Source organism: Streptomyces sp. NPDC029122 (genome assembly GCF_055569445.1).
In genome coordinates this window covers 121,962-168,587 of record NZ_JBVHWK010000014.1, presented here as the reverse complement: position 1 = coordinate 168,587, position 46,626 = coordinate 121,962, and the positions used below count along the sequence as shown (strand labels likewise).

The 46,626-nt window shown below is 73.2% G+C and carries 43 protein-coding genes (1 of these 43 cut by a window edge); 21 read left to right on the top strand and 22 right to left on the bottom strand.

Annotated elements, in window-relative coordinates; genetic code table 11:
* Positions 1 to 226 precede the first annotated feature (226 nt).
* The 3 genes from ACZ4WZ_RS18595 to ACZ4WZ_RS18585 all read right to left on the bottom strand — a co-directional run bounded on the left by ACZ4WZ_RS18595 (position 227) and on the right by ACZ4WZ_RS18585 (position 3,313).
* Entirely contained in the window at positions 227 to 1,873 is a 1,647-nt protein-coding gene (locus ACZ4WZ_RS18595; RefSeq protein ID WP_467891532.1) for a phospho-sugar mutase, read from the bottom strand.
* A 50-nt stretch (positions 1,874 to 1,923) separates the two neighbouring features.
* The gene (locus tag ACZ4WZ_RS18590) at positions 1,924 to 2,730 is read right to left on the bottom strand and encodes a purine-nucleoside phosphorylase (protein ID WP_388934471.1); all 807 of its coding nucleotides are present in this window, start codon (positions 2,728 to 2,730) and stop codon (positions 1,924 to 1,926) included.
* 145 nt (positions 2,731 to 2,875) lie between these two features.
* On the bottom strand, positions 2,876 to 3,313 hold the full coding sequence (locus tag ACZ4WZ_RS18585) for a gamma-glutamylcyclotransferase family protein (RefSeq protein ID WP_125603982.1): 438 nt from the start codon (positions 3,311 to 3,313) through the stop codon (positions 2,876 to 2,878).
* Between the two features lie 162 nt (positions 3,314 to 3,475).
* Between ACZ4WZ_RS18585 and ACZ4WZ_RS18580 the strand changes: the two genes are divergently transcribed.
* Positions 3,476 to 4,915: an NAD(P)H-quinone dehydrogenase gene (locus ACZ4WZ_RS18580; protein ID WP_388934469.1), complete on the top strand. Its 1,440-nt coding sequence runs from the start codon at positions 3,476 to 3,478 to the stop codon at positions 4,913 to 4,915.
* Between the two features lie 198 nt (positions 4,916 to 5,113).
* A complete protein-coding gene (locus tag ACZ4WZ_RS18575; protein WP_388934466.1) occupies positions 5,114 to 6,079 on the top strand; it encodes a DeoR/GlpR family DNA-binding transcription regulator in 966 nt (321 codons plus the stop codon).
* A gap of 139 nt (positions 6,080 to 6,218) precedes the next feature.
* On the opposite strand, the gene ACZ4WZ_RS18570 is transcribed toward ACZ4WZ_RS18575, so the two are convergent.
* Positions 6,219 to 7,982 (bottom strand): acetyl/propionyl/methylcrotonyl-CoA carboxylase subunit alpha, encoded by a 1,764-nt coding sequence (locus tag ACZ4WZ_RS18570; RefSeq protein ID WP_467891529.1) that lies wholly within the window; start codon positions 7,980 to 7,982, stop codon positions 6,219 to 6,221.
* A 388-nt stretch (positions 7,983 to 8,370) separates the two neighbouring features.
* On the opposite strand from ACZ4WZ_RS18570, the gene ACZ4WZ_RS18565 reads away from it, so the two are divergent.
* Positions 8,371 to 8,814, top strand: coding sequence for a hypothetical protein (locus tag ACZ4WZ_RS18565; RefSeq protein ID WP_467891527.1), 444 nt, complete (start codon positions 8,371 to 8,373; stop codon positions 8,812 to 8,814).
* Here ACZ4WZ_RS18565 and ACZ4WZ_RS18560 read toward each other — a convergent pair.
* From ACZ4WZ_RS18560 to ACZ4WZ_RS18545, 4 genes are all read right to left on the bottom strand, one after another.
* Entirely contained in the window at positions 8,795 to 9,403 is a 609-nt protein-coding gene (locus tag ACZ4WZ_RS18560; protein ID WP_388934458.1) for a Maf family protein, read from the bottom strand. The two genes, ACZ4WZ_RS18565 and ACZ4WZ_RS18560, sit on opposite strands and share 20 nt — an antisense overlap.
* 34 nt (positions 9,404 to 9,437) lie before the next feature.
* Positions 9,438 to 9,572, bottom strand: coding sequence for a morphogenic membrane protein MmpB (gene mmpB, locus ACZ4WZ_RS18555; RefSeq protein ID WP_260618161.1), 135 nt, complete (start codon positions 9,570 to 9,572; stop codon positions 9,438 to 9,440).
* Between the two features lie 92 nt (positions 9,573 to 9,664).
* Positions 9,665 to 9,877, bottom strand: coding sequence for an acyl-CoA carboxylase epsilon subunit (locus ACZ4WZ_RS18550; protein WP_467891540.1), 213 nt, complete (start codon positions 9,875 to 9,877; stop codon positions 9,665 to 9,667).
* Between the two features lie 21 nt (positions 9,878 to 9,898).
* A complete protein-coding gene (locus ACZ4WZ_RS18545; RefSeq protein WP_467891524.1) occupies positions 9,899 to 11,491 on the bottom strand; it encodes an acyl-CoA carboxylase subunit beta in 1,593 nt (530 codons plus the stop codon).
* A gap of 131 nt (positions 11,492 to 11,622) precedes the next feature.
* Here ACZ4WZ_RS18545 and ACZ4WZ_RS18540 point away from each other — a divergent pair, with 131 nt between their 5' ends.
* The 5 genes from ACZ4WZ_RS18540 to hutH all read left to right on the top strand — a co-directional run bounded on the left by ACZ4WZ_RS18540 (position 11,623) and on the right by hutH (position 17,650).
* Positions 11,623 to 12,489, top strand: a complete 867-nt coding sequence (locus ACZ4WZ_RS18540; protein WP_467891522.1) for a biotin--[acetyl-CoA-carboxylase] ligase — start codon at positions 11,623 to 11,625, stop codon at positions 12,487 to 12,489.
* A gap of 253 nt (positions 12,490 to 12,742) precedes the next feature.
* The gene (locus tag ACZ4WZ_RS18535) at positions 12,743 to 13,900 is read left to right on the top strand and encodes an adenylate/guanylate cyclase domain-containing protein (protein WP_467891520.1); all 1,158 of its coding nucleotides are present in this window, start codon (positions 12,743 to 12,745) and stop codon (positions 13,898 to 13,900) included.
* A 38-nt stretch (positions 13,901 to 13,938) separates the two neighbouring features.
* A complete protein-coding gene (locus ACZ4WZ_RS18530) occupies positions 13,939 to 14,742 on the top strand; it encodes an enoyl-CoA hydratase/isomerase family protein (protein ID WP_467891518.1) in 804 nt (267 codons plus the stop codon).
* Between the two features lie 102 nt (positions 14,743 to 14,844).
* The gene (locus ACZ4WZ_RS18525; RefSeq protein WP_467891517.1) at positions 14,845 to 15,963 is read left to right on the top strand and encodes a GGDEF domain-containing protein; all 1,119 of its coding nucleotides are present in this window, start codon (positions 14,845 to 14,847) and stop codon (positions 15,961 to 15,963) included.
* 145 nt (positions 15,964 to 16,108) lie between these two features.
* Positions 16,109 to 17,650 carry a histidine ammonia-lyase gene (gene hutH, locus ACZ4WZ_RS18520; RefSeq protein ID WP_388934997.1) on the top strand — a complete coding sequence of 514 codons (1,542 nt, stop codon included), beginning with the start codon at positions 16,109 to 16,111 and terminating at the stop codon, positions 17,648 to 17,650.
* A gap of 59 nt (positions 17,651 to 17,709) precedes the next feature.
* Here the strand turns inward: hutH and ACZ4WZ_RS18515 are convergent, their stop codons facing one another.
* The gene (locus ACZ4WZ_RS18515) at positions 17,710 to 18,096 is read right to left on the bottom strand and encodes a hypothetical protein (RefSeq protein ID WP_467891515.1); all 387 of its coding nucleotides are present in this window, start codon (positions 18,094 to 18,096) and stop codon (positions 17,710 to 17,712) included.
* Positions 18,097 to 18,203: 107 nt separating this feature from the next.
* Here ACZ4WZ_RS18515 and ACZ4WZ_RS18510 point away from each other — a divergent pair, with 107 nt between their 5' ends.
* Positions 18,204 to 18,545: a hypothetical protein gene (locus ACZ4WZ_RS18510; RefSeq protein WP_467891513.1), complete on the top strand. Its 342-nt coding sequence runs from the start codon at positions 18,204 to 18,206 to the stop codon at positions 18,543 to 18,545.
* 158 nt (positions 18,546 to 18,703) lie between these two features.
* Positions 18,704 to 19,948, top strand: coding sequence for a L,D-transpeptidase (locus ACZ4WZ_RS18505; protein ID WP_467891511.1), 1,245 nt, complete (start codon positions 18,704 to 18,706; stop codon positions 19,946 to 19,948).
* Between the two features lie 100 nt (positions 19,949 to 20,048).
* Here the strand turns inward: ACZ4WZ_RS18505 and ACZ4WZ_RS18500 are convergent, their stop codons facing one another.
* A complete protein-coding gene (locus ACZ4WZ_RS18500) occupies positions 20,049 to 20,933 on the bottom strand; it encodes an MmyB family transcriptional regulator (protein ID WP_467891509.1) in 885 nt (294 codons plus the stop codon).
* A gap of 208 nt (positions 20,934 to 21,141) precedes the next feature.
* Between ACZ4WZ_RS18500 and ACZ4WZ_RS18495 the strand changes: the two genes are divergently transcribed.
* Complete coding sequence (locus tag ACZ4WZ_RS18495) at positions 21,142 to 22,188, top strand: NAD(P)-dependent alcohol dehydrogenase (protein WP_467891508.1); 1,047 nt, start codon at positions 21,142 to 21,144, stop codon at positions 22,186 to 22,188.
* Positions 22,189 to 22,215: 27 nt separating this feature from the next.
* On the opposite strand, the gene msrA is transcribed toward ACZ4WZ_RS18495, so the two are convergent.
* The 4 genes from msrA to ACZ4WZ_RS18475 form a co-directional block, all read right to left on the bottom strand.
* Positions 22,216 to 22,878, bottom strand: a complete 663-nt coding sequence (gene msrA / locus ACZ4WZ_RS18490) for a peptide-methionine (S)-S-oxide reductase MsrA (protein WP_467891506.1) — start codon at positions 22,876 to 22,878, stop codon at positions 22,216 to 22,218.
* Positions 22,879 to 22,965: 87 nt separating this feature from the next.
* Positions 22,966 to 24,108, bottom strand: coding sequence for a hypothetical protein (locus ACZ4WZ_RS18485; RefSeq protein ID WP_467891504.1), 1,143 nt, complete (start codon positions 24,106 to 24,108; stop codon positions 22,966 to 22,968).
* Complete coding sequence (locus tag ACZ4WZ_RS18480) at positions 24,105 to 25,703, bottom strand: M48 family metalloprotease (RefSeq protein WP_467891502.1); 1,599 nt, start codon at positions 25,701 to 25,703, stop codon at positions 24,105 to 24,107. Before ACZ4WZ_RS18480 ends, ACZ4WZ_RS18485 begins: the two co-directional genes overlap by 4 nt.
* Before the next feature lie 155 nt (positions 25,704 to 25,858).
* Entirely contained in the window at positions 25,859 to 26,968 is a 1,110-nt protein-coding gene (locus ACZ4WZ_RS18475) for a hypothetical protein (protein ID WP_467891499.1), read from the bottom strand.
* A 118-nt stretch (positions 26,969 to 27,086) separates the two neighbouring features.
* Between ACZ4WZ_RS18475 and ACZ4WZ_RS18470 the strand changes: the two genes are divergently transcribed.
* Positions 27,087 to 28,244, top strand: a complete 1,158-nt coding sequence (locus ACZ4WZ_RS18470) for a cystathionine gamma-synthase (RefSeq protein WP_467891497.1) — start codon at positions 27,087 to 27,089, stop codon at positions 28,242 to 28,244.
* 64 nt (positions 28,245 to 28,308) lie between these two features.
* On the opposite strand, the gene ACZ4WZ_RS18465 is transcribed toward ACZ4WZ_RS18470, so the two are convergent.
* The 3 genes from ACZ4WZ_RS18465 to ACZ4WZ_RS18455 form a co-directional block, all read right to left on the bottom strand.
* Positions 28,309 to 28,560, bottom strand: a complete 252-nt coding sequence (locus tag ACZ4WZ_RS18465) for a hypothetical protein (protein WP_467891495.1) — start codon at positions 28,558 to 28,560, stop codon at positions 28,309 to 28,311.
* A complete protein-coding gene (locus tag ACZ4WZ_RS18460; RefSeq protein ID WP_467891493.1) occupies positions 28,557 to 29,000 on the bottom strand; it encodes an RNA polymerase in 444 nt (147 codons plus the stop codon). The genes ACZ4WZ_RS18465 and ACZ4WZ_RS18460 overlap by 4 nt, the downstream gene beginning before the upstream one ends.
* Before the next feature lie 109 nt (positions 29,001 to 29,109).
* Positions 29,110 to 29,631 carry a MarR family winged helix-turn-helix transcriptional regulator gene (locus ACZ4WZ_RS18455; RefSeq protein ID WP_467891491.1) on the bottom strand — a complete coding sequence of 174 codons (522 nt, stop codon included), beginning with the start codon at positions 29,629 to 29,631 and terminating at the stop codon, positions 29,110 to 29,112.
* A 267-nt stretch (positions 29,632 to 29,898) separates the two neighbouring features.
* Between ACZ4WZ_RS18455 and ilvA the strand changes: the two genes are divergently transcribed.
* A complete protein-coding gene (gene ilvA / locus ACZ4WZ_RS18450) occupies positions 29,899 to 31,131 on the top strand; it encodes a threonine ammonia-lyase (protein WP_467891488.1) in 1,233 nt (410 codons plus the stop codon).
* A 104-nt stretch (positions 31,132 to 31,235) separates the two neighbouring features.
* Here the strand turns inward: ilvA and greA are convergent, their stop codons facing one another.
* From greA to ACZ4WZ_RS18430, 4 genes are all read right to left on the bottom strand, one after another.
* A complete protein-coding gene (greA, locus tag ACZ4WZ_RS18445) occupies positions 31,236 to 31,733 on the bottom strand; it encodes a transcription elongation factor GreA (protein WP_467891486.1) in 498 nt (165 codons plus the stop codon).
* A gap of 109 nt (positions 31,734 to 31,842) precedes the next feature.
* Entirely contained in the window at positions 31,843 to 32,352 is a 510-nt protein-coding gene (locus tag ACZ4WZ_RS18440) for a cupin domain-containing protein (RefSeq protein WP_467891484.1), read from the bottom strand.
* 105 nt (positions 32,353 to 32,457) lie between these two features.
* The gene (locus tag ACZ4WZ_RS18435) at positions 32,458 to 33,663 is read right to left on the bottom strand and encodes a hypothetical protein (RefSeq protein ID WP_467891482.1); all 1,206 of its coding nucleotides are present in this window, start codon (positions 33,661 to 33,663) and stop codon (positions 32,458 to 32,460) included.
* A gap of 166 nt (positions 33,664 to 33,829) precedes the next feature.
* Positions 33,830 to 34,243, bottom strand: coding sequence for a DUF4307 domain-containing protein (locus ACZ4WZ_RS18430; RefSeq protein WP_467891480.1), 414 nt, complete (start codon positions 34,241 to 34,243; stop codon positions 33,830 to 33,832).
* Positions 34,244 to 34,350: 107 nt separating this feature from the next.
* On the opposite strand from ACZ4WZ_RS18430, the gene mca reads away from it, so the two are divergent.
* On the top strand, positions 34,351 to 35,232 hold the full coding sequence (mca, locus tag ACZ4WZ_RS18425; RefSeq protein WP_388934382.1) for a mycothiol conjugate amidase Mca: 882 nt from the start codon (positions 34,351 to 34,353) through the stop codon (positions 35,230 to 35,232).
* A 2-nt stretch (positions 35,233 to 35,234) separates the two neighbouring features.
* A complete protein-coding gene (locus ACZ4WZ_RS18420) occupies positions 35,235 to 35,462 on the top strand; it encodes a hypothetical protein (protein WP_388934380.1) in 228 nt (75 codons plus the stop codon).
* Between the two features lie 135 nt (positions 35,463 to 35,597).
* Here the strand turns inward: ACZ4WZ_RS18420 and ACZ4WZ_RS18415 are convergent, their stop codons facing one another.
* A complete protein-coding gene (locus ACZ4WZ_RS18415; protein WP_467891478.1) occupies positions 35,598 to 38,840 on the bottom strand; it encodes a tetratricopeptide repeat protein in 3,243 nt (1,080 codons plus the stop codon).
* A gap of 143 nt (positions 38,841 to 38,983) precedes the next feature.
* Between ACZ4WZ_RS18415 and ACZ4WZ_RS18410 the strand changes: the two genes are divergently transcribed.
* From ACZ4WZ_RS18410 to ACZ4WZ_RS18385, 6 genes are all read left to right on the top strand, one after another.
* Positions 38,984 to 39,703 (top strand): DUF4344 domain-containing metallopeptidase, encoded by a 720-nt coding sequence (locus tag ACZ4WZ_RS18410; RefSeq protein WP_467891476.1) that lies wholly within the window; start codon positions 38,984 to 38,986, stop codon positions 39,701 to 39,703.
* 90 nt (positions 39,704 to 39,793) lie between these two features.
* On the top strand, positions 39,794 to 41,848 hold the full coding sequence (locus ACZ4WZ_RS18405) for a thioredoxin domain-containing protein (protein ID WP_467891474.1): 2,055 nt from the start codon (positions 39,794 to 39,796) through the stop codon (positions 41,846 to 41,848).
* Positions 41,849 to 42,084: 236 nt separating this feature from the next.
* Positions 42,085 to 43,356, top strand: a complete 1,272-nt coding sequence (locus tag ACZ4WZ_RS18400; RefSeq protein WP_467891472.1) for a glycosyltransferase — start codon at positions 42,085 to 42,087, stop codon at positions 43,354 to 43,356.
* Positions 43,353 to 45,074: an ArnT family glycosyltransferase gene (locus tag ACZ4WZ_RS18395; protein ID WP_467891470.1), complete on the top strand. Its 1,722-nt coding sequence runs from the start codon at positions 43,353 to 43,355 to the stop codon at positions 45,072 to 45,074. The genes ACZ4WZ_RS18400 and ACZ4WZ_RS18395 overlap by 4 nt, the downstream gene beginning before the upstream one ends.
* A 6-nt stretch (positions 45,075 to 45,080) precedes the next feature.
* Complete coding sequence (locus ACZ4WZ_RS18390) at positions 45,081 to 46,265, top strand: glycosyltransferase (RefSeq protein ID WP_467891468.1); 1,185 nt, start codon at positions 45,081 to 45,083, stop codon at positions 46,263 to 46,265.
* Between the two features lie 22 nt (positions 46,266 to 46,287).
* Positions 46,288 to 46,626, top strand: the 5' portion of a protein-coding gene (locus tag ACZ4WZ_RS18385; protein WP_467891466.1) for a galactose oxidase-like domain-containing protein. The gene runs 2,091 nt beyond the window's last position; 339 of the gene's 2,430 nt are visible here — the first part of the coding sequence; its start codon is at positions 46,288 to 46,290; the stop codon falls past the right edge of the window.

Here is a 46,626-nt window from a genome sequence, read left to right as displayed (position 1 = left end):
TTCGGCTTTCCGGGGCGGGTCGGTCGGTCAAGGGTGGCCGAAGGCCATCGCGAAGCGACGCGAACGAAGTGAGCGCCCTTGAGGGACCGGCACGACACGGAAGGACGATGGGACTGACGGGAAACCCCCAAACCAGCCCTGACACCGTCCGGGCAGGACACCGCCACCCACGCCGACGGCCCCCGCAGCCGGAGCTGCGGGGGCCGTCGGTGTCGGAGCCGGGCCGTCAGAGGCCCATGGCCGCCGCGAGGTCCTTCTTGATGCCGTCCAGGATGTCCTGGCCGCGGGTGCGGGCGCTCGCGAGGTCGGAGGCTTCGGCCACCGGGACCACGACCTCCAGGTAGCACTTCAGCTTGGGCTCCGTGCCGGACGGGCGGCAGATGACCCGGGCCCGGTAGTCGCCGTCCAGGTAGTAGCGCAGGCCGTCCGTGGGCGGGAGGGCGGCCGAGCCGACCGACAGGTCCTCCGCCGAGGCCACCCGCAGGCCCGCGAGGGAGACCGGCGGCCGGGCGCGCAGCCGCGCCATGGCGTTGGCGATGACCGACAGGTCGGAGACGCGGACCGAGAGCTGGTCGGTGTGGTGCAGGCCGTGGGCCATGGCCAGGTCGTCCAGCAGGTCGGTCAGGGTGCGGCCCTGTTCCTTGAGCTCCGAGGCGAGCTCGGCGACCAGGAGGGCGGCGGTGATGCCGTCCTTGTCGCGGACGCCCTCGGGGTCCACGCAGTAGCCGAGCGCCTCCTCGTAGCCGTAGCGCAGGCCCTCCACCCGGGCGATCCACTTGAAGCCGGTGAGGGTCTCCTCGTAGCCGACGCCGGCCGCCTCCGCGATCCGGCCCAGGAGGCTGGAGGAGACGATCGACTCGGCGAAGACGCCCTGGGCGCCCTTGTGGACCAGGTGGGCGGCCAGCAGCGCGCCGACCTCGTCGCCGCGCAGCATGCGCCAGCCGCCGTTGTCCGGGACCGCGACCGCGCAGCGGTCGGCGTCCGGGTCGTTGGCGATCACGATGTCGGGCTGGACCTCGGCGGCCTTCGCGAAGGCCAGGTCCATCGCGCCGGGCTCCTCCGGGTTCGGGAACGCGACCGTCGGGAAGGCCGGGTCCGGCTCCGCCTGCTCGGCGACGAGCACCGGGGTGGGGAAGCCGTGCCGGGCGAAGGCAGCCATGACGACGTCCTTGCCGACGCCGTGCATGGCCGTGTAGACGGTCCGTACGCCCCGGGGGGACCCGGGGGCGAGGACGGCGTCCGTCCGGGTCAGGTAGGCCTCGAGGACCTCCTCGTCGAGCTGGAGCCAGCCGTCGGAGGGGCGCGGTACGTCGGCCAGCGCGCCGACGGCCGCGATCCGCGCCGCGATCTCGGTGTCCGCGGGGGACACGATCTGCGAGCCGTCGCCGAGGTAGACCTTGTAGCCGTTGTCCCGGGGAGGGTTGTGGCTGGCGGTGACCTCGACGCCGGCGACGGCGCCCAGGTGCCTTATGGCGTACGCGAGGACGGGCGTCGGCAGGGGCCGGGGGAGGACGGCCGCGCGCAGTCCGGCGCCGGTCATCACGGCGGCGGTGTCGCGGGCGAAGTCGGCCGACTTGTAGCGGGCGTCGTAGCCGACGACGACCAGGCCGCCGTCGTGGCCCTGGTCCTTCAGGTAGGCCGCGAGGCCGGCCGCGGCGCGGATGACCACGGAACGGTTCATCCGCATCGGACCGGCGCCGATCTCGCCGCGCAGCCCGGCGGTGCCGAACTGGAGCGTGCCGGAGAAGCGGTCCGCGAGCTCGGCCGTGTCGTTCGCGTCGATCAGGGCCGCGAGCTCCGCCGCCGTCTGCGGGTCCGGGTCCTCGGCCAGCCAGGCCCGGGCCCGGGTGAGGAGGTCGTCCTGTTCCTGCACTGCTTCCGCCTTTCCTCTCGTACGTCGTCGTCGATCGTCGGGGGTACCGATCAGATGCGGGCGAGGACCTGCGTCAGCAGCGTGCCCATGCGGGCGGCGGAGTCGCGGCCGGCCTGGAGGACCTCTTCGTGGTTCAGCGGCTCGCCGGACAGGCCGGCGGCCAGGTTGGTGACCAGGGAGATGCCGAGCACCTCGGCGCCGGCCTCACGGGCGGCGATGGCCTCCAGCACGGTCGACATGCCGACCAGGTCGGCGCCCATGACGCGGATCATGTTGATCTCGGCCGGGGTCTCGTAGTGCGGGCCGGGGAACTGGACGTAGACGCCCTCTTCGAGGGTCTCGTCGATCTCCTTGCACATCGCGCGCAGGCGCGGCGAGTACAGGTCGGTGAGGTCGACGAAGTTCGCGCCGACGATCGGCGAGGTGGCCGTCAGGTTGAGGTGGTCGCTGATCAGGACGGGCTGGCCGGGCGCCATGCCCTCGCGCAGACCACCGCAGCCGTTGGTGAGGACGATGGTCTTGCAGCCGGCGGCGACGGCGGTGCGCACGCCGTGGGCGACGGCGGCGACGCCGCGGCCCTCGTAGAAGTGGGTCCGGCCGAGGAAGACCAGGGCGCGCTTGTCGCCGATCTTGTACGAGCGGATCTTGCCGCCGTGGCCCTCGACGGCGGCGGGCGGGAAGCCGGGCAGCTCGGTGACGAGGAACTCGGACTCGGGGGCGCCGAGCGCCTCTGCGGCGGGGGCCCAGCCGGAGCCCATGACGAGGGCGACATCGTGGGATTCGACGCCGGTGAGCTCGCGGAGGCGGGCGGCGGCGGCGTCGGCGGCGGCGAAGGGGTCGGTAACAGATGCGTTCACGCGGACGAGCGTAACCGCTTATCGCCTACGCGCGTAGATGGCGCAGCTCACGGTGTTCGGATCGTTGCCTTGTCGTTTCCGCCGAATCGTCCCCCCGGCGCGTGTCCGGCAGGAGCCGGCCGGGGTCGGCAGTGGCCGGCGGCGGCTAGCAGGGGCGCTTGCGCAGTTCCATGACGTAGTCGTGCGGCGCCCCCGCCGATTCGGCGGCGTCGGCGATCTCACCCAGGTAGCGCGCCGAGGGCAGGCCGCCCTCGTACCCGTTCAGGACGTAGCACCACGCCGCCTCCTCGCCGTCCAGGGTGTGGACGCGGATCCGCATGCGGCGGTAGATGTCCAGCCCGACGCCCTCCCAGCGGTCCATGGAGTCCTCGTCCAGCGGGGCGATGTCGTACAGCGCGACGAAGACCTGCTGGCGCGGGGCTTCCACCACGGTGGCGAGGGCGCCTTCCCAGCCCATCTGCTCGCCGCCGAAGGTCAGCCGCCAATCGTTGATCCAGCCCGTGCCGCGCAGCGGTGAATGGGGAGCGCGGCGCGTCATCAGCCGCGGGTCGAGGTTGCCGGCGTACGCGGCGTAGAGCGACATGAGGTCGAGGGTACGGGAGGGTCGCCCCGGCCGGGGTGTCCGGATGGTGCGAGCACCTTGATGCGTGCGGGACAATGGGGCACGGAATGGATCCCCCGGGGAGACCCCCCGGAACACCGGCCGGGGCGGCAGCCGGCCGGGTAGACGTGAGGCGGACTTTTCGTGACCCGGATCGTGATCATCGGCGGTGGACCCGGCGGGTATGAGGCAGCCCTGGTGGGGGCGCAGCTCGGCGCGGAGGTGACCGTCGTCGACTGCGACGGTCTGGGCGGGGCGTCGGTCCTGACCGACTGCGTGCCCTCGAAGACCCTCATCGCGACCGCAGAGGTCATGACGACCTTCGACTCGTCGTACGAGGAGCTGGGGATCGTCGTCGCGGACGACACCCCGCACATCGAGCAGGCCGCGCGTGTCGTCGGCGTGGACCTCGGCAAGGTGAACCGGCGCGTCAAGCGCCTCGCGCTGGCGCAGTCCCACGACATCACCGCCTCCGTGACCCGTGCCGGGGCCCGCGTCATGCGCGGCCGCGGCAAGCTGGGCGGCCCGCAGGGCATCGACGGCACCCGGGACGTGATCGTCACCGCCGCCGACGGCACGGAGACGATCCTCACCGCCGACGCCGTGCTGATCGCCACCGGTGGCACCCCGCGCGAGATCCCGGACGCGATGCCCGACGGGGAGCGCATCCTGAACTGGACCCAGGTCTACGACCTGGAGGAGCTTCCCGAGGAGCTCATCGTGGTCGGCTCCGGTGTGACCGGTGCCGAGTTCGCCGGCGCGTACCAGGCGCTGGGCTCCCGGGTGACGCTGGTGTCCTCCCGCGACCGCGTGCTGCCGGGTGAGGACCCGGACGCGGCGGCCGTCCTGGAGGACGTCTTCCGCCGCCGCGGCATGAACGTCATCGGCCGTTCGCGCGCCGAGTCCGCCAAGCGGGTGGGCGACCGGGTCGAGGTCACCCTCTCCGACGGCCGCGTGATCACGGGTACCCACTGTCTGATGGCGGTCGGTGCGATCCCGAACACCAAGGACATGAACCTGGAGGAGTCCGGGGTCCGGCTCAAGGAGTCCGGCCACATCTGGACCGACAAGGTGTCGCGCACGTCCTCGCCGGGCGTGTACGCCGCCGGTGACGTGACGGGGATCTTCGCGCTGGCGTCCGTCGCCGCCATGCAGGGGCGCATCGCGATGTACCACTTCCTCGGTGACGCGGTGGCCCCGCTGAACCTGAAGACGGTCTCCTCGAACGTCTTCACCGACCCGGAGATCGCCACCGTCGGCTACACCCAGGCCGACGTGGACGCCGGCAAGATCGACGCCCGCGTGGTGAAGCTGCCGCTGCTGCGCAACCCGCGCGCGAAGATGCAGGGCATCCGGGACGGCTTCGTGAAGCTGTTCTGCCGCCCGGGTACCGGGATCGTGGTGGGCGGCGTGGTCGTCTCGCCGCGCGCGAGCGAGCTGATCCACCCCATCTCGATCGCCGTCGACAACAACCTGACCGTCGAGCAGATCGCAAACGCGTTCACCGTGTACCCCTCCCTGTCCGGTTCGATCGCCGAAGTGGCCCGCCAGTTGCACACCCGTAAGACGGGCAGCGAGGCGTAGGGGCGCTCCGCCGGGGCTCAACCGCCCCTTTCCCCGCGGGGGTTGGGGCGGAAGTCGAGGTGGGGCGGGGGTGCGCGGCCGCGGCCGCGGAAAGTGGGCCGACCCCGTATACCACTAGTCGGGCCGATGTATGGACAACTTCGGTATTCCGGTGCAAGGAGCTGAAAGCAGACGGTCGTTGGGGTTACTGTCAGTTTCGTGTTCGCTGCTGAACGTCGCCAATTGATCCTCGAAATGGTGCGGGCCAACGGTGCGGTATCGCTCCGTGAGCTCGCCCGTGTCGTCCAGACCTCCGAAGTGACCGTACGGCGGGACGTGCGGGCACTGGAGGCAGAAGGACTCCTCGACCGCCGGCACGGCGGTGCGGTCTTGCCGGGCGGTTTCACGCGGGAGTCCGGCTTTCCGCAAAAGTCCCATCTCGCGACGGCGGAGAAGACCGCCATCGCCGATGTCGCCGCCGGCCTCGTCGAAGAAGGCGAGGCCGTCGTCGTCGGCGCGGGTACCACGACCCAGGAGCTGGCCCGCCGGCTCGCACGGGTGCCCGGCCTGACCGTCGTCACCAACTCGCTGCTCGTCGCCCAGGCGCTCGCGCACGCCAACCGGGTGGAGGTGGTGATGACCGGCGGAACGCTGCGCGGCTCGAACTACGCCCTCGTGGGCAGCGGCGCCGAGCAGTCCCTCCAGGGGCTGCGGGTGTCCCGGGCCTTCCTGTCCGGGAGCGGTCTGACCGCCGAGCGCGGGCTGTCCACGTCCAACATGCTCTCCGCGAGCGTGGACCGGGCGCTGGTGCAGGCCGCGGCGGAGGTCGTCGTACTGGCCGACCACACGAAGCTCGGCACGGACACCATGTTCCAGACCGTGCCGACGGACGTGATGACCCGGCTGGTGACGGACGAGCCCCCGCAGCACGACGAACGGGCCGCCACCGAACTCCAGGCGCTGGCCGACCAGGGCGTGCAGATCACCGTGGCCGGACCGGCCCCGGCGGCCGGCGGCCACGGCGGCGCCGGGGAGGGCATGCAGGGGCGCAGGCCCCGCCGTGACGCCCCCCTGCCGGTCCAGCGGCGCGGCGGCCCCACCGCCCAGCTGCGCAGTGCGCCCGCGTCGCTGCTGGAGCAGCAGGCCGGGGAACGGGCCCGGGTGGCGGACATGCGCCGCCGCTGAGCGCCGGGCCCGCTACGGGCGGTGTCCGCCGGGCCGCTCCCGCCAGGGCGGCCGGGCGCAGACCGCCCGGGCGTGCGCACGGCCGAAGGCCCCGCCCGGGGAACCGGGCGGGGCCTTCGTACGGCCGCGGGCGGGGACGTCAGTCCTTGATCTCGCAGATCGTGGCGCCGGAGGTCAGGGAGGCGCCGACCTCGGCGGTCAGGCCGACGACGGTGCCGGAGCGGTGCGCGTTCAGCGGCTGCTCCATCTTCATCGCCTCGAGTACGACGACCAGGTCGCCCTCGTTGACCTGCTGGCCCTCCTCGACGGCGACCTTGACGATCGTGCCCTGCATCGGGGAGGCGAGGGTGTCGCCGGACGCGGCCGGGCCGGACTTCTTGGCGGCCCGGCGCTTGGGCTTGGCGCCGCCGGCGGCGGCCGTGCGGGCCAGGGTCATGCCCAGCGAGGACGGGAGGGAGACCTCCAGGCGCTTGCCGCCGACCTCGACGACGACCGTCTCACGGCCGGGCTCGTCCTCGGTCTCCTCGGCCGCCGGGGCGGAGAAGGGCTTGATCTCGTTGACGAACTCGGTCTCGATCCAGCGGGTGTGGACCTTGAACGGGGTGCCGTCGGTGGGGGCGAAGGCCGGGTCGGCGACGACCGCGCGGTGGAAGGGGATGGCGGTGGCCATGCCCTCCACGTTGAACTCCGCCAGGGCGCGGGCGGCGCGCTGGAGGGCCTGCTCGCGGGTGGCGCCGGTGACGATCAGCTTGGCGAGCAGCGAGTCCCAGGCGGGGCCGATGACCGAGCCGGTCTCCACGCCCGCGTCCAGGCGCACGCCGGGGCCGGTCGGCGGGGCGAAGAGGGTGACGGTGCCCGGGGCGGGCAGGAAGCCGCGGCCCGGGTCCTCGCCGTTGATGCGGAACTCGAAGGAGTGGCCGCGCAGCTCCGGGTCGCCGTAGCCGAGTTCCTCGCCGTCGGCGATGCGGAACATCTCGCGGACCAGGTCGATGCCGGCGACCTCCTCGGTCACCGGGTGCTCGACCTGGAGGCGGGTGTTGACCTCGAGGAAGGAGATGGTGCCGTCGGTGCCGACGAGGAACTCGACGGTGCCCGCGCCGACGTAGCCGGCCTCCTTGAGGATGGCCTTCGACGCGGCGTAGAGCTCGGCGTTCTGGGCTTCCGTCAGGAAGGGGGCCGGGGCCTCCTCGACGAGCTTCTGGTGGCGGCGCTGGAGGGAGCAGTCGCGGGTGGAGACGACCACCACGTTGCCGTGGGAGTCCGCGAGGCACTGGGTCTCGACGTGGCGGGGCCGGTCGAGGTAGCGCTCGACGAAGCACTCGCCGCGGCCGAAGGCGGCCACGGCCTCGCGCACGGCGGAGTCGTACAGCTCCGGCACCTCTTCGAGGGTGCGGGCGACCTTGAGGCCGCGGCCGCCACCGCCGAAGGCGGCCTTGATGGCGATGGGCAGGCCGTGCTCGCGGGCGAAGGCGACGACCTCGTCGGCCCCGGAGACCGGGTCGGGGGTGCCGGCGACGAGGGGGGCCCCGGCGCGCTGGGCGATGTGGCGGGCGGCCACCTTGTCACCGAGGTCCCGGATGGCCTGCGGCGGCGGGCCGATCCAGGTCAGGCCCGCGTCGAGGACGGCCTGGGCGAAGTCGGCGTTCTCGGAGAGGAAGCCGTATCCGGGGTGGATGGCGTCCGCTCCGGAGTCCGCGGCGGCCTGTAGGACCTTCGCGATGTCGAGGTAGCTGGCTGCCGGGGTGTCACCGCCCAACGCGAAAGCTTCGTCTGCCGCGCGGACGTGCAGGGCGTCCCGGTCCGGATCGGCGTAGACGGCTACGCTCGCGATTCCGGCATCCCGGCAGGCCCGAGCAACGCGGACAGCGATTTCGCCACGGTTGGCGATGAGCACCTTGCGCACGATGGCTCCCTCCTTGAAACAAGCTGAGTTTAGGGACTGCCGACACGGCCTTACGACCCTTCCCCGGTGGTGAGCTTGCCCACACGGAGCGTGATTCGAGTGCCCCTTGAGTGCGAATGCCCTTGTGTCGCCCCAGGTCAGGGAGATCCCCGACTGCACAGTAACCCTGTTGCGAGGGCGAGGTCTCTGTTCGGCGGGTCAGCGGACCCTGCTGATTCTTTGTCGAGTCCCTACGAACGGCCTATGCATTCTTTGAGTGAGAGCCGTCACGGTCGTCCGCGCGGCGGTTTCCCGTAACGAAGCGGTCCCCGGCTCTTGTCCCCGGGTTTACTCGTTAGTAGCCTCCTGGCGTCGAACACGCTTGTGGCGTGGGACGGATGGGGGCGTCGTGCTGCGCAGACTCGTGGCGGGGCTGGCCGCGATCACGCTCGTCGCGGAGGCCGCCGTGCTGGCGCTGGTCCACGTCGTGCTGGGCCGGGCCACCGGGGCGCAGTCGATGTCCATCGCGGGCATGGATCCGGATGTCATGGTCACGGCAACTTATGGGATGGGTGCCGCCATGGCCGCCTTCCTGCTGCTGTGCGCGGTCCTGGCCGCCCTCGCCGCCCTGCGCGACCGCCCGCCGGGCCGTCCCGCCCGGATCCTGCTCGTCGGCGCGGCCGTCACCCACGGGGTGCTCGGCGCCCTCGCCGTGGGACTCGTCGGCTGGGGCGCCTTCGCGGCGACCTCACTGATCCTGTGCCTGCTCGTCCTGACCCTGATGCTCTACGCGGCACCGGCCGAGGGCCCCGGCGGGGACCCCGGGGGGAGCCTCAGGCCCACAAGTCCGTGATGGACACGTCCAGTTCGCCCAGCAGGGAACGCAGCAGCGGCATGGACAGGCCGATGACGTTGCCGGGGCACCCGTCGATGCCGTCGATGAACGGCGCCGACAGCCCGTCCAGGGTGAACGCCCCCGCCACGTGCAGCGGCTCGCCGCTGGCCACGTACGCCGCCACCTCCGCGTCCGTCGGCTCGCCGAAGCGGACCGTCGTGGAGGCCGTCGCCGAGACCTGACGGCCGGTGGCCGTGTCGATCACGCAGTGGCCCGTGCGCAGCACCCCGGCCCGCCCGCGCATCGACTTCCAGCGGGCCGTGGCGTCGGCCGCGTCCACCGGCTTGCCGAGCGCCTCGCCGTCCAGCTCCAGCACCGAGTCACAGCCGATCACCAGGGCGCCCGCGGCCTCCTCCAGACCCGCCACCACGCCCGCCTTGGCCTCGGCCAGGGCCAGCGCCAGGGCGGCCGGGTCGTCGTGGTCCAGCGTGTCCTCGTCGAAGCCGCTGACGATCACGTGGGGGGCGAGCCCGGCCTGCCGCAGCAGGTTCAGCCGGGCGGGCGAGGCGGAGGCGAGGACGAGCGTGCGTACGGTCATGGGGGCCATCGTAGGGCGGCGCGGCGGCGGCCCGGACGGCCGCCTAGAAGGGCGGCACGCCGAGGACGTACACCGCGATCACCATCGCCAGTACGAGGACCACGAGCATCCGCCGGAGCATCGCCTGGGCGTCGCGCATGTCCTTCGGGGGCTCGTCCTTCGGGTCTGACCAGAGCATGCCCCGATCCTGGCCCGCGGAACGCCGGTGGCGCCTGAGTACGGGTACTCAGGCGCCACCGTCCGTTCGCGCCATCTTCCGGAGCGCGGGGCTCAGCCCCGTCCGGGCCAGTACGTACGGCCCCACGCGCGCGGCCCCGGCAGCATCTGCTGCCGGCGGGCCACCCGGCTCGGCGAGGCCCACTCGTCCGGGATCCGGGGCGCGCCCGACGGGGCCGAGGCCAGCGCCGCGGCGCGCGCCCGGACCACCGCCAGTGCGGCGGCCAGCTCCTCGGGGGTCGGGTTGCCCTTGACGACCTTGATCACCACAGAGTCCTCCTGGAGGGCCTAGAGGGGGATGTTGCCGTGCTTCTTCGGGGGCAGCGACTCCCGCTTCGTACGGAGCTGGCGCAGCCCCTTGACCACCTGGGCGCGGGTCTCGGACGGCATGACCACCGCGTCGACGTAACCGCGCTCGGCGGCCGTGTACGGGTTGAGCAGGGTGTCCTCGTACTCGGTGATGAGTCGTGCCCGGGTCTCCTCCACCTCCTCGGGGGCGGCCTCCGCGATGGTGCGCCGGTGCAGGATGTTCACCGCGCCCTGCGCGCCCATGACGGCGATCTGGGCCGTCGGCCAGGCCAGGTTGAGGTCCGCGCCGAGGTGCTTGGAGCCCATGACGTCGTAGGCGCCGCCGAAGGCCTTGCGCGTGATGACGGTGATGAGGGGGACGGTGGCCTCGGCGTACGCGTAGATCAGCTTCGCGCCGCGCCGGATGATTCCGTTGTACTCCTGGTCGGTGCCGGGCAGGAAGCCCGGGACGTCGACGAACGTCAGTACCGGGATGTTGAAGGCGTCGCACGTCCGGACGAACCGGGCGGCCTTCTCGGAGGCGTCGATGTCCAGGCAGCCGGCGAACTGCATCGGCTGGTTGGCGACCACGCCCACCGGGTGCCCCTCGACCCGGCCGAAACCGGTGAGGATGTTCGGGGCGAACAGGGACTGAGTCTCCAGGAACTCCGCGTCGTCCAGCACGTGCTCAATGACAGTGTGCATGTCGTACGGCTGGTTCGCACTGTCCGGGATCAGGACGTCGAGCTCCAGGTCGGCGTCGGAGACCTCCGTGTCCGCCTCCTCCGGGAAGGCGGGCGGCTCGGAGAGGTTGTTCGACGGCAGGTACGCCAGGAGCGACTTGACGTACTCGATCGCGTCCTTCTCGTCCCCGGCCATGTGGTGGGCGACGCCCGAGGTGGCGTTGTGGGTGCGCGCCCCGCCCAGCTCCTCGAAGCCGACGTCCTCGCCGGTGACCGTCTTGATGACGTCCGGGCCGGTGATGAACATGTGCGAGGTCTGGTCGACCATGACCGTGAAGTCGGTGATGGCCGGCGAGTACACGGCGCCGCCCGCGCAGGGCCCCACGACCAGGCTGATCTGCGGGATCACGCCCGAGGCGTGCACGTTGCGGCGGAAGATCTCGCCGTACATGCCGAGCGCGCTGACGCCCTCCTGGATGCGGGCACCGCCGGAGTCGTTGATGCCGACGACCGGGCAGCCGGTCTTCAGGGCGAAGTCCATCACCTTGATGATCTTCTGCCCGTACACCTCGCCGAGGGCGCCGCCGAAGACGGTGAAGTCCTGCGAGAACACGGCCACCGGGCGGCCGTCCACCGTGCCGTAGCCGGTCACGACGCCGTCGCCGTACGGGCGGGTCTTCTCCAGTCCGAAGTTGGTCGACCGGTGCCGGGCGAACTCGTCCAGCTCTACGAAGGACCCCTCGTCCAGCAGCAGCGCCACGCGCTCACGTGCCGTCAGCTTGCCCTTGGCGTGCTGCTTCTCGACGGCGCGCTCGGAACCGGCGTGCGTGGCTTCCTCGACGCGGCGCCGCAGGTCCGCGAGCTTGCCCGCGGTCGTGTGCATGTCGATCGGCTCTGAGGGTTGGGACATCGGGGTCGCGGCTCCCTGTGTGGTGTCAACTGCCTGGTCAATTGATTGACTGCTGCTGGCTACTGGTGCGTAGCGTATCGGCGGGCATGGCGCTCGGCAGTGCGGCGTTTGACACACCTACATTTGCTTGCATGACTCCACAAGATGCTTCAGCCGGAACGGGCCCGGGACGCTGGTCGAGCCTGGAGCGCCCGCCACTGAACGCCACCGCCCTCACACGGGCGCTCGTCACCCCCGACGGCCTGTGGACCTCCCTGGAGGTCGTCGCCGCCACCGGGTCCACCAACACCGATCTCGCGGCGCGGGCCGCGGAGCTGCCCGAGGGCGCCGTGCTGGTCGCCGAGGAGCAGACCGCCGGACGGGGCCGGCTCGACCGCAGCTGGGTGGCTCCGCCGCGGTCGGGGCTGTTCTTCTCCGTGCTGCTCAAGCCGGGCGCGGACGTCCCGCAGGAGCGGTGGGGCTGGCTGCCGCTGCTGGCCGGGGTGGCCACGGCGGCCGGGCTGGCGCGGGGTGCCGGCGTGGACGCCGTGCTCAAGTGGCCGAACGACCTGCTGGTGAGCGTGGAGGGGGAGGAACGCAAGGCCGGCGGCATCCTCGCCGAGCGGGTCGAGGGCGGGGTCGTCCTCGGGATCGGCCTCAACGTCACCCTCACGGAGGACGAGCTCCCCGTACCGGGCGCCGGGTCGCTGGTCCTGGCCAAGGCGGCGGTGACCGACCGGGAGCCGCTGCTGAAGGCCGTGCTGCGGTCGCTGGAGGAGTGGTACGGGCGCTGGCGCGACGCCGCCGGCGACCCGGCGGACAGCGGGCTCCAGGAGGCGTACGCGGCCGGCTGCGCGACGCTGGGCCGTCATGTCCGGGCGGACCTGCCGGGCGGGCGCGAGCTCACCGGAACGGCCGAAGCGGTGGACGCGGACGGGCGGCTGGTGATCCGCACGGCCGACGACGCCCGGGAGGCGGTGGGGGCCGGGGACGTGGTCCACCTGAGGTCGGTGCACTAGGCCGGTGCGCGGGGTCTCGGCGGCGCGGGGGTCCGGGTGCCGCCGCGGGACCGGCTCCGGCCCCCGGGCCTCCGGCGGGCCGCCGCCGGAGGCCCGCCGCGGGCGCCGGCGGGGGCCGGGCCGGCTCGATCGGGGCCGGGGCCGGAACTGGGGGAGTGAGCTACGGCACACCTGCCGTATGGTTTAGGCGATCCCAGTCCTCTCGGTGATCACCCGGTTCGGCAGCGCGCACGGAATGGACAGGAGGCGGCCCTTGACCGTCGACGACTCTGCGTCCAGCCCGTCCGGGTCCGGTCCGGCAAGTGGTCCGGGCACCCCGATCGGGCGGGACCGGCACGCCCCGTTCCACGAGGTCGACCACGCGGCCCAGCCGACGGCCGACCCGCTCGCCATCCGCCTGGAGCAGCTGATCCTGGGCGCCGAGCGGCGGTACACGCCGTTCCAGGCGGCCCGCAGCGCCGGGGTGTCGATGGAGCTGGCCTCCCGTTTCTGGCGGGCCATGGGCTTCGCGGACATCGGGCAGGCCAAGGCCCTGACCGAGGCGGACGTGCTGGCGCTGCGGCGGCTGGCCGGTCTGGTGGAGGCGGGGCTGCTGAGCGAGCCGATGGCGGTGCAGGTGGCGCGGTCCACCGGGCAGACCACCGCCCGGCTGGCCGAATGGCAGATCGATTCCTTCCTGGAGGGGCTGACGGAGCCGCCGGAGCCGGGCATGACCCGTACGGAGGTCACGTACCCGCTGGTCGAGCTGCTGCTGCCGGAGCTGGAGGAGTTCCTCGTCTACGTGTGGCGGCGCCAGCTGGCGGCCGCGACCGGCCGGGTGGTGCAGGTGGCGGACGACGAGGAGATGGTCGACCGGCGCCTCGCGGTGGGCTTCGCGGACCTGGTCGGCTTCACCCGGCTCACGCGCCGGCTGGAGGAGGAGGAGCTCGGCGAGCTCGTCGAGGCCTTCGAGACGACGGCGGCGGACCTGGTGGCCGCGCACGGCGGCCGGCTGATCAAGACGCTGGGCGACGAGGTGCTGTACGCGGCCGACGAGGCGGCGACGGCGGCGGAGATCGCGCTGCGGCTGATCGAGACGATGGAGGCGGACCCGCAGATGCCCGAGCTGCGGGTGGGCATCGCCTTCGGGACGGTGACGACCCGCATGGGCGACGTCTTCGGGACCACGGTGAACCTGGCCAGCCGGCTGACCTCCATAGCCCCCAAGGACGCCGTACTGGTGGACGGGGCGATGGCCGAGGAGCTGAGCCGGACGGGGGCCGCGCCGAAGTCCGAGAAGGACGCCGAGACCGAGGAGGGCGGCGGCGCCTACCGCTTCGCGCTCCAGCCGATGTGGCAGCGGCCGGTGCGCGGACTGGGCGTCGTGGAGCCCTGGTCGCTGACGCGGCGGACACCTAGGATCCCCGGGTAACGTTCGTTAACCATTTGCGGGGAGAGTGCGCCGTGGGCGTGAGCGAGAGCCGTTTCGGGGAGTTCGTGGCGGTACGGCGGCACGGCGACGGCGGGGTGGTCGCGGAGCTGGTGCTGGACCGCCCCAAGGCGATGAACGCCGTCTCGACGGAGATGGCCCGCTCGGTCTCCGCCGCGTGCGACGCGCTCGCCGCGGACCCCGGCGTACGGGTCGTCGTACTGACCTCCACCCACGAGCGGGCCTTCTGCGTGGGCGCGGACCTCAAGGAGCGCAACTCCCTGTCCGACGCCGAGCTGGTGCGGCAGCGGCCCACCACCCGGGGGGCGTACGGGGGCGTACTGGAGCTGCCGATGCCGACGGTCGCGGCGGTGCACGGCTTCGCCCTGGGCGGCGGCTTCGAGCTGGCGCTGGCGTGCGACGTGATCGTGGCCGACGAGACGGCCGTGGTCGGGCTGCCCGAGGTGTCGGTGGGCGTCATCCCCGGCGGCGGCGGTACGCAGCTGCTGCCGAGGCGGGTCGGCGCGGCGCGGGCGGCGGAGCTCATCTTCACGGCCCGCCGGGTGGAGGCCGCCGAGGCTCTGTCGCTGGGGCTCGTCGACGAGGTGGCCCCGGCGGGCGAGGACCGTACGCGGGCCCTCGAGCTGGCGCTGACGATGGCCGCGAACTCCCCCGTGGGACTGCGCGCGGCCAAGCGGGCGCTGCGGCTCGGGCACGGGATGGACCTGGCGGCCGGGCTGGAGATCGAGGACGCGGCCTGGCGGACGGTGGCCTTCTCCGGGGACCGGGCGGAGGGCGTGGCGGCGTTCAACGAGAAGCGGAAGCCGAACTGGCCGGGGGAGTAGGGCGAGGGCCGGCCCGGCCGCCCGGCCGCCGGATGCGGTCCGGGATCACCCGGAGGGGCGTCCATCATCACTGAATCGGATAAAAGTCCCTAATGTGGGGTGATGGGAGTTGACGGGCGGCTGCGGGCCGTCGTAGGCCTCGCTCAGGCCATGGCGGCGGCCTGCGCGCCGCGGGACAGCGTCCGGGCCGCCGCCCGGAGCGCCCGGCTGGCGATGGACGGCTCGTTCGCCGCGATCTCCGCCTGGGAACGCGAGCGGGGGCGGCTGAGGGTCCTCGTCAACGAGGGCGAGCTGCGCGCCGGGGAGGAGGAGTTCCCCGAGGACGAGTCCTACCCCGTGCACGACTTCCCCGAGATCGCCGAGTTCCTGCACGCCCGCTGGGCGGGCGGCGGCGGCCCGCACCCCTGGGTGGAGAGCGCCATCGGCGACCGGCCCGGGCGGCGCGGCGAGGCCCTGCGGCGGCGCGGACGCGGTACGTGCGTGGTCGCCCCGATCGTCCTCGGCGGCCGGGCCTGGGGCGAGCTGTACGTGGCCCGGGACGAGGGCCTGCCGGACTTCGACGAGGACGACGCCGACTTCGCGGCGGTGCTGGCGGCGGTGGTGGCGGCCGGACTCGCGCAGAACGAGCGCCTGGAGGAGGCCCGGCGGCTGGCCTTCACCGATCCGCTGACCGGCCTGGCCAACCGGCGGGCCGTGGACATGCGGCTCGACGAGGCCCTGGAGGAGCACCGGCGCAGCGGGGCGGTGGTGAGCCTGGTGGTGTGCGACCTGAACGGCCTCAAGCGGGTCAACGACACCCTCGGGCACGCGACGGGCGACCAGCTGCTGGAGCGGTTCGGTTCGGTGCTGAGCCTGTGCGGGGCGATGCTGGCGGGGGCGCTGGTCGCGCGGCTGGGCGGGGACGAGTTCTGCCTGGTCAGCGTGGGGCCGTCGGCGGACGAGGTGGTCCGGGTCACCGGGGAGGTGTGCCGGCGGGCCGCCGAGCTGGAGCTGGGGGAGGGCGTGGCGTGCGGGGTCGCCTCCACGGGGGACCCGATCGGGCCGGTGAAGTCCTCCCGGCGGCTGTTCCGGCTGGCGGACGCCGCGCAGTACAAGGCGAAGGCGGCGAGGTCGGCGGGGCCGGTGGTCGCGGGGCGCGACACGGCGGTGGTCCGGATGGCCGATGCGGCTGCCGCGCGCGAGCGGCCGGGGGAGCGGAGGCGCTTCCGCGGGCGGCGGTGAGTCGGGCGGGTGCCGCCGCGCGGGCCCCCCGCGCCCCCCAAACGTCGGCGGGGCTGGGCGGGCGGGCTACGTCCCGCACCTCACGCGGCGGAAATCAGAGGGGGTGACATGAAGAGATTCAGTCCGTAGGGTGCTGAATATGGATATGCACACTGTCGTGGTGGGGACGTCCGGGACCACCGCCGAGGACGTCATCGCCGTCGCCCGCGGCAACGCGCGCGTCGAGCTGTCCGCCGAGGCGCTGGAAGCGCTCGGCCGCGCTCGTGAGATCGTCGACGCGCTCGCCGCCAAGCCCGAGCCCGTCTACGGGGTCTCCACCGGCTTCGGGGCGCTCGCCTCCCGGCACATCAGCCCCGAGCTGCGCGCGCAGCTCCAGCGCAACATCGTCCGTTCGCACGCCGCCGGCATGGGCCCGCGCGTCGAGCGGGAGGTCGTCCGCGCCCTGATGTTCCTGCGCCTGAAGACCGTGGCCTCCGGGCACACCGGCGTGCGGCCCTCGGTCGCCCAGACCATGGCCGACCTGCTCAACGCCGGGATCACCCCGGTCGTCCACGAGTACGGCTCCCTCGGCTGCTCCGGCGACCTCGCGCCGCTCTCCCACTGCGCCCTCGCGCTCATGGGCGAGGGTGACGCCGAAGGCCCCGACGGCACCGTCCGCCCCGCCGGAGAGCTGCTCGCCGAGCACGGCATCGAGCCCGTCGAGCTCCGCGAGAAGGAGGGCCTCGCCCTCCTCAACGGCACCGACGGCATGCTCGGGATGCTGGTGATGGCGCTCGCCGACCTGCGGACGCTCTACACCTCCGCCGACATCACCGCCGCGCTCACCCTGGAGGCGCTGCTCGGCACCGAGAAGGTGCTCGCGCCCGAGCTGCACGCCATCCGCCCGCACCCCGGCCAGGGCGCCTCCGCCGCCAACATGGCCGCCGTGCTGAAGGGCTCCGGGCTGACCGGGCACTTCCAGGAGGAGTCCGCCCCGCGCGTGCAGGACGCCTACTCCGTGCGCTGCGCCCCGCAGGTCGCCGGAGCCGGCCGCGACACGATGGCGCACGCCGCCCTCGTCGCCTCCCGCGAGCTGGCCGCCGCCGTCGACAACCCGGTGGTCCTGCCCGACGGCCGCGTGGAGTCCAACGGCAACTTCCACGGAGCACCCGTGGCCTACGTACTGGACTTCCTGGCCATCGCCGCCGCGGACCTCGGCTCCATCGCCGAGCGGCGCACCGACCGCCTGCTCGACAAGAACCGCTCGCACGGCCTGCCGCCGTTCCTCGCGGACGACGCCGGCGTCGACTCCGGCCTGATGATCGCCCAGTACACGCAGGCCGCCCTGGTCAGCGAGATGAAGCGACTCGCCGTGCCGGCCTCCGCCGACTCCATCCCCTCCTCCGCCATGCAGGAGGACCACGTCTCCATGGGCTGGTCGGCGGCGCGCAAGCTGCGTACCGCGGTCGACAACCTGACCCGGATCATCGCCATCGAGCTGTACGCGGCCACCCGCGCCATCGAGCTGCGCCACGGGCTCACCCCGGCGCCGGCCAGCCAGGCCGCCATCGCGGCGGTGCGGGCGGCGGGCGTGGAGGGCCCCGGCCCCGACCGCTTCCTCGCGCCCGACCTGGCCGCCGCCGACGCCTTCGTGCGCGCGGGCGGCCTCGTGGCGGCCGTGGAGCCGGTGACGGGTCCGCTGGCCTGACGGGCCGGCGCCGGAGCGCAAGGGCCGCACCCCGCCGGGGGTGCGGCCCTTCGCCGTGTCTACAGGCTGCGGGAGCGGCGTACGGAGAAGGTCACGAAGCCCGCCCCGAGTCCCAGGCAGAGGGTGCCGCCCAGCACGTACGGGGTGGTGTCCACGCTGCCGGTGTCGGCCAGCGAGAGGACGGTGACACCGGCGGGCCGCCCGTCGGCGACGCCGGAGACACCGGTGACGCCGGAGGCACCGGAGACACCGGCGATGGTTCCCGTACCCGCACCGGGGTCGTTCCTGGTGCCCGAGACGGTTCCGGTGTTGGCGGCGGCGGGTGCGCCGCCCGACGTGCCCTCCGGCAGGCCGGGGGCGGTGGCGTTCGCCGACGGGACGAACCAGAGGGCGGCGAGGAGGGTGGTCGCTCCGAGAGCGGTGAGCAGAGGCCGACGTGCGGACACGGTGCGATCCCCCTTGCGGAAGCAGCGAATTGGCCGTGTGCGCAGATGCTAGTGAAAGGGGCGGGTCGCGGGAAAGTCGAGGCTGTCGCGGGCTTACTCTCCGTCGTATGAACCCTTCTGATGAATCACGATACGTACGGCTTCGAGTGGATTTGGTGCTGGAGGTGTCGGACTCCGACGCCCTCACCGGCGCGGCCCTCGCCCACATCAAGGCCGACGAGTTCATGCCGGACGAGGAGCGCGCGCACGCGGAATCGGCCGTCATGGAGGACGAAGCGGAGGCGCTGGCCTACCTCGTCGACCCCACCGACCTGGTCGCGGAGCTCACCGGCGTCGAGCTGGCCCAGGCCTCCTGGAGCAGCGAACCGGTCGAATACGACCCCGACTCCCTGGAGTGGGACCTCGACGAGGAAGATGGAGACTTCGAGGAAGGGGCCGACAACGCCTGACCGTGGGGTTGCGCACATTCGAACGGAATGTGGAACCGAACCGCGTCGTTAACGCGTTGTCAGGACGAGCAGGGGGTGTCGCCCCCTGCCCGGCCCGACCCCGGGATAGCAGCCCGGGGTTTCCGGCAACGATGGAGTGACGTGTGAGGACGTACAGCATGCGACGGAGAAGGTCCCTGGTGGCCGTGTCCGCCGTGCTCGGTGGCGTACTGATGCTTTCGGCCTGCAACGACGGGGGTGCCGAAAAGCCGCAGGGCAGCGCCGAGGCAGGCAAGTCACAGGCGGAGGTCGACGCGGCAGCGGCCAAGGACGCCTCCAAGGCCCGAATAGCCATCACGCCCAAGGACGGTTCGGCCAACGTCCCGCTGAACGACGGGACGAACGTCGCCGTCAGCGACGGCACGCTCACCAAGGTCGAGCTGAAGAGCTCGGACGGCACCCCCGTCGCCGGCAAGATCGCCGGCGACGGCAAGAGCTGGAAGCCCGACGCCGCGCTGAAGCGCTCCACGAAGTACGCCCTGACGGCGACCGCCAAGGACGCGGCCGGGCGCGAGGCGCACGAGAACGCCTCCTTCACCACCCTCTCCCCGGAGAACAGCTTCATCGGCTCCTTCGTCCCGGACGACGGCGAGACGGTCGGCGTGGGCATGCCGGTCTCGATCACCTTCAACAAGCCGATCAAGGACCAGAAGGCCGTCCAGGCGGCCATCAGCGTCACCTCCAGCAGCGGCCAGGAGGTCGTCGGCCACTGGTTCGGCAACCAGCGGCTCGACTTCCGCCCCGAGCAGTACTGGCAGGCGAACTCCACCGTCACCCTGAAGCTCGCCCTCCAGGGCGTGCAGGGCGCGCCCGGCATCGTCGGCGCGCAGAACAAGACCGTCACCTTCAAGGTCGGCCGGAGCCAGGTCTCCACCGTCGACGTGAAGGCCAAGACGATGACGGTCACCCGTGACGGACAGGTCCTCAAGACCATCCCCATCTCGGCCGGTTCCCCCGAGAACCCGACCTACAACGGCCAGATGGTGATCTCCGAGAAGTTCAAGGAGACCCGCATGGACGGGTCCACCGTCGGCTTCACGAACAAGGAGGGCAAGGGCGAGTACGACATCAAGGACGTCCCGCACGCGATGCGGCTGTCCACGTCCGGCACCTTCATCCACGGCAACTACTGGGGTGCCGACTCGATCTTCGGCAAGGTCAACACCAGCCACGGCTGTGTCGGCCTGAACGACGCCAAGGGCGCCAACGACCCCAACCAGCCCGGCGCCTGGTTCTTCGACAACTCGCTCATCGGCGACGTCGTCACCGTGGTGAACTCCCCGGACAAGACCATCAAGCCGGACAACGGCCTCAACGGCTGGAACATGTCCTGGGCCGAGTGGAAGGCCGGTCCGTCGGCCTGATCCGACGCGGCACGGCACGCGAGACGTAACGGACGGCGGGGAGCCCACGGGGCTCCCCGCCGTCCGGCGTCGGAGGGGCGGGAACCGTGAACCCGGCGGCCTACGCCCGCTCCTCGGCGGGCCGTGGGGGCGACAGCGGCGACGGCGCCGTCCAGGACGACAGCAGCCGCAGCGCGTCCGCCGACGGCGAGCCCGGCTCGGCGTGGTACGTCACCAGGAACTGCGCCGGGTCGTCGGGCAGCGTCAGCGTCTCGAAGGCCAGCTCCAGCTCGCCCACGATCGGGTGCCGCAGCCGCTTCACCCCGTGCGTCTTGTCCGCCACGGTGTGCGCCGCCCACAGCCGGCGGAACTCCTCGTTCTTCACCGACAGTTCCCCGACCAGCGCCGACAGCCGCTCGTCGTCCGGGTGCTGGCCCGCGTAGAGGCGCAGGTTGCTGACCACCTCGCACGCCCGGCACTCCCAGTCCGCGTACAGCTCGGCCGTCGCCCCGTCCAGGAACACCAGCCGCACCAGGTTCCGCTCCGCCACGGGCAGCGCCCCGAAGTCCCCGAAGACCGCCGCCGCGAGCGGGTTCCAGCCGATCACGTCCTGCCGCCGCCCCACCAGGTACGCCGGTACGCCCTCCATCGCGGCCAGCAGCGTGCGCAGCTCCGGCCGGACCTGCTGCGGGCGGGCGGAGCGGCCGCGCCGGCGGGTACGGGGGCTCGCCAGGTGGTTCAGGTGCGCCGACTCGGTACCGCTCAGGCGCAGCGCCCGCGCGATGGCGTCGAGCACCTCCGCCGACACGTTCTGCCCGTGCCCCTGCTCCAGCCGCGTGTAGTACGCCACCGACACCCCGGCCAGCTGCGCCAGCTCCTCGCGCCGCAGACCGGGCACCCGGCGGCGCCGGCCGTGGTCGGGCAGGCCCACGTCGGCGGGGCGCAGCCGCGCGCGGCAGCTGCGCAGGAAGTCCCCGAGTTCGGCTCGCTGATCAAGCTGGTCCATACCGCAAGTATCCCCGCCGGGAGCGCCGGGAACGGAGCTCATCCTGACCCCGCCAGGGGTAGGTCCGGCAGTCCTAGGCTCAGCAGGGGGCTGGGTGCGCCGCACGGACCGGGGCATCGTGGGGGCCATCGCAGAACGGACGCCACGGCACGCGCCGCCCGCACCACGCGGCGCGGCCCCCCGGCGTCCTCGTCCGAGGAGAGCACCCATGTCCGTCACCCAGGCAGCCGCCTACGCCGCCCCCGCCCCCAAGGCCCCGCTGGAGCGCACCACGATCCCGCGCCGCCCGGTCGGCGAGCACGACGTACTCATCGAGGTCAAGTACGCCGGCATCTGCCACTCCGACATCCACCAGGCCCGCGACGGCTGGGGCGAGGGCATCTTCCCGATGGTCCCGGGCCACGAGGTCGCCGGTGTGGTCACCGAAGTCGGCCCGGGCGTCTCCAGGTTCGCGGTCGGCGACCGGGTGGGCGTCGGCTGCATGGTCGACTCCTGCCGGGAGTGCGAGTACTGCCTGGCCGGTCAGGAACAGCACTGCGTGAAGGGCGCGACCGGCACGTACAACGCCCTCGACCGCAACGGCGAGCCCACCTACGGCGGTTACTCCACGCACCTCGTCGTCGACGAGAACTACGCCGTCCGCATCCCCGAGGGCCTCTCCCTCGACGTCGCCGCGCCGCTGCTGTGCGCCGGCATCACCCTGTACTCGCCGCTGCGGCACTGGCAGGCGGGCCCCGGCAAGAAGGTCGCGGTCGTCGGCCTCGGCGGGCTCGGCCACATGGGCGTGAAGATCGCCGCCGCGCTCGGCGCGGAGGTGACCGTCCTGTCCCAGTCGCTGCGCAAGAAGGACGACGGCCTGAAGCTGGGCGCCTCCCGCTTCTACGCGACGAGCGACGGGGCCACCTTCGAGGAGCTGAAGGGCAGCTTCGACCTGATCCTGTCCACGGTCTCGGCGCCGCTCGCCCTGGACCGATACCTGTCCCTGCTGCGGGTGGGCGGCGCACTCGTGAACGTGGGCGCCCCCGAGGAGCCGGTGGAGCTGAACCTGTTCTCCGTCATCGGCGGCAACAGGACCCTCGCCGGGTCGATGATCGGCGGCATCGCCGAGACCCAGGAGATGCTGGACTTCTGCGCGCGGCACGGCCTGGGCTCGGAGGTCGAGGTGATCCGCGCCGAGGAGGTCAACGAGGCGTACGAACGCGTCCTGGCCGGCGACGTCCGCTACCGCTTCGTCATCGACGCCTCGACTATCTGACCCCCGGCCCGGCCGGCGCGCGGGGGATCACCCCGCCGGGGCCACGCCGATCGGGCAGGAGACACCGGTGCCGCCGATGCCGCAGTAGCCGCCGGGGTTGCGGTCGAGGTACTGCTGGTGGTACGGCTCCGCCGGCCAGAAGGGGCGGTCCGCCGCGGGGAGGACGGCCGTGGTGATCTCGCCGTAGCCGGAGGACGTGAGGACCTTCTGGTACGCCGCGCGGGAGGCCTCGGCGGCTGCCTGGTGGGCGGGGGAGTGGGTGTAGACGGCCGAGCGGTACTGGGTGCCGACGTCGTTGCCCTGGCGGAAGCCCTGGGTGGGGTCGTGGGACTCCCAGAACAGCTTCAGGAGGGCTTCGTAGGAGACCCGGGCCGGGTCGAAGACCACGCGGACGACCTCGGTGTGGCCGGTCCCGCCGGAGCACACCTCCTCGTACAGCGGGTTCTCGGTGTAGCCGCCCTGGTAGCCGGCCAGGGTGGTCCACACCCCGGGGGTCTGCCAGAACGTGCGCTCGGCGCCCCAGAAGCAGCCCAGGCCGAAGTCGGCGACCTCCAGGCCTTCCGGGTAGGGGCCGGACAGCGGGTTGCCGAGGACGGTGTGGCGCTCGGGCAGCGAGAACGGTGCTTCGGCGCGGCCCTTGAGGGCTTCCTCGCGGGTGGGGAGCTCGGGCGTGCGGCGGTACGAGAACATGGATTCCCTCCTTGTGGGAGGGACAACGGTCGGGGGCGGGCGGGGATTCCCCGGCCCGCCCCCTTCCGTTCCGCTGACGCGGCGCGGTTACCGCTCCGGCGTGGTCACGCCGACCGCCCAGTCGCGGGCGTACAGGTAGCGCTTCTTCGGCGACCCGGCGTACGTCCACGGCGCGGCGCCGATGTACCCGTCGACGTGGCGGAACTGCTCGACCGCCTCCGCGTCCCGGTCCTGCCAGAACAGCAGGTAGGCCAGCATGTGCCGCATCCGCGGGGTCCCGGGGTGCTCGTTGCCGGCGGCGGCCAGGTCGGCGAGCGCCGCGTCGGCCGCGGCGACGATCTCCGGCTCCTTGTAGTACGTCTCCGGCAGGAGGTCGTCCTCGTAGGTCTCCTGCTCGAAGTGGGCCATGAGGGGGAGCAGGGTGAGCAGGTCGCCCGGCTCGCCGGCGGCGGCCGAGGCGCGGGCGAAGGCCATGGCCAGCTCGTGCGAGCCCTGCCACTTCGCGCACCAGTACTGCAGGCCCGCGACGTGCGACCACAGCAGCCTCGGGGCGCGCTCGGTGATCCGCTCCCACAGCTCCCGGTAGCGCTCGTGCGAGTAGCCCAGGCCCATGCCGATGGCCTGCTCGACGACGTACGGGGCGGGGTCCGCGGGGTCGGCCAGCTCCTGCGCCTCGTGCGCGTCGGCCTGGGCCTTGGTCAGCAGCTGGTGGAAGAGCCGGAACTGTTCCTGCGTGGTGCGGCTGCCGGACTGGCTGCCGCGCACGTTCCAGGCCACCATCACGCTGGTGTCGGCGTTGACGAGCGCCGCCGTGGGGTCGCCGGGCCGGGCGGCGCGCCAGGCCAGCAGCCACGCGTCGTCCTCGGCGGCCGCCTCGGCCAGCGGGCGCACCCGCTCCAGCCGCTCCTGCCAGTCCTTCCCGGCGGCCTCGACGTACGCGGCCGCCGCCTCCCAGTCGCCCGACCGGACGGCCTCCAGGACGGCGAGGCGCTCGGCCGGGACCGGCGCCGGGTGGTCGGTGTCGAGGTCGGCTTCCGCGACGAAGCCCAGCGCGACGACGGCAGCCGCCTTGCGGGCCTCCTCCGTGGCTTCGTCGGCCTCGGCCCGCGCGTCCAGGGCGCCGATCTCGGCCTCCAGGCGCTTGGCCTTGCGGATGAGGTACACCCCGCGCAGGACCCAGCAGGCGACGGCCAGCAGCAGGGCACCGAGGGCGATCAGTACGAAGGTCACGGCGCGAGAACCAGCTTTCGCAGGAGTTCGGTGTCGGGCACGTCGGCGACGGCCGCGTCGAGGGCGGGGCCGAGCTCGTCCTCGAAACCGGGAACGGGGTAGGAGAGAGCGGCGGAGTCCGACCAGGACAGCTGCCAGCGGGCGGCGCCGCGGGCGAGCAGTTCCACGGTGACCAGCCGGCCGAGGGCGCGCCGGACGACGGGCCGGGCGAACTCGCGGGCCGTGCGGCCGGTCGCGGCCTGCGCCTCCTCCGACTTCGGGAAGCGGTCGGCGATCCGCCAGCGCACCGCCGGGTCGGCGTCGACCGCGTCGAGGAAGGCGGCGAGGCCGGGGCCCGCGCCCTCGGCGGCGAGGGCCTCGCCGACCTCCTGCGCGTTCCGGCCGGCGTACGTGGTCATCGACTGGTGGACGAGGTCCTCCCAGTCCAGGCGGGTCAGCGCGAGGGCCTCGGGGGTGAGGACCGCCTGTTCCAGCGCGGCCAGCGCCTCCTGCGGGGAGGACAGCAGCTCCAGGGCCGGGCGGGCCGCCTGGCCGGCGCGGCCGTCGTCGGGCAGGGCCTCGATGCGGGCCACGCGCTCGGCGAGCGCGGGGTGGGAGTCGTACGGGGAGGCGGGCTCGGTGGACAGCTCGCGGCGCAGGTCCTCCAGCTCGGCGGAGCGGGCGTCGAGGAGCTGCCGGAGCCCGCCGAAGACCTGGCCGGGGCGCGGCAGCAGGCCGGCGCCGACGCCGAGGGTGGCGTACGAGCTCATGTAGAAGTCGTGCGCGGAGCCGATGGCGTTCAGTTCGCGCAGTGCGGAGGCGGCGGAGTCGCGGCCCGCGACGCGGACGGAGGCGAGGTCGGCGGCCAGCTCCTGGCGGCGGGCGGAGGAGAGGGTGGCGCGCATGTAGAACTCGGCGTAGGCGGTGTAGATCTTCGCCATGGTGCGGTAGGTGACGCCCGCGCCGCCGGTGTCGATGTCCTTGGCCTTCTTGCCCTTGGCGAGCCGCTTCCCGGCGCGCTTCTCCTGCTTGGCGCGCTCCTTGGCCTCCGTGTTGGCGGCGCGGTCGTGGAAGTGGCCGATGGTGCGGATCAGCTGGGCGCGGCCGCGGGCGATCAGCGGGGTGAGGCGGGTGTCGAGGTTGGCGTAGTGGCCCATCTCGTGGGCGAGCACGGCGCGCAGCTGCATCTCGTCCAGACCCGTCATCAGGGGCAGGCCGAGGTACAGGCGGCGGGTGCCGGACCGCAGGCCGAGCAGCCGGGCGTCCTCGGCGACGGCCGCGTTGACCTCGTCGATCAGGATGATCTCGTCGGGGGCGCGGGTGCCGACCTGGTCGGCGACGTCGCGGACCGTCCGCCACAGGGCGGGCTCCCGGGCCTCGGTGGCGGGGACGCCGGGGAGCGGGTCCTCCTTGGGGGTGCGGAGCATGAACATGCCGCGCACGATCGGGACGGCGAGGACCACCGACACGATGACGATCTTCCCCGCGACGGGGCCGTGCAGCCAGGTGAAAGTGGCCCAGTCGGCGAGTGCGAGCAGGGCGAGCAGGATGACGCCGAGCAGATAGAAGCCGGCGAGCAGGACGAGGGCGCGCAGAGCGCGCAGCGAAGCGCCCATGTGGAAGGGGTCCCCCAGGAATGGTGCGCTTTGTTGACGCGCACATGATGCAATGTTCACGCGCACCTTATGGCCCGGCACCGACGGCCCGCGAGCGGGGGTGCCGGTGGGGGAGCGGCCGGGGGCGGACGCGGCCGTCCGCCCCGTGCCGCGGGTCAGTGCGGCAGCGTCGCCGGGGAGCCGCCGTTGGCCTCGTAGCCGGCCACCGCCATGGCCCGGGCCACCGCGTACGCGGCCGCCGGGTCCTCCGAGGCCGACCAGGGCAGGGCGCCCACGTAGCCGTCGATGTGCCGGACCTGCTCCATGGCCTCCGCCCAGCGGCCCGTGCCCACCAGGAACCACAGCAGCAGGTGCCGTACGTGCGCCAGCATCGGGTCGTCCGCCCGCGCCTGGTGCACCGCGTACAGGGCCCCCTCCAGCGCCCGCGAGACGACCGCGGTGCGCCCGAAGTCGCTGACCAGGACCGTGTCGGGCATGTTCTCGTACACCGAGAACAGCGGCAGCGCCGCCAGCAGCGAGCCCTGTGGCGCGCGGGCGGCGGCCGCCTGCGCGAAGGCGTCGGCCTTCTCCCGCGAGCCGTGCCACTTCTCGCACCAGTAGTGCAGGGCGGCCAGGTGGGCGCCCATGTGCGCCGGGGCCACGTCGATCACCCGGGCCCACAGCGCGTCGAACTCCGCCTCCGAGTAGCCGAGGCCGCGGGCGACGGCGAGCTCCGTGATGACGGGGACCGGGTCGCCGGGCGACAGCAGCGACGCCTTGCGGCAGGCTTCGCGCGCCTCCTCCAGGATGATCCGGTGGTCGTGCGAGCCCACCCCGCCGGAGGACCGCCAGGCCTGCTGCACCAGCAGCTCCGCGTGGACCTGTGCGCCGCCCGCGTCCTTCTCCGCCTCGAGCCGCCAGGCCTTCAGCCACGACGCGCCCGCCCCCGGCCGCTGCGCCAGGTCCAGCGCCGCCGCGCCGCCGAAGGCCTGCACGCGCTGCCAGCGCCGCTCGCCGTCCTTCGGGGTGCCGGCGAGCAGGGCGGACGCGGCCTGCCAGTGGCCGGTGCGCTGGACGTTCTCCAGGGCGTCCATCAGGTCCTGGTCGGGGCCGGGCACCCGGATGTCCAGCTCCTCCTGGCGTACGAACCCGTAGTCCGCGGGGTCGGCGGCATCGGGGCTGCCCGGGGTGACCAGGCGCAGCCCCCCGTCGCGCCGGGCCCGTGTGAACGACCAGACCAAGAGGGCGACCAGGGCGAGCCCCATCAGGACCGAGATAATCTCCATACCGCCAAGCGAACCAGACCGGGCGGCCGAATGGCCAACGGCGGGTGCCGCGCACCGGGCCCGTGCGGGGCCGGTCCAGGAGAGGACCCCGGCGCTGACGGGGCATAGCATCTGCCTCATGAGCGACGACAGCCACGAGCACCAGAGCTTCGAGACCCGCGCGATCCACGCGGGCAACACGGCGGACCCGCAGACCGGTGCGGTCGTACCGCCCATCTACCAGGTGTCCACCTACAAGCAGGACGGCGTGGGCGGACTGCGCGGCGGCTACGAGTACAGCCGCAGCGCCAATCCGACCCGGACCGCGCTGGAGGAGAACCTCGCGGCGCTGGAGGGCGGCCGGCGCGGCCTCGCCTTCGCGTCCGGGCTCGCCGCCGAGGACTGCCTGCTGCGTACGCTGCTCTCCCCGGGCGACCACGTGGTCATCCCGAACGACGCCTACGGCGGCACGTTCCGGCTCTTCGCCAAGGTCGTCTCCCGCTGGGGCGTGGAGTGGTCGGTGGCCGACACCTCCGACGCGGACTCGGTCCGCGCCGCCCTCACCCCGAAGACCAAGGTCATCTGGGTCGAGACCCCCTCGAACCCGCTGCTGGGCATCACCGACATCGCGATGGTCGCCCAGATCGCGCGGGACGCCGGCGCCAGGCTGGTCGTGGACAACACCTTCGCCTCCCCCTACCTCCAGCAGCCGCTGGCGCTCGGCGCCGACGTGGTCGTGCACTCGCTGACCAAGTACATGGGCGGCCACTCCGACGTCGTCGGCGGCGCCCTCGTCACGGCCGACGAGGCCCTGGGCGAGGAACTGGCCTACCACCAGAACGCGATGGGCGCCGTCGCCGGACCGTTCGACTCGTGGGTCGTGCTGCGCGGCATCAAGACGCTGGCCGTGCGGATGGACCGGCACGCGGAGAACGCGGCGAGGATCGTGGAGGCGCTCAAGCGTCACCCGAAGGTCACCAAGGTCCTCTACCCGGGCCTGCCCGAGCACCCGGGCCACGAGATCGCCGCCAAGCAGATGCGCAACTTCGGCGGCATGGTCTCCTTCCAGGTCGCCGGCGGCGAGGAGGAGGCCGTCGCGGTCTGCGGCCGCACCAGGATCTTCACCCTGGCCGAGTCCCTCGGCGGCGTCGAGTCCCTCATCGAGCACCCGGGCCGGATGACCCACGCCTCGGTGGCCGGCTCGGCGCTGGAGGTCCCCGCGGACCTGATCCGTGTCTCCGTCGGCATCGAGAACGCCGACGACCTCGTCGCGGACCTCACCCAGGCCCTCGGCTAGATCCTCGGCCAGGTCCTGCCGTCACGGCACCCCGGCACGGCCGGGACCAGCCCGCCCCTGGAGGTCACCAGCCCTCCAGGGGCGGCGAGACCTCGCTCGGCGGGACGGCCCAGGGCCGCGTCAGCGCCGCCCACACCGTGAACGCCGCCGCCGCCGCCCACAGCAGCGCCCAGCCGAACCGGCGCAGCGCCCGCCGGCGGCGCAGCAGCCGCCTGCCGTGCGTCCGCGCAGCCGCCGCCAGACCGGCGGGCACCGTCGGATGCGGGCCGTCGAGCAGCTGCCTGACCTGGGCCTCCTTGCGGTCGAGGGGGCTCATGCCGCCTCCGCCGCGGCCGCCGAGCGCAGCAGGGCCACCGCCCGGTTGCACACGGACTCGACCCGCTCCGGCGGCAGCCCCAGCTGCGCGGCCGTGACCTCCTCCGCGACACCCTCGTAGATCCGCATCACCAGCACCAGCCGCTCCAGCGGGCCCAGCGGTGCGAGGACACCGCCGCCGCGGGGCAGCCGGCGGGCGGTGCGGGCGTACGCGGCGCACAGCTCGGCGCGGGTGTGGTCGTACGGGTCGTCGTCGCGCAGCCGCGCCCAGTGCGCGTACGTACGGGCCAGCGCGCCCGCGAGGACGCGCCGGGCGGCGGGCGCCGCGTCCGGGGGTTCGGCCGTCAGCAGGGCGGCGACGTGCAGCAGCCGCCCCGCCGCGCCCGCGACGAAGGCCTCGAACTCCGCATCCCGCCCCGAGCGCCGGTCCACGGCACCCATGGTGCGGCCGGTGCCACCACCCCGGTCAAGGGGTCGGACACGGCGTTGTCAGCGTCGGTGAGGCGGCGGGGCGGCGGCGGGTGGGGGAGCGGCGCGGGCGCCGGCCGGCTCAGGAGGCCGGGCCGCCCTCGGAGACGGCGGACATCAGCTCCGACAGCGAGCCGTTGAAGCGGGTCAGCAGCGCGGTGAACACCTCGCGCTCCTCCTCCGACCAGCCCTCCGTCACCCGGGCCATCAGCTCGCGCCTGGAGGAGCGGACCTCCTCCAGGCGGGCCAGGCCGCGCGGCGACAGCGCCAGCACCACGGCCCGGCCGTCCTCGGGGTGCGAGGTGCGCTTGACCAGGCCGCTGTCGACGAGCGGGGCGACCTGGCGGGTGACGGTGGACGAGTCGATGCCCATCCCGCCCGCGAGGGCCTTCACCCCCATCGGGCCTTCCAGGTCGAGCCGGTTCAGCAGCAGGTACGCGGCGCGGTCCATCGAGTTGCGGGCCTGGCCGACACCGCCCAGGCGGGTCTGCTCGGCCCGTCGGGCGAAGACGGCCACCTGGTGCTGGAGCGCGTCGAGGAGTCCCGCTCCGGCGGGCGCTTCGGCCGCCGCGGGCAGGTCGGAACTGGCCGGGATCGAGGGCATGGCCGTGGGCTCTCTTCGCATGGGGCCGACAGGGATGGGGGACAGAGTACGCGGCCCCGCGTCGGCTCGTACGCCGCGTTTGACAACTGATACGGCCCCCGGCCGCGGCCGTGGGGGGACTGTCCCGCATGGCCGGATTCCGCCCCTCGTGCGGCCCTTGTGCACTCTCCCCGCCGCCCCGGTGCGGTCCCGGCGCGGCGTCCCCCCACGCCCGGGGGCCGCGTCCGTCCCTGAGCCGGGGCCCCCGCGGGCTGCGAGACTGGCCGCATGAACTACCGCGTGCCCGTGCCCGTCCCGCAGGTCATCCTCGACGACGTCCGGGGGGCCCAGAAGATGCTGTCGGGCGTGTCCAGGGTGACGCCGATGGAGGGCAGCCGGCACCTGTCGGCCCTCACGGGCTCCCCCGTCCACTTCAAGTGCGAGAACCTCCAGCGCACCGGCTCCTTCAAGCTGCGCGGAGCGTACGTGCGCATCGCGGGCCTGCGCCCCGAGCAGCGCGCCGCCGGAGTCGTCGCGGCCAGCGCGGGCAACCACGCCCAGGGCGTGGCGCTGGCCTCCTCCCTGCTCGGGGTCCGTTCCACCGTGTTCATGCCGGTCGGGGCCCCGCTGCCCAAGGTGGCCGCCACCCAGGAGTACGGCGCCGAAGTGCGCCTGCACGGCCAGGTCGTCGACGAGACCCTCGCCGCCGCCCAGGAGTACGCCGACCGCACCGGGGCGGTGTTCATCCACCCCTTCGACCACCGCGACATCATCGCCGGCCAGGGCACGGTGGGCCTGGAGATCCTGGAGCAGTGCCCCGAGGTGCGCACGATCCTCGTCGGCATCGGCGGCGGCGGGCTCGCCGCCGGCATCGCCGTGGCGGTCAAGGCGCTGCGCCCGGACGTGAAGGTGGTCGGCGTACAGGCGGAGGGGGCCGCCGCGTACCCGCCGTCACTGCGGGTCGGGCACCCCGTGTCGATCGACAACCCGAACACGATGGCGGACGGCATCAAGGTCGGCCGCCCCGGGGACGTCCCCTTCGCGATCATCGGGGAGCTGCTGGACGACGTACGGACCGTGTCCGAGGACGCCCTGTCCAGCGCCCTGCTGCTGTGCCTGGAGCGGGCCAAGCTGGTGGTGGAGCCCGCCGGGTGCAGCACCGTGGCGGCCCTGCTGAGCGAGCCGGAGCTGTACGGGAGCGGGCCGGTGGTCGCCGTACTGTCCGGCGGCAACGTGGACCCGCTGCTGCTCCAGCGGATCCTGCGGCACGGCATGGCGGCGGCGGGCCGTTACCTGTCGCTGCGGCTGCGGGTCGCGGACCGGCCGGGGGCGCTGGCGGGGCTGCTGGCGGTGCTGTCGACGGTGGACGCCAACGTGCAGGACGTCAGCCACGTACGCACGGACCCGCGGCTCGGGCTGACCGAGGTCGAGGTGGAGCTGCACCTGGAGACGAAGGGGCCCGAGCACTGCGCGGAGGTCGCCCGCTCCCTGCACGGCGCGGGATACCGGATCATGGCCTGAGCCCGGGGGCTCCGACCGCCTGAGCCCCGGGACCCACACATCGCACACGAGCCCCCGACGGACCTGTCCGGCGGGGGCTCGTACGTGTTCGTGTCAAAGGGTGATCAGCCGGTGAAGGGCTTGACGGCCAGGATCTTGACCGTGGCCTTCTTGCCGTTCGGCAGCTCGTACTGGGCGTCGTCGCCGACCTTCTTGCCGTTCACGCCGGCGCCCAGCGGGGACTGCGGCGAGTAGGTCTCGAAGTCGTCGGACGCGTACTCGCGGGAGGCCAGCAGGAACTCCAGGGTGTCGTCCTCGTCGCCGTCGAAAGCGATCGTGACGAGGGTGCCCGGCGCGACCTCGCCTTCCGAGGCGGGGGCCGTGCCGACCTTGGCGTTCTCCAGGAGCTGCGTGAGCTGGCGCACCCGCAGTTCCTGCTTGCCCTGCTCCTCCTTGGCCGCGTGGTAACCGCCGTTCTCGCGCAGGTCGCCCTCCTCGCGGGCAGCCGCGATCTTCATGGCGATCTCCGTGCGGGCGGGACCAGAGAGGTAGTCCAGCTCGGCCTTCAGCTGGTCGTACGCCGCCTGGGTCAGCCAGGTGACGCTCTCGCTCGTCTGGGTCACGGGTGCTCCTCGTCGGTACAGGGGACTACTTGGCCGCCAGCGGCGGGCGAAACCACGAGCCTAACAATTCGGGAAGAAAAGGGGGAGGACACCCTGCGTATGAAGTGTGTCATTGCACCCGGGGGGCGCGCGCGGCCTCCCAGACGGTGCTGGTCCCGAAATACGAGTCGTACAGCTCCTGGACCTCCAGCAGGCTCTCCGGCGGCACCGTCCCGTACCGGATGCGCTCCAGGTGGCGGAAGTACTCGAACCGCTCCACCCCCGGGGTGATGACCACCAGCATCTCGGCGGTCTCCCCGGGGGCGGCGGCGAAGGCGTGCTGCTGTCCCGGCGGCACGATGACGACGTCCCCGGCCCCGGCCGTGACCACCTTGTCGCCGGCCAGCAGTTGAGCCGTCCCGTCGATCACGTAGAACATCTCGGCGGACCGGCCGTGGTGGTGCGGGCGGGCGCCGTCGGAGCCCTCGCCCAGGGTCACGCGCATGCTGGAGAGGGCCCCGCCGGCGGCCGGACTGTCGGCCAGGAGCCGGACGGCGGAGTCGGGCCCGAACCGGATCTCCTCGGCGTCGGCGGCGCGTACGACCACGGCGTCGTCGAAGTCCGGGATGAAGAGTGACATGGCGGCTCCTGGCGCTCGGATGGCGGAACACCCCAGTCCACCCCGCCCGGGGCGGGCCGCGCACGCCCCGGGCCGCCGTCTGTCACCTCGGCCGGCGCCCGCGCGTCAGCGCTCGAAGTTGGTCAGGACGCAGCCCTCGACCTGAGCCTTCTCCAGCCGGTACCCGGCCGGCGCGGTGAAGCCGGCCTCGCAGTTCAGGGAGAGGAACTGGAGCTGGTAGAGCCCGTGGCGCAGGCTCTCGCTGTTGGTCTCCACGGCGATGTTCGTACCGACCAGCAGCTTGCTCTTGGTGGCCCGCGGCCGGCCTGCCCGCAGGTCGGCCAGCTGGGCCGTCTTGGCCTTGGCCTGGAGGGTCTTCATGTCGGAGACCGTGTTCAGCCAGTTCAGGTCGTGCGCGCGCCGCTCCCCGCCGAGCTGGCCGCAGACGGCCCGCTTGCCGATCCCCCAGGAGCGGGGTTCGCCGTCGACGACCGGCTGGTAGTCGATCGACTCGACGTGCTCGTCGGTGACGGTCATGCGCGTGCAGTCGACCCCGCCCTGGCCCACGAGCTTCCTCAGCTCTTCGATGCTGCCGGCGCTCGGCAGGCCCAGGCTGCCCGTGGCCGGCTGGCCCGGCTTCTCGGCTCCCGCCGTCCGCTCGGTGGCGGGGTCGCGGACCGGCCCGCGGAACGGGCTGCCCTGCCCGTCGGCACTGTTGACGTAGTCGGTGAGGACACACCCCTCGACCAGGGCCTTCTCCTTCTTGAAGCCCTCCGGCACATAGACGTTGGGGTTGCAGCTCAGGATGCGCAGGTCGGATCCGGCAGGGTCGACCAGGGACACGGCGGTGGCGGTCTTCAGCGCGGTCAGCGCGAAGGTCTTGCCCACGACCGTGCGGCTGGCGAGGTCGTGCTCCTCGCGGCCCTCGGCGATCAGCTTCGCGGCGTGGTCCTTGGCGGCCTGCTGGAAGGCCTTCATGTCCGGGGTCAGGAAGAGGACGATCTCGCCCCGTGCCTTCTTGTCCGTGCAGACGCCGCGCTCCGTGATGGACCAGTCCCCGACGCCGATGAAGCCGCTCAGCGGAACCCGGCGGTCGTTGGGGTCGGTGCTCAGGTTCTCGCAGGAGGTGTACTTCTGTACGTGCGCCTGCGCCCCGGCCAGCGTGGCGGGCGCGGAGCCGGTGGCCGCGGGGGAGGCCTGGGCGGAGGCCGTGGCGTTCGCGGCCGGGCCGGCCCCCGGCGGTGGCGGCTTGGCGGGGTCCTCGCAGGCGGTGGCGAGGACCGTGAGCGAGGCGAGGGCTGCGGTGGCGGCGAGTATCCGCTGGAGGCGCATGGGTGTCTTCCGTCGGCTGGACCTGGCACGGGGGATGGCGTGCACATGCTAGGCAACGGGCATGGTCATGATCAAAGACGGAGCCCCGGGCCCGGCGCCCGGGTCTGTTTCCGCGGGCCCGGGCTTCCACAGGCCCGCGCACGGGCCCGCGTACCGGTCCGCGGTTTCAGCCGGCGCTACCCGCCGGCTGGCAGCCCACGAGCTCCACCATCGTGGCGCGGCCCGTGGTCTTCAGGGTGACCATCTCGTCCACCCGCTCCTCCGCCTGCCCGAACGTGAAGTCGGCCCGGCCCACCTCGCCGTGCTCCTCGTCCTGGGAACTCAGGGTGCACACACCGGTGACCGAGGCCTCCTTGCGGATCTCCAGGTGCACCTGGACCTCGCTGTCGGAGACGATCTGGAACTTGATCACCTCGGCGCTGACGCTCTGCCCGCCGACGTAGTCCCAGCCGATCCAGCCGACCACGGCCAGCAGTCCGACCCCGAGCAGCGACCCGACGACCTTCAGCTTCCGGTCCGCGCGCTCGTCCGCCGACCGTCCGTACCGGCCCTCGGGAAGCCCTTCGCGCACCGCGCTCATGATCGAATCCTCTCGTCGGGAAGGGGTGGCACACCCAGGAATTTTCCCTCCCCCGATTCGGTCAATATAGAGGCTGACCGTCGCGCCGAATCGCAGAGGATCCTGTCTTGACCGAGCAGCTTCGACTGATGGCCGTCCATGCCCACCCCGACGACGAGTCGAGCAAGGGCGCGGCCACGATGGCCAAGTACGTATCCGAGGGGGTGCCGGTGCTCGTGGTCACCTGCACCGGCGGCGAGCGCGGCTCCGTGCTGAACCCCAAGCTCCAGGGCGACAAGTACATCGAGGAGAACATCCACGAGGTGCGCGCCAGGGAGATGGACGAGGCCCGCGAGATCCTCGGCGTCGAGCAGGAATGGCTCGGTTACGTCGACTCCGGCCTCCCCGAGGGCGACCCGCTGCCGCCGCTGCCCGAGGGCTGCTTCGCCCTCGCGGACGTGGACGAGGCCGCCGGCGAGCTGGTGAAGAAGATCCGCGCCTTCAAGCCGCAGGTCATCACCACCTACGACGAGAACGGCGGCTACCCGCACCCCGACCACATCATGACCCACAAGATCACGATGGTGGCTTTCGACGGCGCGGCCGACACCGAGAAGTACCCGGAGGCCGAGTACGGCGCCCCGTACCAGCCGCAGAAGCTCTACTACAACCAGGGCTTCAACAAGCCGCGCACCATCGCGCTCCACGAGGCGCTCCTCGCCCGCGGCCTGGAATCCCCCTACGGCGAGTGGCTGGAGCGCTGGAAGGAGTTCGAGCGCACCGAGCGCACCCTCACCACGCACGTCCCGTGCTCCGACTTCTTCGAGATCCGCGACAAGGCCCTCATCGCGCACGCCACGCAGATCGACCCGGACGGCGGCTGGTTCCGCGTCCCGATGGAGATCCAGAAGGAGGTCTGGCCCACCGAGGAGTACGAGCTCGCCAAGTCGCTCGTCAACACCTCCCTCCCCGAGTCCGACCTCTTCGCGGGCATCCGGGAGAATGTGTAGCCATGAGCGCTACGCAGGCCGCAGTCACCCAGCTCCTCCCGCTGGCCGCCGACACCTTCGACAAGAACAAGGTGACCCCCGGACTCCTGGGGTTCGTCGTGTTCGCCGCCCTCGCCCTCGGCGTGTGGGGCCTGATGAAGTCGATGAGCAAGCACATGGGGCGCGTCGACTTCCAGGAAGCCCCCGAGCCGGCCGCCGCCACCCCGGCCGCCGACGCCCCCAAGGCGTAGGACCCCGCGCACGGCGCGGCAGCGCCGTCCCGCCCCCACACCCGGGCGGGACGGCGCGCCCGCGCGCGCCCACGCCCCGGCGGTACGGCGCCCCGGCGCCCTGCCCCTCCGGCGGGTACGGCGCCCCCGCGCGCCCTACGCCTCCGGTACCGCCACCCCCATCACCTCCCGCGCCCGCAGGCCCGGAACCAGGCCCAGACGCCACGCCTGCCAGCCCTCCGCCGGGTCCGCCCCCCGCGCCAGCACCACCCCGTACGTCTCCAGGCAGTCCTCCAGCCGGCCGTCACGCAGCGCATGCGGCGCCGCCACCAGCCGGGCCAGCTCCGCCCGCGCCTCCTCCACCACCGCGTCACCCCCACCCGCGTACGGCAGCATCGTGCAGCGCAGGAACCGCGCCCAGTCCTCCCCGCGCCGGTCCCCGTACGACACGAACAGCCGCACCGCGTCCTCGCACAACCCCACCGCCTGCGCCGCCCGCGCGTTCCCCGCGTCGATCACCGCCAGCTCCACGCACGTCCACGCCTCCCCGTGCGCCAGCCCGATCCGCCGGAAATCGGCCCGCGCGTCCACCAGCAGCTGCCGCGCGAAACCCGAATTCCGCAGGTTCCCCGTCTGCGCCGCCCGCTGGTCCCGCGTCACCCGCCCCGACTGGTAGCGGGCGTGCGCCAGCCCGTACACGTCCCGCATCCGCGAGAACATCGTCCGGGCCCGCTCCAGCTCCCGCACCGCCCGGTCCCGCTCACCGCCCTCCTCCAACGCCTGCCCCAGGTAGTACAGCGTCCACGCCTCGCCCCGCGCGTCCTCCGCCACCCGGTGCCGCGCCAACGCCTCCCGCAGCCGCTCCAGCGCCCCCTCCGGATCCCCGTCCACCACCCGGGCCCGCCCCAGCTGCGTCAGCGCCCACGCCTCACCCCGGTCGTCCCGCGTCCGCCCGTACAGCTCCAGCGCCAGCCGCAGCTCCTGCTCCGCCCGCGCCACCCCGCCCGTCCGCAGGTACACCTGCCCCAGCTGGAAGTGCGCCCACGCCTCACCGTGCACGCTCTCGCTCTGCCGGTGCAGCCCCAGCGACCGCTCCAGCAGCTCCAGCGCCTCCGCCAGCCGCCCCCGGTCCCGCTCCACCGCCCCCAGCGCGTGCAGCGCCCACGCCCGGTCACCCGCCAGCTCCTCCGGCTCCTGCAACGCCAGCGCCTCCCGGATCCGCGCCGCCGCCTCCGGCAGATTGCCCTGATGGTGCAGCGTGATCCCGAGCGACACCAGCGCCATGCCCGCGCCCGCCTCCTGCCGGGCCTCCCTGTACTGGTCCACCAGCGAGGTCAGCGTCGTCCGCGACTTGTCCAGCTCGCCCAGCTGACGCGCCGCGATCCCCGTACGCCACTGCACCGAACGGTTCAGCCGCCCCCGGTCCACCGCCCGCGTCAGCTCGTTGATCTCCCCGAGCCGGTACAGGTCCCCGCGCAGCAGACAGAAATCGCACAACGCCCCCAGCAGATCCAGCACCGCCTGCTGGTCCACCCCCTCCGAATGCCGCAGCGCCGCCGTGATGAAGCTCGACTCGTCGTCCAGCCAGCGCAGCGCCGCGTCCAGCGAGGCGAAACCGTGCCCCCCGACCGCGTCCGACCGCGACACCGTGTTCGACCGCGTCGACATCTTCCCGTCGACCATCCGGATCACCGAGTCCGCGAGCCGCGCGTAGTCCCGGATCAGCCGCTCGTGCGCGGCCGCCGCCTCCGCCCGGTCCTCGTCCCCCGCCAGCCGCGCCGCCGCGTACGCGCGCACCGCGTCGTGCATCCGGTACCGCTCCCCGCGTACGAGGTCCAGCAGGCCCGCCCGCGCCAGCTCCCCCAGCAGCCGCCCGGCCTCCACCCGCTCCGCACCGGCCAGCGCCGCCGCCGCGGCCGCCCCCAGCGAGGCCCGCCCCGCCAGCGTGAGCCGCCGCAACAGCCGCCGCCGCTCCTCCGGCAGCCGTACGTAGGCCAGCTCCAGAGCGTGCTCCAGACCCCCGCCCCCACCACCGTCCGAGGCCCGCGCCGACCCCAGCGGAGCCAGCACCCGCAGCGCCAGCGGCAGCCCCGCCCCCAGCTCCAGCAGCCCCGACAGCGCCGCCCCCTCCGGCGCGGCCTCACCCGCCGCCCGCGCCGCCGCGCGCAGCACCCCGGCCGCCTCCTCCCGCGCCAGCCGCACCACCGGCAGCCGGTGCACCCACGCCGCCAGGTCCTCCGGCAGCTCCAGCGGCTCCCTGGCCGTGACCAGCACCAGGCTCTCCGAGCGCTCCGGCACGAGCGCCCGTACCTGCTCCGGATCCACCGCGTCGTCCAGCACCACCGTCACCGGCGACCCCTGGAGGTGCTGGTGGTACAGCTCCGTCAGCCGGCGCACCTGCGACTCCGCCGACGCGCCCTCACGGAACAGCAGCTGCTCGCGGGGCGCCCCCAGCCGGTTCAGCAGGTGCAGCAACGCCTCCCGCGTCGACAGCGGCGCCTCGCCCGCGCCGGTGGAACCGCCCCGCAGATCCACCACGCACGCCCCGCGGAACTGGTCCCGCAGCGCGTGCGCCGCCCGCAGCGCCAGCGCCGTACGCCCCACCCCCGGCTCGCCGTGCAGCACCACCACCACCGGCCGCGTCTCCGTACTGGCCCGCGCCGCACCCACCCACTGCGCGATCCGGGTCAGCTCCGCGCGCCGGCCCGTGAACAGCGCGTCGGCGTCCGGGAGCTGCCCGAACGACTGCTCCAGCATGCTGCGCCGCCGGGCCTCCGCGCTGCGGTCACCCCCGCGCGGCAGCGGCGCCACGCCGCCGCTGCCGTTGACGGCCCCACCGCCGGCGGCGGCCCGGGACCGCGACGGCCCCCGCACCGAGGCCGCCGCCACCGCCCGCTCCTGCTCCAGGAACGGCCGGATCCCGCGCACCTCCAGCGCCGTCAGCCACTGCAGCCGCAGCTGCTCCGGCCCGCCCGGGCGGCCCGCGGCCCCGGCCCGGCGGTTCGCCGCGGGCACGTGCAGGGCGGTCACCGTGGCCACCGTCGCCGCCGCCCCCGCGACGCCCACGACGATGCCCGCGCTGACCGCCGTCCCCGCCGCCACTCCGAAGGCCAGGTCCGCCCCCACGGCGGCGGCCGCGGCGACCCCCGACACGAACAGCGACGCCCCGGTGCTGCCCCGCCGGAAGGCCTCCCCGAGGGACTGCTCGCCGGCGGCGGCCTCGTCCAGGGCGGCCACGTACGCCGCGTACTCCTCCCCGGCGGCCGCCGCGATCCCGTCCAGCGCCTCCCGCCCCCGCGCGAACAGCGCCTCGCGGTCCCCCGCCCCCGCCCGCCGGACCTCCTCCTCGACGGCCCGGGCCAGCACCCGTTCGGCCTCGACACGATGGCTGTCCCGCATCGGCATCCTCCTCGGAGAGCTCCGGAAACGTGCGCCAAGTGTCCTGCGGGACAGGGCGCAGCGCGAGGAATCTGAGCTATTTCAGAGGGAGTTGGAGCCTCGACGGACACCCGCGTGCATATATGTACGCCTAGGCTGGGCGCATGACCCCGCGCTGGACGGCCCTCGCCCTGTGCGCGGCCCTCCTCGCCGCCTCGTCCGGCTGCGGGAAGGAGCCGCCGTCCCCCGGGTTCGTCATCCGGTACGAGGACCCCGACGGGCCCGACGAGGACCACGCCGCCCTGCTGCGCTCCCGCAAGCCCGCCGAACGGGCCGTCGAGGCCCTCAACGCCTACCTCCGCCTCCCGGCCCGGGTCACCGTCCTCGCCCGCTCCTGCGCGGGCGGGGGCACCGGCTACGACCCGGAGACCCGCCGCATAGAGCTCTGCTACGACGACCTGGCGGAGGAGCGGGCCCTCCTGGGCGACGACGGGGCCGCCGCCGACGTCACCACCGAGACCGTCCACCACGAGGCGGGCCACGCCCTCATCGACCTCCTCGGCCTGCCCGTCGCCTCGGACCGGGCGGAGGAGGACGCCGCCGACCGCTTCGCCGCGTTCATGCTGATCCGCGAGGGCCCGAGGGGAGAACGCGCCCTGCGCACCGCCGCCGAGGCGTACCGGCTGTCACCGCCCGCGGACCCCGGGCCGGACGAGCACGCCCCGCCCGCCGCCCGCGCGGCCGCCCACCTCTGCCTGCTGCACGGGGCGGCCCCCGACCGCCACCCGGACCTGGCCACCCGCACCCACGGCTGCACCCCCACCTGGCCCACCGTCCGCGCTACGTGGACCCACGCCCTGACCCCCGTGCTCAGACACCCCTGAGCAGCGGGCCGCCGGCGCGCCGTACCCGAACCGGCGCCGGGAACGGGCCGGTCGCGCCGCGGAGAGCGGGTGGTGGGGCAGGATGGGAATATGCCGAACCGCCTCGCGAACGAGACCTCGCCGTATCTGCTCCAGCACGTCGACAATCCGGTCGACTGGTGGCCCTGGTCGCCGGAGGCGTTCGCGGAGGCGCGTGAGCGCAATGTCCCCGTTCTGTTGTCAGTTGGTTACTCTGCGTGTCATTGGTGTCATGTCATGGCTGGCGAATCCTTCGAGGACGAGGCGGCGGCGGCCTACATGAACGAGCACTTCGTCAACATCAAGGTCGACCGCGAGGAACGCCCCGACATCGACGCCGTCTACATGGAGGCCGTGCAGGCGGCGACCGGGCAGGGCGGGTGGCCCATGACCGTGTTCCTCACGCCCGAGGCCGAGCCCTTCTACTTCGGGACCTACTTCCCGCCCGAGCCCCGGCACGGGATGCCCTCCTTCACGCAGGTGCTCGAAGGCGTGCGGGCCGCCTGGGACGGGCGGCGGGAGGAGGTCGCCGAGGTCGCGCAGCGGATCGTGCGGGATCTGGCCGGGCGGCAGCTGGACTACGGGAAGGCCGGGCTGCCGGGGCCCGAGGAGCTGGGGCAGGCGCTGCTCGGGCTGACGCGGGACTACGACGCCGTGCGCGGCGGGTTCGGCGGGGCGCCGAAGTTCCCGCCGTCCATGGTGCTGGAGTTCCTGCTGCGCCACCACGCCCGGACCGGGTCCGAGGGCGCCCTGCAGATGGCCGCCGACACCTGTGAGGCGATGGCGCGGGGCGGGATCTACGACCAGCTCGGCGGCGGGTTCGCGCGGTACTCCGTGGACCGGGAGTGGGTCGTACCGCACTTCGAGAAGATGCTGTACGACAACGCGCTGCTCTGCCGGGTGTACGCGCACCTGTGGCGGGCCACCGGATCCGATCTGGCGCGGCGCGTCGCGCTGGAGACGGCCGACTTCATGGTGCGGGAACTGCGCACCGAGCAGGGCGGGTTCGCCTCCGCGCTCGATGCCGACAGCGAGGATCCGCTGACCGGCGGGCACGTCGAGGGGGCGTACTACGCCTGGACGCCCGCGCAGCTGACCGAGGTGCTCGGGGAGGAGGACGGGGCGCTCGCCGCCGCGTACTTCGGGGTCACCGAGGAGGGGACCTTCGAGCACGGCACGTCGGTGCTGCAACTGCCGCTGGACGGGCCGGCGGTGGAGGCCGGGCGGATCGCCTCCATCAGGGAGCGGCTGCTGGCTGCCCGCGCCCGGCGGCCCGCGCCGGGGCGGGACGACAAGGTCGTCGCCGCCTGGAACGGGCTGGCCGTCGCGGCGCTCGCCGAGTGCGGGGCCTTCTTCGAGCGGCCGGACCTGGTGGAGCGGGCCATCGAGGCCGCCGACCTGCTGGTGCGGGTGCACATGGACGGGAGGGCCCGGCTGGCGCGGACCAGCAAGGACGGGCGGGCCGGCGCGAACGCGGGGGTGCTGGAGGACTACGGGGACGTCGCCGAGGGGTTCCTCGCGCTGGCCTCCGTCACGGGGGAGGGGGTGTGGCTGGAGTTCGCCGGGTTCCTCGTCGACCTGGTGATGGCGCGGTTCACCGCCGAGGACGGGTCGCTGTACGACACCGCGCACGACGCCGAGCAGCTGATCCGCCGGCCGCAGGACCCCACCGACACGGCCGCTCCCTCGGGCTGGACGGCGGCCGCCGGGGCGCTGCTGTCGTACGCCGCGCACACGGGGTCGCGGCCCCACCGGGAGGCGGCGGAGCGGGCGCTCGGGGTGGTGCACGCCCTCGGGCCGCGTGCCCCGCGTTTCATCGGGCACGGGCTGGCGGTGGCGGAGGCGCTCGTCGACGGGCCGCGCGAGGTGGCGGTGGTGGGGCAGCCGGAGGACCCGGCGACGGCCGCGCTGCACCGGACGGCGTTGCTGGGGACGGCCCCGGGGGCCGTGGTGGCGGTCGGGCCGCCGCGCATGGCCGACGGCAGCGGCGGGGAGTTCCCCCTTCTGGCCGAGCGCACACTGGTGCGCGACCTTCCGACGGCGTACGTGTGCCGGCATTTCGTCTGCGCGCGGCCTACGACCGAACCGGTCGAGTTGGCCGAGCAGTTGGGCGTGGTACGTCCCTGATTGCGCCGGAGTGGCGTCAATTCCGGTTGCGCGGGGACCACTTGGAAATGTGGTTTTTATTCGTGCGGCGCCTGACCTTCATCTCCGCTGCCTAGTCTCGTGTCTCCGGGAGTAACCGAAATCGCGCACTGGGGGGTGCGCGCGCGGGGGGAAGCGGAGGCGGCGGGCCGGGGGGCCGGGCCGTCCTCCGGGGTTCGGTCGCCGCCTGGGGTTGCGGCTTGTCTGTGGGGGACGGTTTGCTCACCTCTATCTTTATTTCCGCCATTTCTCTGGCGCTCTTCTGGATGGCCGCGTTCACGCTGTGGTGGCAGATGCATGCCTGGCGCACGCCCGAGACGCTCGCCTCGACCCGCTTCGACAGCCCTGACGGCGGGGGCCGGCTCGCCTTCTCGCTGCTGCTGCCCGCCCGTCACGAGCAGGCCGTGCTGGAACACACCATCGACCGGCTGCTCGAATCGAGCCACACCGATTACGAGATCATCGTCATCGTCGGCCACGACGATCCGGAGACGGCCGCCGTGGCCGCCCGCGCCGCGGCCGGCGCGCCCGAGCGCGTACGGGTCGTCGTCGACCACCACGAGACCAAGAACAAGCCGAAGGCCCTCAACACGGCCCTCCCGCACTGCCGGGGCGACGTCGTCGGGGTCTTCGACGCCGAGGACCAGGTCCACCCCGAGCTGCTCACCCACGTCGACCACGCCTTCCGCGCCACGGGCGCGGACGTGGTCCAGGGCGGGGTACAGCTGATCAACTTCCACTCCAGCTGGTACAGCCTGCGCAACTGCCTGGAGTACTTCTTCTGGTTCCGCTCCCGTCTCCACCTGCACGCCGAGAAGGGCTTCATCCCGCTGGGCGGCAACACCGTCTTCGTGCGCACCGGGGTGCTGCGCGAGGCCGGCGGCTGGGACCAGAACTGCCTCGCCGAGGACTGCGACCTGGGCGTGCGGCTGTCCTCGGTGGGCAAGAAGGTGGTCGTCGCGTACGACTCCGACATGGTCACCCGTGAGGAGACCCCGGGCTCGCTGATGAGCCTGCTGAAGCAGCGCACCCGCTGGAACCAGGGCTTCCTCCAGGTCTACCGCAAGAGGGACTGGCAGCAGCTGCCCGGACGCGGTCAGCGCTGGCTGGCCCGCTACACCTTGATGACCCCGTTCATGCAGGCGGCCTCCGGGGTGATCATCCCGGTCAACTTCGCCGTGGCGGTCCTCCTCGACGTGCCGGTCGGCGTCGCGGTCATCACCTTCCTCCCCATGATCACAGCGATGGTGACCTTCGTCTTCGAGATCGTCGGCCTGCACGACTTCGGCCGCCAGTACGGCCTGCGGGTGCGTTTCGCGCACTACCTCAAGCTCATCGTGGGCGGCCCCTTCTACCAGGTGATGCTGGCGGGCGCCGCGATCCGTGCGGTCTGGCGCGAGCAGCGCGGCCGCAACGAGTGGGAGCTGACCAGCCACACCGGCGCGCATCTGACCTCCGCCACCGCGATCCGAGAGGACAGCCCCCGGTGACCGCCACCCTGCCCACGGCCACTGGTCCCCAGCCGGCCGACGCCACGGCCACCGCCCAGCTGCTGCCCGTCCGGCGCCCGCCCGGGTCCGGGTCCGGCTCCAGTTCCGGTTCCGACTCCGGCTCCAGCTCCGGTTCCGGGGCGCGTCCGGCGGCTCCCGCGCGCCCGATGGTGCGCTTCCGCTCCTCCCGCCCGGACCTGCTGCTCTGCGGCGCCGTCCTGCTCGTGATCGTCCTCGTACAGGGCTGGAACATCACGGGCTTCCCGACGCTCAGCGACGACGAGGGCACCTACCTGGCCCAGGCGTGGGCCGTCCAGCAGGGCGAGGGGCTGGCCCACTACACGTACTGGTACGACCATCCGCCGCTCGGATGGATCCAGATCGCGGGACTGACGTACCTGCCCTCCCTCTTCGTGCCCGACTGGATGACGGTCGCGCCGATGCGCTTCTCGATGCTCGCCGTGTCCGGCGCCGGCTCGGTGCTGATGTACGTCCTGGCGCGCCGGCTGTGGCTGCCGCGCTGGGCGGCGGGGCTGGCGATGGGGCTGTTCGGGCTGTCCCCGCTGTCGGTGGTCCTCCAGCGGGAGATCTTCCTCGACAACCTCGCCGTGATGTGGATGCTGCTGGCCTTCTGCCTCGCCGCGTCCCCCAGGCGCCACCTGTGGCACCACTTCGGTTCGGGCCTTGCGGCGGCCACCGCCGTCCTGACCAAGGAGACGATGCTGGTGGTGCTTCCGGCGCTGCTGGTGACGATGTGGCGCCACAGCCACCGTGACACCCGCAAGTTCGCCGTGACCGGGGCGATCACCGCCTGCACGCTGATAGGGCTCTCGTACCCGCTGTACGCCCTGCTCAACAACGAGCTGCTGCCCGGCGACGGGCACGTCTCCCTGATCGACGGCATCACCTACCAGATGAGCCGTCCCGGCTCCGGTTTCATCCTCGACCCCGGCTCCGGCTCGAACGCGGTCTTACGGTCCTGGCTGTACTACGACACCGTCCTGCCGCTCGGCGGGCTGGCCGGCGCCGTGCTGCTGCTGGCGACCCACAGGTGGTCGGTGACCGCCCGCGCGCTCGCCGGGCCGGCCCTGGCCGCGGTGATCCTGGCCGTGGTCGCGATGCGTCCCTCCGGCTACCTCCCGGCGATGTACGTGATCCAGGCCCTGCCGTTCCTCGCCCTGGTCCTCGCCGGGGGCGCGGCCAGCGTCACGCACGCGGTGCTGCGCCGCCGCCGTACGCCGGAGGAGCGCAGGGGCGTGGTGTACGCGCGCCGGGCGCTGGTCGGCGTCCTGGCCGTGGCGGCCGCCGCGTACGTGCTGCCGCGCTGGTACGAGGGCAACCGCACCGCCCTCACCGTCGACGCCAACGGCCCCTACCGGCAGGCCGCCGCCTGGCTGGGCCGGGAGGTCGCCAACCCGGCGAACACCCGCGTCCTCGTCGACGACGCGCTCTGGTTGGACGCCGTCCACCACGGATTCGCCCCCGGGGACGGGGCCATCTGGTTCTACAAGGCGGACCTCGACCCGGCCGTCACCAGGACCCTGCCGCGCGGCTGGCGCGACATCGACTACGTGGTCTCCTCGCCCACCGTGCGTCGCGACGCGGCGGACCTGCCCAACGTGAAGGCTGCTCTCGAGCATTCGACCGCGGTCGCCGTCTTCGGTACGGGCGAGGACCGTATCGAGATCCGCCGCACCGACCGCGAGAGTGGGAGCTGAACCACCATGAGCGAGGACCCGTGGCCCCCGCACGCCCTGAATGATCCGGAAGTCGACGCTCCGCCGGTGGCGGCCGGCGGCAGCGTCACCCTGATCGTCCCGACCCGCAACGAGTCCGGCAACGTACGGGAGTTGCTCGGCCGGCTGAGCGCGGCCGTCCCCGGCCGGCCGGCTTTCGAGGTGCTGTTCGTCGACGACTCCACCGACGACACCCCCGCCGTGATCGAGAAGGCCGCCGCCGACTGCCCCTTCCCGGTGTCCGTCCTGCACCGCGAGAGCCCGGACGGCGGCCTCGGCGGGGCCGTCGTCGCCGGGATCGAACGGGCCGGGTCCGACTGGATCGTGGTCATGGACGCCGACCTCCAGCACCCGCCCCACCTGGTTCCCGAACTCGTCGGCGAGGGGGAGCGCACGGGCGCCGACCTCGTCGTCGCCTCCCGCTACCTGCCCGGCGGCAGCCGGGCCGGGCTCGCCGGCAGCTACCGCGTCGCCGTCTCGCGCGGTGCGACCTGGCTGGCCAAGGGGCTCTTCCCGCGCGCCCTGCGCGGCATCAGCGACCCGATGAGCGGCTTCTTCGCGATGCGGCGGACGGCCGTGACGAGCGCCGCGCTCCAGCCCCTCGGCTACAAGGTCCTGCTGGAGCTCACCGTCCGCTGCCGCCCCGAGCGGCGCGCCGAGGTCCCCTTCGTCTTCCAGGACCGCTTCGCCGGGGAGTCGAAGTCCACCGCCCGCGAAGGGCTGCGCTTCCTGACGCACCTCGCGGCCCTGCGCTCCGCGAACCGCCTCGCCCGGATGGCCGGCTTCGGGCTGATCGGGCTCTCCGGCTTCGTCCCCAACCTGCTGGCGCTCTGGCTGCTCACCCACGTCGGGATGCAGTACCTCGCCGCGGAGGCCGTCGCCAACCAGGCCGGCGTCCTGTGGAACTTCCTCCTCATCGAGACCCTGCTCTTCCGCGACCGGCGACGCCACCGCCACTGGGCGGACCGCCTGGGCCGCTTCGCCCTCCTCGCCAACGCCGACCTGCTGCTGCGCATCCCGCTCATCGCGCTGTTCGTGGGCCGCTTCGGCATGGACGTGCTGCCCGCGACCGCCCTCGCGCTGGCCACCACCTTCGTCCTGCGCTTCGCCGCCACCGAAGCGCTCGTCTACCTGCCGCGCGGGCCGCGCGCGGCGCGCACCGCCAGGAGTTGAGCCGCACCGAAAGGAACCGCGTATGCGTAGGAAGATCCGACGGAGGGCGGGGCGCCGGGCCGCCCTCCTCGCCGTCGGCGCGATGACCGCCTGCCTCCTCCTGACCGCACCCCAGCAGGCCACGGCCGGACCGCCCAACCTGCTCACCAACCCCGGCTTCGAGACCGCCGGCGCGGCGGGCTCCGACATGCCGTCCTGCTGGTCCCGGTCGGGCTGGGGCGACAACGACTTCACCTTCGCCACCGTCGCCGACGCCCACAGCGGCACCAGGGCCATGAAGGTCTCGCTCACCCGCCGCGTCAGCGGTGACCGCAAGGCCCTGGTCACCGAGAGCGCCACCTGTGCCCCGAGCGTGGTGCCG

Coding starts and splice junctions, on each gene's coding strand:
- ACZ4WZ_RS18585 (WP_125603982.1), bottom strand. CDS start 3,313: ATGTCGCTCTACGCCGCGTACGCCGGCAACCTCGACCCGCGGCTGATG.
- ACZ4WZ_RS18560 (WP_388934458.1), bottom strand. CDS start 9,403: ATGGCCCCCATGACCGTACGCACGCTCGTCCTCGCCTCCGCCTCGCCC.
- mmpB (WP_260618161.1), bottom strand. CDS start 9,572: ATGCTCTGGTCAGACCCGAAGGACGAGCCCCCGAAGGACATGCGCGAC.
- ACZ4WZ_RS18545 (WP_467891524.1), bottom strand. CDS start 11,491: ATGTCCCAACCCTCAGAGCCGATCGACATGCACACGACCGCGGGCAAG.
- ACZ4WZ_RS18540 (WP_467891522.1), top strand. CDS start 11,623: ATGACTCCACAAGATGCTTCAGCCGGAACGGGCCCGGGACGCTGGTCG.
- ACZ4WZ_RS18525 (WP_467891517.1), top strand. CDS start 14,845: ATGGGAGTTGACGGGCGGCTGCGGGCCGTCGTAGGCCTCGCTCAGGCC.
- hutH (WP_388934997.1), top strand. CDS start 16,109: ATGCACACTGTCGTGGTGGGGACGTCCGGGACCACCGCCGAGGACGTC.
- ACZ4WZ_RS18510 (WP_467891513.1), top strand. CDS start 18,204: ATGAACCCTTCTGATGAATCACGATACGTACGGCTTCGAGTGGATTTG.
- ACZ4WZ_RS18505 (WP_467891511.1), top strand. CDS start 18,704: ATGCGACGGAGAAGGTCCCTGGTGGCCGTGTCCGCCGTGCTCGGTGGC.
- ACZ4WZ_RS18500 (WP_467891509.1), bottom strand. CDS start 20,933: ATGGACCAGCTTGATCAGCGAGCCGAACTCGGGGACTTCCTGCGCAGC.
- ACZ4WZ_RS18495 (WP_467891508.1), top strand. CDS start 21,142: ATGTCCGTCACCCAGGCAGCCGCCTACGCCGCCCCCGCCCCCAAGGCC.
- msrA (WP_467891506.1), bottom strand. CDS start 22,878: ATGTTCTCGTACCGCCGCACGCCCGAGCTCCCCACCCGCGAGGAAGCC.
- ACZ4WZ_RS18480 (WP_467891502.1), bottom strand. CDS start 25,703: ATGGGCGCTTCGCTGCGCGCTCTGCGCGCCCTCGTCCTGCTCGCCGGC.
- ACZ4WZ_RS18475 (WP_467891499.1), bottom strand. CDS start 26,968: ATGGAGATTATCTCGGTCCTGATGGGGCTCGCCCTGGTCGCCCTCTTG.
- ACZ4WZ_RS18470 (WP_467891497.1), top strand. CDS start 27,087: ATGAGCGACGACAGCCACGAGCACCAGAGCTTCGAGACCCGCGCGATC.
- ACZ4WZ_RS18465 (WP_467891495.1), bottom strand. CDS start 28,560: ATGAGCCCCCTCGACCGCAAGGAGGCCCAGGTCAGGCAGCTGCTCGAC.
- ACZ4WZ_RS18460 (WP_467891493.1), bottom strand. CDS start 29,000: ATGGGTGCCGTGGACCGGCGCTCGGGGCGGGATGCGGAGTTCGAGGCC.
- ACZ4WZ_RS18455 (WP_467891491.1), bottom strand. CDS start 29,631: ATGCCCTCGATCCCGGCCAGTTCCGACCTGCCCGCGGCGGCCGAAGCG.
- ilvA (WP_467891488.1), top strand. CDS start 29,899: ATGAACTACCGCGTGCCCGTGCCCGTCCCGCAGGTCATCCTCGACGAC.
- ACZ4WZ_RS18440 (WP_467891484.1), bottom strand. CDS start 32,352: ATGTCACTCTTCATCCCGGACTTCGACGACGCCGTGGTCGTACGCGCC.
- ACZ4WZ_RS18435 (WP_467891482.1), bottom strand. CDS start 33,663: ATGCGCCTCCAGCGGATACTCGCCGCCACCGCAGCCCTCGCCTCGCTC.
- ACZ4WZ_RS18430 (WP_467891480.1), bottom strand. CDS start 34,243: ATGAGCGCGGTGCGCGAAGGGCTTCCCGAGGGCCGGTACGGACGGTCG.
- ACZ4WZ_RS18420 (WP_388934380.1), top strand. CDS start 35,235: ATGAGCGCTACGCAGGCCGCAGTCACCCAGCTCCTCCCGCTGGCCGCC.
- ACZ4WZ_RS18415 (WP_467891478.1), bottom strand. CDS start 38,840: ATGCGGGACAGCCATCGTGTCGAGGCCGAACGGGTGCTGGCCCGGGCC.
- ACZ4WZ_RS18410 (WP_467891476.1), top strand. CDS start 38,984: ATGACCCCGCGCTGGACGGCCCTCGCCCTGTGCGCGGCCCTCCTCGCC.
- ACZ4WZ_RS18405 (WP_467891474.1), top strand. CDS start 39,794: ATGCCGAACCGCCTCGCGAACGAGACCTCGCCGTATCTGCTCCAGCAC.
- ACZ4WZ_RS18390 (WP_467891468.1), top strand. CDS start 45,081: ATGAGCGAGGACCCGTGGCCCCCGCACGCCCTGAATGATCCGGAAGTC.